The sequence below is a fragment of the Streptomyces sp. NPDC028305 genome (assembly GCF_055569495.1).
Map to the genome: position 1 here is coordinate 115,344 of NZ_JBVHTN010000002.1, position 54,414 is coordinate 169,757.

Consider the following 54,414-nt stretch of genomic DNA (forward strand, 5'->3'; position numbering starts at 1 on the left):
GTTCCTCAAGCAACTGGTGCTGCCCGCGCTGTCCCTCGGGCTGGTGCAGGCGGCCATGCTCACCCGCTATGTCCGCAGCGCCGTGCTCGACGTCCTCCGGGAGGACTATCTGCGCACCGCTCGTGCCAAGGGACTCCGCCCGACGCAGGCGCTGTTGCGGCACGGCCTGCGGAACGCGGCGGTGCCCGTGGTCACCGTCCTGGCGTTGCATCTCGCGACGCTGCTGGTGGGCGCCGTCGTCATTGAACGGGTCTTCGTCATCCCCGGGCTCGGGAGCCTGCTGCTGGACAGCGTCTCCAACCGGGACCTCATCATGGTGCAGGACGTGGTCATGATCATCGCAATGGCGGTGCTGCTGGTGAACTTCCTGGTGGACATCATCTATCTGGTGATCGACCCGCGGCTCAGGGTCGGTGCGTCATGAGCGCTCCGGACACCACGTCCGCTCCGGACAGCAAGGCCGCCGCGTCCGCGGTGCCCGACATCCGTCGTCGGCGCCGCCCGGTGACGGGCAGCCTGCTGGTGGGCGGTCTCATCGTCGCCGTCGTGGTCGGCATGGCGCTGCTGTCCTTCGTGTGGACCCCGCACGACCCGACCCTGGTGAACGCCTCGGCGCGGCTGGAGAAGCCGTCGCTGGAGTACTGGTTCGGCACGGACAAGTTCGGCCGTGACGTGTTCAGCCAGATCCTGGTCGGCTCGCGCACCACGCTGTTCGTCGGTTTTGTGGCGGTGGGGGTCGCCGCCCTGGTCGGGGTGCCCCTCGGCATCGCCGCCGGAATGGCGCCACGCTGGCTCGGCGAGCTGCTGATGCGCGCCAACGACCTGCTGCTCGCCTTCCCGGCGCTCCTGCTGGCCATCATGTTCGCCGCCGTCTACGGCGCCGGCACGCTGGTCGCGATGGTCGCCATCGGCATCGCGTCCATCCCCAATTTCGCCCGGCTGATCCGCGGCGGCACGTTGCAGGTCATGAAGACCGAATACGTCACCGCGGCGCGCGCGGCGGGCCGCGGGCCGTTCGCGATCGCCGTGCGGCATGTCCTGCCCAACGTCAGCAGCCTCGTCATCGTGCAGGCGTCGGTCGGCTTCGCCATCGCCGTCCTCGCCGAAGCCGCGCTGTCCTTCCTGGGCTTCGGCACCCCGCCCCCCACCCCGTCCTGGGGCCGGATGCTCCAGGAGAGCCAGGAGCTGCTGTCGCTGGCCCCCCGGCTCGCCGTGTTCCCGGGCATCGCGATCGCGGTGGCCGTGCTCGGGTTCAACCTGCTCGGTGACGGCCTCCGCGACCGTTTCGACCCCAAGCTGGAGGACCGCCGATGACCGGCAACGTATCTGGCGACGTGCTGGCCGTGCGGAACCTCGACGTAACGGTGGGCGGCCGCAAGCTCGTCGAGGATGTCGGCTTCACCATCCGGGCCGGCGAACGGGTCGGCCTGATCGGCGAGTCGGGGTCGGGCAAGTCGTTGACCGCGCTGAGCGTCATGGGCCTGCTCCCCGAAGGGCTGCGGGCCACGGGTTCGGTGCGGCTCGCCGGAGTCGACCACGACCTGGTCGGTGCCGACGAGGCGCGGATGTCCCGGGTGCGGGGCAAGGAGATGGCCATGGTCTTCCAGGAGCCCATGACCGCGCTGAACCCCACGATGAGGGTGGGGCGGCAGATCGCCGAGGTGCTCCTGGTCCACCGGACCAGGCCCGACCGGGCGTCCGCCCGGGCCGCCGCCGTGGAGTTGCTCGCCCAGGTGGGGCTCCCCGACCCCGCGGCCGCCGCGCAGGCCTACCCGCATCAGTTCTCCGGGGGCCAGCGGCAGCGGGTGGTGCTGGCCATCGCCCTCGCGAACGATCCCGCGCTCCTGGTCTGCGACGAACCCACCACCGCGCTCGACGTCACGGTGCAGGCGCGGGTGCTCGACCTGATCGTGCGGGGAGTCCAGGACCGCAGGTCGGCCATGCTGTTCATCACCCACGACCTGGCCGTGGTGGCCACCGCCTGCGAGCGGGTCATGGTCATGTACGGCGGGCGGCTGGTGGAGTCCGGGCCGGTCCAGGAGGTGTTCACCCGTCCTCGGCATCGCTACACCCAGGGCCTGATCGGCGCGTCGGACCTGACCGTGGTCGACGACCGCGGCCGGCTGGCCACCATCCCCGGATCGGTGCCGCCGGCGGGCCACTTCCCCGCCGGATGTGTCTTCAGAAACAGATGCGCCCACGCGACCGAGGCGTGCGCCACCCGGCCGGAATGGATCCCGACCGGGCCGGACTCCGGCTACGCCTGCTTCCACCCGGCACAGAGCCCGGCAACCGGGAGCCGCGCACACGCGAAGGGCACACCGATGAACCAGGAGGCCGGCCGTGGCTGAGCAGCCGACCGCCATCAGCGTCCGTGACGTCACACGCGTCTACCACCGTCCTCGTACCTCGCTGCGCCACCCCAGCCCGCCGGTGCACGCCCTGCGCGGCGTCAGCTTCGACGTCCCCCAGGGGCAGCGGTTCGGCATCGTGGGCGAGTCGGGGTGCGGCAAGTCGACCCTGCTGCGGATTCTGGCCGGGCTCGACCGCCCCACCAGCGGTGGCGTCGCGATCGACGGCCGGGACATCACCGGGCTCAGGGAGCGGCAGCTCGGGTTCGTCCGTGAGCGGCTTCAACTGGTGTTCCAGGACCCGATGAGTTCGCTGGACCCGCGTATGCGCGTCGGCGACATCGTGGCCGAGCCGCTTGTCGCACAGGGGCACCCGAACCGCCGGGAGCGGGTGGCCGAGTTGCTGGAGGCCGTCGGCCTGCGGGCCGACGCGGCGGACCGGTATCCGCACCAGTTCTCCGGCGGCCAGCGGCAGCGCATCTCGATCGCGCGTGCCCTCGCCCCCCGCCCGAAGATCATCGTGGCCGACGAGCCGGTGAGCGCCCTGGACGTGTCCGTACGGGCCCAGGTGCTCAACCTCATCGCCGACCTCGTCGAGGAGCTGTCCCTCACGCTGGTCTTCGTCTCCCACGACCTGTCCGTGGTCCGCCATGTGTGCGACCGGGTCGCGGTCATGAACGGCGGACAGATCGTGGAGTCCGGGCCCACGGAGCAGGTGTACGAGGATCCGCAACATTCCTATACACGCAGGCTGATCGCCGCCGTTCCGACGCTGGGCAAGGCTCTGTCCGGAGTGTCGGCGGCCGACCTCAACCGGGAGTACTGACCGTGACGACCCACGTCGAACCCGCCGGTGGCGAAAGCGCCCAGGTGTTGGAGTTCCACCAGTTCCCGACGGGGTTGCCCATCGGCGACAGCTGGGTGGCGGCACCCGCCGCCGAGGACGTCCGCTTCCCCTACGACGGGACGCTCGTCGCGCGGGCCCCGGTCGGGGACACCGACCTCGCGCGCCGCGCGGTGGACGCGGCCGTCGCGGTCCGCGAACAGGTCGGCAGGCTCCCCTCGCACACCCGCAGGGCGGCGCTGATCGCGACGCACGACGCGGTCGCCTCACGGCGCGCGGACTTCGAGCGGCTCCTGGTCCTGGAGACCGGTAAGCCGCTGGTCGACTGCCGTGTCGAGGTGGATCGCACCCTGCTGACCCTGCTGACGGCGGCCGAGGAAGTGGCCCGGCTGCACGGCGAGACGGTGCCGCTGGACCTGCTGCCGTCGGGGGAGGGGCTGCTCGGCTTCTGGATCCGCAAGCCGATCGGCGTGGTGGCGGGCATCGCGGGCTTCAACTACCCGCTGTTGCTCGTCACGCACAAGATCGCGCCGGCGCTGGCCGCCGGCTGCCCGGTCATCGCCAAGCCGGCGCCGCAGACTCCGCTGGCCTCCCTGTGGCTGGTGCACCTCCTCCGTGAGGCCCTTCGCGCCGCGGGCGCGCCGCAGGCCGCGGTGCAGCTGGTGACCGGCGGCCCCGAGGTGGGCGTCGCCCTGACCACCGACCGCCGGATCGGGGCGGTGTCCTTCACCGGCTCCGCCGCCGTCGGCCACCGGATCGCCCGGGACGCGGCACCCACCAAGGTGCTGCTCGAACTCGGCTCCAACGCCGCCCTGGTGGTCGCCGCCGACGCCGACCTCGACGCCGCCGCCGACGCGGTGGTGCGCGGCGGGTACTACGCGTCGGGCCAGGCGTGCATCAGCGTGCAGCGGGTCATCGTGGTGGACGCCGTGCGCGACGAGTTCGTGGCCCGCCTGACGGAGCGGGTGGCCCAGGTGGCCATGGGCGATCCCCGCGATCCGGCGACGAGGGTCTCGGCACTCATCGACGAGCGGTCGACCGAGCGGGTCCGCGCGTGGCTGGAGGAGGCGGTGGCGGCGGGGGCGTCGCTCGTGGCCGGAGGCAAGGTCACCGACGGGGTGATCGAGCCCACCGTGCTGCTCGACGTGGACCGTGGCCTGCCCGTCTGGGACGAGGAAGTCTTCGGCCCCGTGGTGGCGGTGCGGTCCGTCCCCGATCTGGACACGGCGTTCGACCTGGTCAACGACTCGCGCTACGGACTGCACGCGAGCGTCTACACCAGCGCCCTCGATACGGCGTTCGCCGCTCTCGACCGCCTGGAGGTGGGCGGGGTGGTGGTGAACGAGGTGCCCGGCTTCCGCTCCGACGTCATGCCGTACGGCGGTGTGAAGGACTCCGGGGCCGGACGGGAGGGCCCCAGGTTCGCCATCGAAGAGCTCACCGTGACCCGTATGGCAGTGATCCGTCCGACGACAACGAAACCGTGAGGACCATGCAAGCAGAGGACCGCACCGATGCGGTGGACGCGTACTCCCGCCTGTTCAGGCTCGACGGCCGCAAGGCCGTCGTGGTGGGCGGGGGCAGCGGAATAGGCCGCGAGAGCGCCCTGGCGCTCGCCGCGCACGGCGCCGAGGTGGTCTGCGCCGACCGTGATCTGACGGCGGCCACGGAGTCGGCGTCGATGGGGCCGGGCCTTGTCCCGTACGCCCTGGACGTGCTCGACGGCGAGGCGGTCGCGCGCGCCGCCGAGGAGCTGGGACCCGTCGACGTGCTCGTCTTCACCGCCGCGACGAACGTGCGCAAGCGCCTGCTCGACTACACGGCGGAGGACTTCGAGCGGGTCGTGGCGCTCAATCTGCGCGCGTCCTTCGACCTGGTGCGGGCGTTCGGCCGTGGCATGGCCGAACGTGGCAGGGGCAGCATCATCGGCTTCAGCTCGATCCGCGCGGTGGCCGTCGAGCCGGGGCAGGGGGTGTACGCGGCCACGAAGGCGGGCCTCGTTCAGCTGGCGCGGACCGCGGCGGCCGAACTGGGCCCGTCTGGTGTGCGGGTGAACACCATCGCCCCGGGCATCGTGGACACACCGCTGACCACGCAGATCAAGGCCGTGCCGGAGTGGTCGGAGGCCTACGCGACCAAGAGCGCCCTGGGCCGCTGGTCCCGGCCCGACGAGCTGGCCGGCGCGGTCGTCTACCTCGCCTCGGACGCGTCGTCCTTCGTCACGGGGAGCCAGCTGTTCGTGGACGGAGGCTGGACGGCGATCGACGGACGCTATACGCCGCCCAGCTGACCGGACGACCGACTGGGAGCGACGCGGGCCCCGAAGGGCTCCGCGTCGCTCCCAGTCGCATGGCGGAGGGCGTCAGTCGATCCGCTCGAAGGGCTCCGTGCCCTCTTCGTCCGGCGCGACCGTGAAGACGACCTTCTCGAAGGCACCGGTGAACGCGAACTCGCCGTCGTAGTTGGGCGAGGAGGGCGACAGGGTGTCCCGGCCGACGTCGAGGCCCTGCCACCCCAGGAAGTGCGGCAGGACCCGCGGAATGGCTTCGGAGCCGACCGGCCTGCCCGACACATACAGGTGTCCGGTGCCCCGCATGTCACCGGTCTTGACGAATTCGAAGGTCAGCTCCGCCGGGCCGACCGGGAGCTCCTCCGCCGAGGTCACCGCGTACCGGGTGCCGAGGAAGTTGTACTCGTAGACCAGCCGGTTGTCCTTGACGTACAGGACGTATCCGCTGCTGATACTGCCCAGGGACACCAGCACACCCTCGTCCGACGCGGTGGCGCGGTCGACGTACGCGGTGATGCGGTGTCCGCGGTTCATCACCGGTGGCACCGCGGCGATGGGCAGATGGGCCATGCCGGGATAGTAGGTGAAGGTGGTGCGCCTGCGCGGGGAGCCGGGACGCGGAATCTTCGCCCGGTAGGCGAATCCGTTGTCGTCCAGCGGCAGCACGTCGTATCTTCCCGCCTCCACCCAGAAGCGGGAGATCATCTTCTGTAGTTGCTCGGGCCGCGTCCGCGCCAGGTCGTTGCACTCCGAGAAGTCGCTGTCGTGGTGGTAGAGCTCCCACTGGTCCGCGTCGAACGATGTGCCGCGTTCGTGGTAGGCGACGGCCTTCCAGCCGTCGTGCCAGATCGCGCGGTGTCCGAACATCTCGAAGTACTGGGCCTCTTTGCGCGTCGGCGCGGCCGGCGAGCCGAAGGTGTAGGCCATGCTGACACCGTGGATCGGCAGTTGCGGGATGCCGTTGTACACCGCGGGCGCCTGGAGACCGAGCAGTTCGAAGAGGGTCGGGGCGATGTCGGACACATGGTGGAACTGCTGCCTGATCTCGCCGGTGCGCGGCAGCCCCCGGGGCCACCGCACGATGAGCGGGCAGCGGACGCCGCCTTCGTGGGTGTTCTGCTTGTAGCGCTTGAACGGCGTGTTTCCCGCCTGTGCCCAGCCCCAGGGGTAGTTGGCATGAGCGCGGGTGGTGCCGATGTCATCGATCCGCGCGACCATCTCCTCGAGGTCCTCGGGGATCCTGTTCTGGAACGCGGTGGGGTTGAGCGAACCCTTCTGCCCGCCTTCCTGGCTGGCCCCGTTGTCCGAGAGCAGGATGGTGATGGTGTTCTCCATCCGACCTATCCGCTCCAGGAACTCCATGAGCCGGCCGATCTGGTGGTCGGTGTGGTCGAGCATCGCCGCGTAGGCCTCCTGGAGGCGTACGGACAGCTTCTTCTCGTCGTCCGACAGCTCGTCGAAGGGCACGACCCCGGGGTTGCGCGGCGCCAGTTCGGTGCCGGGTGGCAAGATGCCCCGTTCGATCTGGCGGGCGTGCCGGGTGGCGCGCTCGGCGTCCCAGCCGTGGTCGAACCGGCCCCGGTACTTGTCCAGGTACTCCTGGGGGGCCTGGTGCGGGGCGTGCGCCGCGCCGAACGCCAGATACAGGAAGAAGGGCTTCTCGGGAGTGACGGACGTCTGGTCCCGGACGAACTCGATCGCCCGGTCGGCCAGGTCCTCGCTGAGGTGATAGCCCTCTTCCGGGCTCTTCGGCGGATCCACGGCGTGGTTGTCGTGGAACAGCTCCGGATAGAAGCTGTCCGTCTCGGCTTCGAGGAATCCGTAGTAGCGCTCGAACCCGCGGGACAGCGGCCACTGGGTGTACGGCCCGGACGCGGTGGTCTGCTCCATCGGCGCCAGATGCCACTTGCCCACGGCCATGGTGTTGAAGCCGCTGTCGCGCAGCACCTCGGGCAGTATCGCGGCGGCCTTGGTGATCCGTCCGCGACCGCTGGGGAAGCCGGTGTCGAAGTTGGACAACATACGCATGCCGACGGAGTGGTGGTTCCGGCCGGTCAGCAGGGAGGCACGGGTCGGCGAACACAGCGTGGTGGTGTGGAAGTTCGCGTAACGAAGGCCGTCGGCGGCGAGGGCGTCCATGGCCGGGGTGTCGATGTCCGAGCCGAAGCAGCCGAGGTCGGAGAAGCCGACGTCGTCGAGCACGATGACCACGACATTGGGCGTGTCCTCGGGGAGCGTCTGCTGATCGGGCCACCAAGGAGTCGACTCCTCGTAGGTGGTGCCGATCCTGCCTTGGAAGGTGCCGCTCTCGGACGGCGGATACGGAGAGGCGGTGGTCATCCAGGACGCTCCTTTGACCAAGGAAGGCTCAGGTTAACTGGTCTTACCAGTAGTCCGGGCGTAAGTTTCGCCCGCTCCTGTGGTTGTGTCAACCATCCGGTGGTTCGCCTACCGACCCGCCCGGGGCAGGTCCGCCGCGCAGCGGAACCCCATGTGCCCGGTGCTGCTGTCAGGTGTGTTGGAGGTGCGCGCGGCCACGCGGTAGCGGTTGCAGTACGACTCATGGCACAGGTAGGAGCCGCCGCGGATCACCTTCGCCTCCCCGCTGGGCGGTCCGGCCGGGTCCCGGCGGGTCTCCGGGCGCTCGGCGGCGTGCCATGTGGTGCTCCACCAGTCGGAGCACCACTCCCACACGTTGCCCGAGGTGTTGTACAGGCCCAAGTTGTTGGGCCGGTAGGTCTTGACCGGCGCGGTGCCCAGATATCCGTCCTCGCCCGTGTTGACCTGCGGGAACCGCCCCTGCCAGATGTTGCAGCGGTGCTGCCCCCGGGGCAGCAGCTCGTCCCCCCAGGGGAAGCGGGCGCGCTCCAGACCGCCACGCGCCGCCATCTCCCACTCCGCCTCCGTGGGGAGGCGCTTGCCCGCCCATGCCGCATAGGCGGACGCGTCGCGCCAGGACACATGGACGACAGGGTGGTTCGAAAGTTCGGTCCATGACGACCCCGGCCCGTAGGGGGCCTGCCAGCACGCCCCCTCGACCGCGAGCCACCAGGGCGCCTGCTGCACCGTGTCGCGCACCAGGTGCCGGGCACCGGGGTGGACGAGTGCGTAGAACACGAAGGACCAGCCGTGGCGCTCGGCATCGGTCCGGTAGCCGCTGCCGCGCACGAACGCCGCGAACTGCCTGTTGGTGACGGCGGTCGCGTCGATGAGGAACGGCGACAGCCGCACCGCCCGGACGGGGCCCTCACCGTCCTCGGGAAACGCGTCGGCGTCATCGCCTCCCATCAGATACGTCCCTCCGGGGATGCGCAGCATGGCGCGCAGCCCCTGTGCCCGGTCCCGCTCCGAGGCCTGGGGCCGAACGGCGGGGGGCTCGGGGTTCTTCCGGTCGCCCCCTGGCGTGGGGGCGCAACACGCGCCTGACATCGCTCCTCCGACCGCGGCTGCTGTTCCTCACCCGACTGACACACCATCGATCTCAGGGCACGGGAGTCCCCCGCTGCCAGGAGGCGATGACGATCAGCGTCTTCGTCTGGAGCACACCGACGCCCTTACGACGCAGGCGATTGACCACCTTCTGGAGGTCATCGACATTGTCGACATGCAACCGGACCAATGCGTCCACGTCGCCGGTGAGCGTCAACACCTCGTCGACCTCCGGCAGCGTCGACGCGAACTCCACGATGTCGTGGATGTCGGTGTCGCCCGTGAAGCGCAGCTCGGTGACCGCCTGAAGGCCCTGACCGAGCTTGGCCTGATCCGTCGTGATCGTGTAGCCGGTGATGACACCCGACTCCTCGAGGCGCGCGATGCGCCGGCGGACCGGCGCCGGCGTGAGCTGCACCAGGCGTGCGATATCGCGAACGGTGCGCCGCCCGTCGGCTCGCAACAACTCCAGGATCTGTAGATCGACCGAGTCGAGATGTACGGGTGCCGACATGCCACAAGTGTAAGCAGCACTTACCGCAACGCCCACTCCCGACCTGGACGGACTGCTCGACAGGAGCGTGCCGCGCATCGCTGTGCGCACCCTTGTTGTGAACGGATCCGGCCCTTGGAACCGTGTCCCGCATGTCAGCCGCGATACCACCACTGCTGCGACTCGATGTCGTCGCCATGCCCTTGACGGTCGCCCGGGTCGCCTCGATCCTGGCCCATCGCCAGTTCGACGTGGTCACCATGGATGTCGCCGCGCCCGTCGACGGGCTGCGGACGATCACCATCGAAGTGGACACGGCGGACGACATCAGGTTGCAGCAGCTCGTCCAGTTCCTGAACCGGTCACCCGACGTCGTCAGGGTCGTGCGCCTCGCCGACGCCGCTTCGATCCGTCAGGGAAAGGTGAGGGTCTGAGCCAGCAACGTCACGAGGACGAGCACCGTGGGAAACAGCGCGAGGAACATGGCGAAGGTGTAGCCCATGATGTCGCGCGCCTTCAGGCCGAGGATCGCGAGGGTGGGCAGCATCCAGAACGGCTGGAGCAGATTGGCGCTGGCCTCGCCGAGGTCGTACACCACGACCATCCAGCCCTGGTTCACATGCAGCTCGTTGGCCGCCCCGAGGACGTAGGGCGCCTCGACCACCCACTTGCCACCGCCGCTGGGCACGAACACCCCGAGCACACAGCTGTAGACACCGATGAGGGCCGGGTAGAAGTACTCGTTCGACACCGACACCAGCCAGTCCGCGATGGTCTGGTGCAGCCCGGTGAAGGCGATCATCCCGAAGATGCCTCCGTACAGGGGGAATTGCAGCAACACGCCCGAGGCGGCCGGTGCTCCCTCCCTGAAGGCGCGGGCGAGGTGTACGGGTCGCCAGTGCAGGATGAGGGCCAGCAGGATGAGGATCAGGTTGACGGTGTTCAGATCGAGCGCGTTGAGCGGATTGCCCTTGGCCTGGGCGAAGTGGCGGACGAGATACCAGACACCCAGAACGAAGAGCGCGATGGTGAGGGTCGGACTGAACTCGACCCACTCGCCGGGGCGGCTGCGCCGGGAGTCCGGGCTCTTGGTGCGGAGCGCGGGCCCGAGATCGATGCCGAGCCGCTCCGCGGTCATCGCCCGCTCAGGCGACGGGGCGAGGAACCACGCCATGGTGACCGCCACCGCGAAGACGATCACCGTGGCCACGATGCCCTGCCAGAGGAAGATGGTGTCGGTCAGGGGAATGACCCCGCTGCCCCGCCCCTCGGCGATGATCTTCTGCACGGCGGCCGGGCTGGAGGTCGCGCTGGCCACCTGGAGCGCGGCCGATCCCGACAGGCCCTGGGCCCATACGGTGCCCAGGCCGAGGAAGGCCATGGCTCCGATGGCGCGGTAGTCGACTCCGGCCAGCCGGCGGGCGATCTCCTTGGCGAGGATGGCCGTGAAGACGAGGCTGAAGGCCCAGTTCACATAGGAGGTGGCCATGGCGACGGCGGCGGTGAACGTGATAGCGCCGCGCGGGGTTCGGGGCACGGCGGCGAGCCGGGCGATGAGGCGGGCCATCGGCGGCGAGACCGCCACCGCGTAGCCCGCGATGACGATGATCGCCATCTGGAGCGTGAACTCTATGAGCGACCAGAACCCTTTGCCCCATGCGTCCACGAGGCCGAAGCCGCTGGTCGCTTCCGGGTCGCTTGGCTTGCCGAGCAGGCTTTCCCCTGAGACGAGCCCCAGGGCGAGGACCACGAAGGTGCCGATCAGGACGAAGCCGAGAGCGTCCGGCAGCCACTTCTCGGAGAAACGGGTGAACCGCAAGGCCAGCCGGGCAAGCCAGGTCTCCTTGCCGCTCACCTCCGCTTCCGACGTCTTGAGGGGGTTCGCGGCCATACGGATCTCCCGTTCGTTCGAATTCGCCCTCGCGGGGCGGGGTGCGCGCGCAAGATCCTGATGGGGGGCGGCTGAACGCGGCAATGGGGAATCCGCACACGGGTTGCCGCCGCACCATGTGGGACATGCCCATGGGAGAACATCCACGGCCCCGGTACATCCGTCCCGCAAACGCACCGGCGAGGACCTGGCACCTGGCCAGGTCCTCGCCGATGGTGGTGAGCGGCCGCCGGGCCGCGCGCACTCGCCCCGGAATCAGCTGCCGGGTGTGAGCTCGAGGGTGTCGAGCACCCCGTACACCCCGAGGAAGAGGATCGCCGCGCTGCTCAGGACGAGGGCGGCGGTCAGCCAGGGGTTGGCGCGGAAGCGCGGTGGGACGCCGGTGTAGCGCAGGCGCCAGACCGCGACCACCACCGCCAGGAGGAAGATGCCACCGCCGATGCCGCCGATCTGCACCATCAGGACGGGGGACTGGACCCACAGGAAGATGCACATCCACACCGGGGGCAGGCAGCAGGTGAGGATGCGGATGGTGCGCGTGCGCACGCGCATGTCCTTCCAGTTGATCACTCCGAGCAGACCGAGGGTGTTGGTCCACAGCCGGGGGACGCTGGCCGACGAGGCGACGGTGACCGAGAAGAGGACGGCGATCGCACCGGCCAGGAACAGGTACTCGGCCCAGGGGCCGAGCGTGTCGGTGTAGATGTGCGAGAGCGTGGTGATCATGCCGTTGCCCTCGGGCACCAGGCCCTGTGGATGGAGCACCGAGGCGCCGATGACGTAGAAGGACAGGGTGCAGACCGTGCAGATGATCCAGGAGACGCCCACGTCGAGCCGCATGACCTTGAGCCAGCCCTCGGCCCGCCGGGCGCGCTCCTCGGTGCCGTCGTCGGGGCCGGTCCAGCGGGCGTAGCCCTTCTCCATGCACCAGTAGGTGTACGTCGTCATCTCGTCGGCGCCGACGCCGGTGATGCCGAACATGGCGAGTGCGATGCCGATCGTGCCCGCGGGGATCTGGAAGCTCAGCCCGTCGGCGAACTGCTCGGTGCCGTACCCGAAGGCGGTGAACGGCAGGGCGAGCGCCAGGCCGACGGTGATGACGGTCTTGAGCGTGATGCCGATGACCTCGACCCGTTCGACGACGTGGTACTTGCCCGTCTGGAGGATGAGGATGGCGGCGCCGGTGACGATGAGGGCCCAGATGGTCAGGGACGATGTGCTCAGCGCCGCCCCGTGGATCGGGAGCAGGATCGAACAGGCCGCCGCGGTGCCGCCGATGATGCCGCCGCGCTGGAACATCTTGGCGAAGTCCATGCCGATCCAGAGCCAGTTGATCCAGCTCAGCCGGCCGATCCGGGGGCCGACGTCACGGAAGCCGTCGAGCGCCGGTCGGCCGTTGAGAATCGTCCAGCGGGCCAGCTCCATCTGCACCCACACCTTGACCGCCGTCGAGACGATCACCAGCCACAGCAGCGCGAACCCGGCCTTGGCGCCGAGCGAGGTAGTGGTGATCAGCTCACCGGAACCGACGACGGCGGCGGACAGCACGAGACCGGGGCCCAGTTCGCGCACTCGGCCGCGGAAGGTCACGGGGGCCGGGCGGGCGTCCTCGGCGCGCAGCGCGTACGGATCGATCTGCGTCTGCGCGGGTGGTGGCGTCGCCGTGGCGCCGTCGGTCGTGGTGGCCATATCAGGTCCTTAGGGCTTCCGGCGTCGTCGCCGGTATCCGGAACGGGGACAGGGGTCGGTGGCGGGGGCGTGTGGGGTGGTGTCTCAGCGCGCCTGGTGATGCGGCTCCTTGCCCGCCAGTACGCGGACGACGTCCTCGGCCACCATCGCGCCCATGGCCTGGTTGGCCTCGGGCGTGCAGGCGGCCATGTGGGAGGTGAGGAGGGTGCGCGGGGCCTCGCGCAGCGGGTGGCCGGCGGGCAGCGGCTCGGTGCTGAACGCGTCGAGGGCCGCGGCCCCGAGGTGCCCGGAGCCGAGCAGCTCGGCGAGCGCGTGTTCGTCGACGAGGCCGCCGCGCGCGGCGTTGACCAGGATCGCGCCCGGCTTCATCGCCGCCAGGCGGGCGCGGCCGAGCAGCGGGGCGCCGGACGGATCGGGCGGGGTGTGCAGGCTGACGGCGTCGGCGCGCGCCAACAGCGCGTCGAGCGCGGCCGGTTCTGCGCCGTGCGCGCGGACGTCGGCGTCGGAGACGTATGGGTCGTGGGCGAGCAGCTCCATCCCGAAGGCGCGGGCGTAGCCGGCCAGCAGACGGCCGATGCGGCCGAAGCCCACGATCCCCAGCGTCTTGCCGTGCAGTTCGGGGCCGAACAGCTTCGGCCAGCCGCCCGCCGCCACCGCGGTGTGCGAGGCGGTGAGGGAGCGGGTCGCGGACAGCAGCAGGCCGAAGGTGTACTCCGCCACCGCGCGCGAGTTGCTGCCCGGCGCGCACACCACCGGTATCGCGCGGGCGTGGGCGGCGGCCACGTCGATGGTGTCGACGCCGACGCCGTGCTTGGCGATCACCTTGAGGCGGGGCGCGGCGTCCATCACCTCGGCGGTGATCGGGTCCATGCCGACGATCAACGCGTCCGCTCCGGCCGCGTACTCGAGGAGTTCGGCGGTGGGCAGCGCCGCGTCCTCGCGGGGGCGCAGGGGACCCGCTCCGGCCTCCTGAAGGATCTGCCAGGGGCGCGCCGAGTGCCGGGCGAAGGTGGGCGTCGTGATGAGCGTGGTCGGCATCAGCGCGCCCCGCCCCGCGCCGCCTCCAGGTGGGACGTCGCGACCTGCTGAAGGTGCACGACGTCGGCCGAGACCGTCGCGAACGTGAAGCCCTCGGCGAGGCGGCGGGCGGCGCTCGCGCCGTCGGCGTTGTGGATGCCGGCCGCGATGCCCGCCGCCTCGGCCGCCTTGCGGACGCGGGCGAGGGCCTGCTCGAACTCATCCTGCACGGCAGGGTCGGTGGAGGTCGCGCCGCCGATGGCCAGGCGCAGGTCGGACGGGCCGACGTAGACGCCGTCCAGGCCGGGGGTCGCGCAGATCTCCTCGACGTTGGCGAGGCCGTCGGCCGTCTCGATCATCGCGAGGACGGCGGTCTGCTCGTGCGTGTCGGCCGGGTTCGGGCCGATGCGCAGCTGGGCCCGCATCGGGCCGTACGAGCGGCGGCCCAGCGGCGGATAGCGGACGGCGGCGACGGCGTCGGCGGCGTCCTGGGCGTTGTCGATCAGCGGGACGATCACTGCGGTGGCGCCCGCGTCGAGCGCCTTGCCGATGTAGGTGAGGTCGTTGGCTTCCACCCGCACCATGCCGACGGCGGTGCTGCCCTTGGTGTCGGTGGCGAGGAGGTTGTTCAGCATGCCCTGGTAGCCGAAGAGGCCGTGCTGGGCGTCGAAGGCCAGATAGTCGTAGCCGATGCGGGCGAGGCGCTCGGCGGCGATCGGCGAGTCGAGCAGCGACCAGTAGCCGATGAGCTGCTCGCGGTTGCGCAGTGCGGCGGTGAACTGGGCGGACGTGCGGCCGGTGGCCATGTTTGTCTCCGTTGTGGGATAGCGATGGGGCGGGGAGGTCAGCGGTTGTAGGCGGGCATCGGGCCGCGCAGGCGGGCGCCGACCTTGTCGCAGGCGGCCAGGACGTCCGCGGGCAGCGGGCCCGCGGCCGCGGCGGCGATGTTGGCCTTCAGGTGCTCGACCTTGGAGCCGCCGAGCAGCAGCGCGTCGGTGGAGGGCCGCGACAGCAGCCAGCGCAGGGCCAGGTCGGTCAGCGGCAGGCCCGCGTCGGCGGCGATGCGGGTGAGGTCGGTGACGGCGCGGAACAGATCCTCGTTCCAGTAGCGGTCGCGGTACATCGCGGCCAGCTTGGAGTCCCCGAAGCGCCCGCCCGCCGGGGCCTGTTCGAAGCTGTGGCGGCCGGTGAGCAGGCCGCCGCCGAGCGGGTTGTAGACCATGGTGCGCAGCCCGGCTGCGTACGCTGCATACTCCACGTATTCCTCCTCGACGCGGCGCGCGAGGAGATTGTGCAGCTGCTGGGCGACGACCGGGCGGGGCGCGCCGACCTCGTCGGCCACGCGGTTCAGCTCGGCGATCTGCCAGGCGGCGAAGTTGGAGACGCCGAGGGCGAGGACCTTGCCCGCCTGTACGAACTCGGCGACGGTCGCCAGGGTTTCGGCGAGCGGCGTCCCGCGGTCCGGCTGGTGCAGATAGAAGAGGTCGACGTGGTCGGTGCCCAGGCGCTTGAGGCTCCCGTCGAGCGCCGCGCGCAGGCCCTCGGGGGAGAGCGGCGCGTGCTCGCCCTGGTCGGGGTGCGGGATGCCGGCCTTGGTGGCGAGCACCACCCGGTCGCGGCGGCCGGGCAGCAACTCGGCGAGGATGCGCTCGCTCTCGCCGCCCGCGTAGCCGTTGGCGGTGTCCACGCCGGTGATGCCCGCGTCGAGCGCGGCGTCCACCATCGCGGCGGCCGTCGCGCGGTCGGCGGTGTCGCCGAAGGTCATCGTGCCGAGGACGAGACGGGACAGCGGGACGGGGACATGCGGGAGTTCAAGGCCGGCGGTCACGGCGGGTTCCTTCCGGGGCGGGTCGTGCGGGTGGTGCGGTTTTGTGCTCATGCGCGCTCTGATGCGTGATGTGCGCATCGCGGATGGGGCCGTACGGCTGCGCGGCCTCGACCGGTCGCCGTGCTGGTCTCCGGCGGTGCGCTGCGCTGCGGCCTTGCTCGGCGCGATGTGCTGTGTAAGCCGGTACGCGTCGCGTCCACGAGGGCGACGCGGACCGCGGGTGACGGCCGTCGGCGCCACGGGAACGCTCGCACGACTGCGTAATTCGCGCAAGGGGCCTCGCGCGCTTCACGCAACTTGTGTCATGATCCTTACCGGGTTGCCCCCTGCCGGCACGCCCGAGGAGGTTCGACCCGTGGCTTCACCGCCCCCACCCCCACGTCCATCCGTCTCGCCGCCCGTACCGCCGTACGTCGTCGCGCTCGCGGACGACCTGTCCGGCGCGGCGGAGACCGCCTGCGCGCTCGGCGGTCCCGTCCGACTGTCGCTGGGCGGCGTCGACGTGGCCGGGACCGCCGCCGCGCATGACCTCGTCGTGGACCTGGACACCCGCCACCTGCCGGTCGCCGAAGCGGAACACGCCGTGCGGACGGCGCTGCGCGCGGCGCGGTCCGGTCCGCCCCGACTGCTCTACAAGAAGGTCGACTCACAACTGCGCGGCCATCTCGCCGCGGAGGCCGCCGCCTACGCCGAGGGCGCCGAGGCCGTCGTCATCGCCCCCGCGCTGCCCGTGGCCCGGCGCACCGTGACCGGCGGCGTGGTGCGTGTGAACGGCGTTCCGCTGCACCGTACGGACGGCTGGCGCGCGGAACGCGCGTCCGCGCCCCGCTCGCTGCCCGAGGCGCTGTCCGGCCTGCCGGTCCGTACCGTCCCCCTCGACGTCGTACGGTCCGAACCCGCCGGGCTGGACGCGGAGTTCCGGCGGATCGCCGCATCCGGCGCGCACCCCGCTCCGGACGCCGAGACCGACGCCGACCTGGACGCGGTGGCCGCGGCGGCGCTGCGGCTCGGCCCCGGATTCCGGCTCCTGGGCAGCGGTGGCCTGGCGGCCGCGCTCGGGCGCGCGCTGCCGCGTCCCGCTGCCGCCGCACCCCCGCCCGCGCCCACCCAGGACGGCACCCCGTTGCTCTTCGTCGTGGGGACCGCCGAGCCCGGCGCGGTCGCGCAGATCGCGCGGCTCACCGCGATCGGCGCGCACCATGTGCCGCTGGACCCGGCCGACCTGGCGGCGGGCACGGTCCGACTGCCGAGTCATGCCGCCGCGCCCGCCCTGACCGTGTTGTCCATCGACGGTTCGGCGGGCCCGCGCCCCGGCGCGGGGCGGGCCCTCAGCACCGCCCTCGGCGCGCTCGCCGCCGCGTACCCGGGCCGCCCCGACCTCGTCATGACCGGCGGCGAGACCGCCCGCACCACCCTGGACGCCCTGGGCATAGGGGAGTTGCAGCCGCTCGGCCAGATCCACCACGGCGCCGTCCGCTCCCGCACCCCCGACGGCCGCCATGTCGTCACCCGCCCCGGCAGCTACGGCGCCGAGGACTCGCTGCTGCGCATCGCCGTTGCGCTACGGCCCCGACTGGCCGCCTCCTGACCCCGCCCCCCATCCGTGTAGGAGTTGCTCTCATGCCCACCCCCCTCCCGCTCATCGCCGTCACCATGGGCGACGGCGCCGGCATCGGCCCCGAGGTCGTCGTCGCCGCGCTGCTCGACGACGCCGTCCTGACCCGCTGCCGCCCCGTCGTCATCGGCGACGCCCGGCGGCTGCGCGAGGCCGCCCGCATCCTCGGCCTGGACTGCGACATCGCCGTCGTCGACCACCCGCGCGACGCCGAGTTCACGCCCGGCCGCGTCAACGTGGTCGACCTCGGTCTGCTCCCCGCCGACCTGGCCTGGGGCGAGCTGTCGCCGGTCGCGGGCGGCGCCGCGTACGCGTACATCGAGCGGGCCGCCGAACTCGCCGTGGCAGGCGAGGTGCACGCCATCTGCACCGCACCGCTCAACAAGGAGGCCCTGCACGCCGCGGGGCACATCTACCCCGGCCACACCGAACTCCTCGCCCACCTGACCGGGACGGAGGAGGTCTCGATGATGCTCTCCACCGAGAAGGTGAAGGTCATCCACGTCACCACCCACATCGGCCTGATCGACGCCGTCAACCGCATCGAGCCGGGCCTCGTCGAGCGCACCGTGCGCCGCGGCCACGACGCGATGGTCCGGGCCGGCACCCCGAACCCCGTCATCGGCGTCTGCGGCATCAACCCGCACGCGGGCGAGAACGGACTGTTCGGCTACGGCGAGGAGGACGAGAAGATCGTCCCGGCCCTGGAGAAGCTGCGCGCCGAGGGCGTCGACGCCCGGGGTCCGCTCCCCGCCGACACCGCCTTCTTCCTCGCCTCACGCGGCGACTACGACCTGATCGTGGCGATGTACCACGACCAGGGCCATGGCCCGGTCAAGGTCCTGGGCATCGAGGCGGGCGTCAACCTCACCGTGGGCCTGCCCGTCATCCGCACCTCCGTCGACCACGGCACCGCGTTCGACATCGCCGGAACGGGCACGGCGGAGGCCGGCAGCATGGTCGAGGCGCTGCGCCAGGCGGCCGAGATGGCCACGGTGCCGCTCGCCCCGCCCGCCTGAACCGCCGTCCCCCGCACCTACGGCGCCGCCCGCGCCTACTCGTCCCCGACCGCTGCTGCCAGGCGCGCGGCGTCCCTGTCGTCGTGGTCGCCGACGGTGAGCGTGAGCTTCTTGGCGCCGCGGTAGGCGGCCCTTCCCGGGGCCGGGGCGCCGACGATGTCGATGATCGGTCCGACCGCGGTATCCGGGCGTTGGCCCAGCAGCCTCCCCAGAACCACGGCGGCGATTTTCATGCCCTTCCCGACGTCGCCGGCGAAGCTGGAACGGACCAGCCGAGCCGGGCCCCAGGTCACGTAGGCGAGGCCCGGATTCTCGCCGGTGGCCAGGAGGCCGAGCAGTTCGTTGGCGCGGCGCTGCTGCGCGTTGGACCTGGTGAACGTGAACCCCTCGCGCATCTCGAGGTCGTCGAAGTCGATCGCGCCGGCTCGCGCTCCGGGAACGGCCGTGTTCACGATGACCGGTCTCTCAGCCGCGCGGAGGAGCGGGGCGAGCCCCGTGACGAACAGGTACTTGGAGAGGAAGAACAGCGCCCAGGAGGCCTCGTGCCCCTCGGCCGTGGTGTGTCGACGCTGCCGGATGAAGGAGGCGGCGAGAACCAGTGCGTCGATGCGCTCGTGGTGCGCCCGCAGGTGCTCGACCACGCGGCGGCTGTCGGCGACCGACGACAGATCGGCCGCGACGAACTCCGCCCGCTGTTTCGCTGACCGGTCGTCGCCCGTCACGGTCGTGAGCAGCGCGTCGAACTTGGCGCGGCTTCGCCCGATTGCCACGACGCGGTCACCCGCGCTCAGGAAGTGGCGGGCCAGCGCCGCCCCCATGCCGTCGGTGCCTCCGGTGATCACGATCGTCCTCATGCCCCTGCCCCTTTTCATTTCCGGAACGCGTGTTCCGGATTAACCTAGCACAGAGCGGAACAGCTGTTCCGATTCGGCTATGGTGAGGGGGTGACAGAGGACCGGAAGCAGCGACGAGACGCCGTCGCCAACAGGGAACGGATCCTGGCGGCCGCGGGAGAGGCCTTCCGGGAGAGCGGCATGACCGTGGACATGCGCGCCATCGCCGCGGCGGCGGGCGTCGGCCTGGGGACCCTCTACCGCCACTTCCCCACCCGTGAGCACCTCGTGCAGGCCGCGATGGGCACCGATCTGGCCGAACTCGCGGAGGCGGCCCTCCCGGAGGGGGCGTCCGCGATCGCCGGCCTCCGCGAGTTCTTCACCGCGACGATGGCTCAACTCTCGCGCAACAGGGCCATGGTCGATCTGCTCGTCGGCGGCTCGCCGTCGGATGAGGACCTCGAGCGATGCCTCGCCCACCTCACCAGGATCGGCCAGCAGGCTGTCGACCGCTCCCGGGCCGATCACACCCTCGCCGCCGATGTGACCGCTCAGGACATCGCCTATCAACTTCTCGGACTCATCCGTATCGCGCAACTGATCCCCGACTCCGACCCGGACATGACCGAACACCAGGTGGATCTCGCGCTACGGAGCCTCGCCGCGAAGTAATGCCCTCGACACGAGACCATTCGGCCGATCCCGGTCGTGTCGGCGCGCGGATTCCCGGGCGCATGACGGAATGTGTACGCGGACGGGGTCAGGGTCGACCGATGACCGAGGTGAGCTGTGATGAGTACGTCGCCGGTTTCCTCGGCCGAGGGGGCCGTGATCGGCCAGGACGGTCTGGCCGCTCTGGTCGACGTTCTCCGGGCGCGCGGGCACACGGTGATCGGCCCGACGGTAAGGGATGGCGCCATCGTGCTGGACGAGCTGGAGTCGGCGGCTCAGCTGCCGTACGGATGGGGGGTGGAGCTCGAAGCCGGACGGTACCGGCTGCGGTCGCGGACGGACGGCGCGGCCTTCGCCAACGCGGCCGGTCCGCAGTCGTGGAAGACGTTTCTGCACCCTGCCCGGGTACGCCAGTGGAGGGCCGAGCGCGCGGCCGGTGAACTGGCCATCGAGGCCGACGACACCACGCCTCCCCGCTATGCCTTCCTCGGTGTCCGGTCCTGCGACCTGCGGGCCATCGCCGTCCAGGACCGGGTGCTCACGGCCGGTCCGCACACCGACCCGGTCTATCGGGGCCGGCGGTCCGGGGCGTTTCTGGTGGCGGTCGAGTGCACCGAGCCCGGCGGCACGTGCTTCTGCGTCTCGATGGGCACCGGGCCGGCGGCCGGCCCCGGGTACGACCTGGTGCTGACCGAGCTGGCCGATGCCGGGGGCCACCGGTTCTGGATCCGCGACGGCACCCCGGAGGGTGCCGAGGTCCTGGCACAACTGCCCGTCGCCCCGGCCTCGGCAGCCGTCCGCGAGGCCGCCGTGGCCGCCGTCGCGTCCGCCGCCGACCGGATGGGCCGCACGATGCCGGAGACCGACCTCCAGCGGCTGATGGCGGAGACACTGGACGCGCCTCGCTGGGACGATGTTGCCTCGCGCTGCCTGACCTGCGGCAATTGCACCATGGTGTGCCCCACGTGCTTCTGCACCACCACCGAGGACATCACCGACCTGACCGGGGACCACGCCGAGCGCTGGCGGATCTGGGACAACTGCTTCGACCTGGACTTCTCATACCTGCCCGGCGGGCCGGTACGCCCCTCCTCCCGCAGCCGCTACCGGCAGTGGCTCACCCACAAGCTCGGCACCTGGTACGACCAGTTCGGATCGTCGGGGTGCGTCGGCTGCGGCCGTTGCATCGTCTGGTGCCCGGTCGCCATCGACATCACCGAGGAGGCCGCGGCCCTGCACGACTGGACCATGCGCACGGAGGACGACCCGTCGTGACCACGTGGCCGCTGCTGCTCGAGACCCTCCCGCGAGTCCAGCGGGAGCGGCTGTTCGCCCTCGCCGACGAGCGGCTCTTCCCTGCGGGCAGCAGACTCTTCGACGAGGGAGGCACCGCGGACCGCTTCTGGCTGATCCGCTCGGGTGAGGTCGCCCTCGACGTGTACGTCCCCGGCCGTCAGGCACAGGTGATGGAGACCCTGGGGCCACGGCAGCAGCTCGGGTGGTCGTGGATCTTCCCGCCGTACCGCTGGCATCTGGGCGCCCGGGCCGTGGGGCCGGTGCGGACCTGGGAATTCCGCGCGGCCGAGGTGCGCGAGCTGTGCGCGGGCGATCCGGAGTTCGGCTACGAGCTGATGCTGCGCTGCGCCGCGCTGATCGCCGACCGGCTCCAGGCCACCCGGCTCCGGCTGCTCGACCTGTACGCCCCGTACGGAAGTGGCCGTTCATGACCACCGTTCCGCTGCCGTACCGGGTGACGGCCGTCTCGGCGGAGACCGCGGACTGCGTCTCGTTCGAGGTGACGCCTGTCGGGCGGGCGCTCCCGGACTTCTCGCCGGGCCGGTTCGCCATGCTGTACGTCTTCGGTGTCGGCGAGGTGCCGATCTCGGTGAGCGCGATCCGCGACCGCCACCGCCTGGTGCACACCGTGCGCGCGATCGGCGCGGTCACCGACGGGCTGTGCCGGCTCGGGCCGGGGGACACGTTGGGCCTGCGCGGCCCCTACGGCATCGGCTGGGACCTCGACCGGGCGGCCGGGTCCGACATCCTGGTGATCGCCGGAGGCATCGGGCTCGCCCCGCTGCGACCGGTGGTACACCATGTGCTCGACCACCCCGGGCGCTACGGCCGCCTTCATGTGCTGATCGGGGCCCGCACCCCCCAGGACCTGCTCTACCGGGAGGAACTGGAGCACTGGCGGCGCGCCCCGGCGCGGGTGGAGGTGACGGTGGACCGGCCCGGCCCCGGCTGGCGCGGCGACGTGGGCACGGTCACCACCCTGCTGGCCCGGGCCGAACCGCGCCCGGACCGGACCACCGCGCTGGTCTGCGGGCCCGAGGTGATGATCCGGCACACCGCCCGGGCCCTGCTCACCCGTGGCCTGCCGGAGCATCGGGTTCAGGTCTCGCTGGAGCGGAACATGCGCTGCGGCACCGGCCACTGCGGCCACTGCCAGCTCGGGCCGCTGCTGCTGTGCCGGGACGGCCCGGTGACCGGCTACGACCGTGCCCGGCCCCTGCTCGCCGTGAGGGAGCTGTGAGATGGAATCCGACCCCCGCCCCGCCCTCGCGGTCTGGAAGTTCGCCTCCTGCGACGGCTGCCAGCTGACCCTGCTCGACTGCGAGGACGAACTGCTGCCACTCGCCGGCCGGGTGCGCATCGCACACTTCCTGGAGATGTCCGCCGCGGAGGACTCACGGGAGCCGGCCACCCTCGCGGGCACCGGACCGTACGACCTCTCCCTGGTGGAGGGGTCCGTCACCACAGCCGAGGACGTCCGGCGGATCCACCACATCCGGCGGATCTCCCGCCGGCTGGTCACCATCGGGGCCTGTGCCACCGCGGGCGGCGTCCAGGCGCTGCGCAACTTCGCGGACGCCCAGGAGTTCCGCGCCGCGGTCTACGCCAGCCCGGAGTACATCGCGACCCTGGACACCTCCACCCCGATCTCCGCGCATGTGCCGGTCGACTTCGAGCTGCGTGGCTGCCCGATCGACCGCGGCCAGCTGCTGGAGGTGATCACGGCGTTTCTGGCCGGGCGCAAGCCGAACATCTCCGGCCAGAGCGTCTGCTTCGAGTGCAAGCGGCGCGGCACGACCTGCGTCACCGTCGCCCACGGCACTCCCTGCCTGGGACCGGTCACCCACGCCGGGTGCGGTGCCCTCTGCCCCGCCTACGGGCGCGGCTGCTACGGCTGCTTCGGGCCGGTCGCCCGTCCCAACCTGGAGTCCATGGTGCGTCAGCTGCGGCACGACGGCATGAGCGGACAGGACATCCTGCGTGTCTTCCGGACCTTCAACGCGGCCTCGCCCGAATACACCCCCGTACCCGGGCTCGCCGCTCAGGAGCCCACCGAGCCCTCCGAGCCCACCGACCCCCCGGCGGAGGGCGAGCCCCGATGAGCCATCGCGGATCCCGCGTCCTGCGTCTGGACGCCCTCGCCCGGGTGGAGGGCGAAGCCGCCCTCCACCTCACCGTGCGCGACGGGACGGTCGCCGAGGCACGGCTGCGCATCTACGAGCCACCGCGGTTCTTCGAGGCGTTCCTGGTGGGCCGGGGCCACCACGAGCCGCCCGACATCACCGCGCGGATCTGCGGGATCTGCCCCGTCGCCTACCAGATGTCCTCCTGCCAGGCGATCGAGCGCGCCTGCGGAGTGACGGTCGACGGCGGGATCGCCCGGCTGCGCCGCCTGCTGTACTACGGCGAATGGATCGAGAGCCAGTCCCTGCACATCCATCTGCTGCACGCCCCCGACTTCCTCGGCCACCCCAGCGCGGTCGAACTCGCCCGCCGGCACCGCGCGGCCGTGGAACGGGGCCTGCGGATCAAGCAGGCGGGAAACGCCGTGATGGAGCAGCTCGGCGGCCGCGCGATCCACCCGGTCAACGTCCGCCTCGGAGGTTTCTACCGCGTGCCCGCACCGGCCGAGCTGCGTCCCCTGGCCGAGCGGCTCCGCAGGGCCCATGACGACGCCCTGGAGACCGTGCGCTGGGTGGCCGGCTTCGACTTTCCCGATGCCGCGTACGACGGAGCACTGCTGGCGATGTGTGACCCCGGCCGGTACGCCATCGACTCCGGAACCCCGGCCGTCATGGCCGCGCCCGCCGCCCCGGCCCTGGACCGGGCCGCCCCGGTACGGGAGTTTCCGGTGGAGGAGTTCGAGCGGCGTGTGGTGGAGCGGCAGGTCCCGCACTCGACCGCCCTGGTGTCCGAACTGGACGGCCGCCGCCACCTGACCGGTTCACTGGCCCGGTACGCGATCAGCGGACAGTGGCTCCACCCCTCGGCCCTCGACGCGGCTCGGGAGGCGGGACTCGGCGATCCCACGGCGGGTGTGGTGTGCCGCAACCCCTTCCGCAGCATCATCGTCCGCGCCGTCGAGGTGGCACACGCCGTGGCCGAGGCGCTGCGGATCATCGACGCCTACGAACCACCGTCCCGGCCGTACGTCGAGGTGCCCCCGCGCCGGGCGTCCGGCTGCGCGGCCACCGAAGCACCGCGCGGGTTGCTCTACCACCGCTACGCCATGGACGCGGACGGCACCCTCACCCTGGCCCGTATCGTGCCGCCCACCGCGCAGAACCAGGCCGCCATCGAGGACGACGTCCGACGCCTGGTCCAGGCCCGCCTGGACGCGCCGGGCCGGCCGGCCGACGACGGGGAGCTGGTCCACCTGTGCGAGCGGGCCGTCCGCAACCACGATCCGTGCATCTCCTGCTCCGCCCACTTCCTGGACCTGACCGTGGAGCACGGATGACGGGACGGGTGGTGGCGATCGGTGTGGGCAACCCGTTCCGCCGGGACGACGGCGCCGGACCGGCCGTCATCGAGGCACTGCGTGCCCGGGCACCCGCGGGCACGCTGCTGACCCTCAGCGACGGCGAGCCGGGACGGATGCTCGGCCTGTGGCGCCCTCAGGACGCCGTGGTGGTGGTGGAAGTGGTGCACGCCCACCCCGGGAAGCCGGGGCGGCTGCACACCCTGACGGCGGAACGGACCGCACATCTGGCGGCACGCCCGGGCAGTACTCACGCCTTCGGGCTCGGCGAGACGTTCGCCCTGGCCGCCGCGCTCGACCGGTTGCCCCGGGAGCTGATGGTGCACGCGGTGGAGGGGACCGAGTTCACCCTGGGCCGCGGCCTGAGCGCGCCGGTGGCGAACGCTCTCCCCGGGTTGATCCGTCAGGTGGCCGAAGCCATCGACGACGCGCACGGCCGTCTTCGCCACGCGGTGAACTGACCGCCGACCGGGCGACCGCTCCGCTCATGGACCGCGGGCGTTGCTCGCCTGGGCCGTCCGTGGACACCATGGCCACCGCACGGGCGTGGTGTCCCGCGGTGGTCCCAGCCGCCTCCTAGCGTGGTCGACGGCCCGCTCGGGCGCTGCGCGGTCGGACGGGACTTCGCCCGACGGCCGGGACCGGGCCTCCCGCTCAGGACCATGATCTTAACCGGACGGAAGTGCCGTACCCATGGAACAGCCAACCGCCGCACCCCGCTCCGCCGTGGCGGAGCCGGTGTGACCGCGGTCGTCCATCAGCGGCCGGTCCGCCGCCTGGTGGCGGTCGGCGGCGTGGTGCAGGGGGTCGGCTTCCGGCCCTTCGTCCACGCCCTGGCCACCGAACTGGGCCTGTCCGGGCAGGTCGCCAACGGACCGGCGGGCGCCCGGATCGAGATCGAGGGCAACGCCGACGCGGTGGTCGCCTTCCGCCACCGGCTGACGGCGGACGCGCCCCCGCTGGCCGAGATCGTCTCGGTGTCCGTCTCCGAACTGCCCCCGACGGGCCGCACCGGTTTCGCGATCGTGCCCTCCACGACGGGCCGGGGCCGCGCCCTCGTCCCGCCGGACAGCGCTACCTGCGAGTCCTGTCTGACGGAGCTGGCCGACCCGGCCGACCGCCGCCACCGGCACCCGTTCATCACCTGCACCGACTGCGGCCCACGGTTCACCATCACCACCGCGATGCCCTACGACCGGGCCACGACCACGATGGCAACGTTCCCACTGTGCCCGGACTGCGCGGCGGAATACACGGACCCGTCCAACCGACGGTTCCATGCCCAGCCCGTCGCATGCTGGGCCTGCGGGCCGCGCCTGAGACTCTCCGGCCCCGTACGACGGGACGGCGGCGCCGCGTTGAGCGAGGCCCGGCGGATGCTCGCCGCGGGGGCGATCCTGGCGGTCAAGGGCATCGGTGGCTATCACCTGGTGTGCGATGCCACCGCCCCGCACGCGGTGGGCGAACTGCGCCGGCGCAAGGCCCGCAGCGACAAGCCGTTCGCCGTCATGACGCCCGATCCCGCCACCGCCGCCCGGCTCGGCCACCTCGGCCCGGCGGAGCGGCGACTCCTTACGGCGCGGTCCCGCCCCATCGTGCTGCTGCGCCGTCGAGCCCGTACCCCGCTCGCCCCGCAGGTCTGCCCGGGCACTCCGGACATCGGCGTCATGCTGCCCTACACCCCCTTGCACCGGCTGTTGTTCGGTCTGCCCGACGACCCGTCCGGTTCCGGCGTGCTCGTGGTGACCAGCGGAAACGTCTCCGGCGAGCCGCTGGTGACCGACGACCGGGAGGCCCTCGCGCGTCTGAAGGGGCTGGCCGACGCCTGGCTCTGGCATGACCGGCCCATCGCGGTGGCCTGCGACGACTCCGTGGTCCGGGTGCGTGCGGACGGCTCGCCGCTGCCGGTCCGCCGCTCACGCGGCTTCGCCCCGGCGAGGATCCGCCTTCCACTGGCCGTCCGCCCGGTCCTCGCCGTCGGCGCGGACCTGAAGAACACCCTGTGCCTGGCGGAGGACGACTCAGCCTGGCTGTCCGCCCACGTCGGGGACATGGACAGCCTGGCCGCCCAGCGGGCCTTCGAGCGCGCCGAGAGCCATCTGCGCGCGCTCACCCGCGTCGATCCGGTGTGCGTCGCGGCCGACCGCCACCCCGGCTACCGGTCCACGCGTTGGGCGCGCCGCGACGGTCGGCCGCTGACCCTGGTCCAGCACCACCACGCCCACATCGCCTCCGCCATGGCCGAGCACGGCCTGCACGAGCCGGTGCTCGGGATCGCCTTCGACGGCACCGGCTACGGGGACGACGGCGCCGTCTGGGGCGGCGAGGTGCTGCTGGCCGACTACGCGGGCTACCGCCGCCTGACGCATCTGGCGTACGTACCCCTGCCGGGCGGTGACGCGGGGGTGCGGAATCCGTACCGGATGGCCTTGTCGCACCTGCGTGCGGCCGGTATCGCCTGGTCGCCCGACCTGCCCTGTGCGACCGCCTGCCCGCCGGAGGAACTGCGGTTGCTGGAAGCCCAGTTGGCGCGTGGACTTGGCTGCACACCCACCTCCAGCATGGGGCGGCTGTTCGACGCCGTGTCCTCGCTGGTGGGCATCTGCCACCGGGTGGGGTATGAGGCCCAGGCCGCCGTGGAACTGGAGGCCGCGGCCGTGATCGCCGGCCGGGTGCGGGACGGCTATGCCTTCGAGCTCGACGCCCCGGCGTCGCTGCTGGCGGCGATCGTGGCCGATCTGCGCTCGGGCGTGGGGGTTCCGCTGATCGCGGCCCGCTTCCATCTGGCGGTCGCGGACGCGGTGCGCACGGCCTGCCGGAAAGCGCATCGGACCACAGGGGTGCGGACGGTCGCGCTCACCGGCGGGGTGTTCACCAACGCCCTCCTGGACGAGATGTGCGCCGCCGGGCTCGCCGAGGACGGATTCACCGTCCTCAGGCACACACTCGTCCCGCCCGGGGACGGCGGCCTGGCCCTGGGACAGGCGGTCGTCGCCGCCCGTGTCACCGACGACTGAGGAACCGAGGAGGAGCACATGTGCCTGGCGGTACCCGGCCGGGTGGTCGGCATCGAGGAGCGCGACGGCACGCCGATGGCGCGGGTCGACTTCGGCGGCGTGGTCAAGGACGTCTGCCTCGCCTATCTGCCGGAGATCGAGGTCGGTGACTACGCGATCGTCCACGTCGGCTTCGCGATCCAGCGGCTCGACGAGGAGTCGGCCCTGGCCACCCTCCGGCTCTTCGAACACATCGGCGCAATGGACGAGGAGTTCGGCGATGCCTGGGCACGCGCGGCGGCCGAGGCGGGAAGGGCACCCGAGGAGGAGAACCGGTGAAGTACATCGACGAGTTCCAGGACCCTGAGCTGGCCAGACGACTCCTGGACGACATCGCCCGGACGGTCACCCGGCCGTGGGCCATGATGGAGATCTGCGGCGGCCAGACCCACTCGATCATCCGCCACGGCATCGACCAGCTGCTGCCCGAGAACATCGAGCTGATCCACGGACCGGGCTGTCCGGTCTGCGTCACTCCGCTGGAGATGATCGACAAGGCGCTGGCGATCGCCTCCCGCCCGGACGTGGTCTTCTGCTCGTTCGGCGACATGCTCCGGGTACCGGGAAGCGACCGCGACCTGTTCCGGGTCAAGAGCGACGGCGGCGACGTCCGTGTCGTGTACTCACCGCTGGACGCGCTGCGGATCGCCCGGCGGACCCCGGACAAACAGGTGGTGTTCTTCGGCGTCGGCTTCGAGACCACCGCGCCCGCCAACGCCATGACGGTCCACCAGGCCAAACGCCTCGGCGTCCGCAACTTCAGCCTGCTGGTCTCGCACGTCCGGGTGCCACCGGCCATCGAAGCGATCATGCGGTCCCCGGACTGCCGCGTACAGGCCTTCCTCGCCGCCGGGCACGTATGCAGCGTGATGGGCACCGGCGAATACCCGGGCCTCGCCGACACCTACAAGGTGCCCATTGTGGTCACCGGATTCGAGCCGCTGGACATCCTGGAAGGCATCCGACGGGTGGTCCGCCAACTCGAACGAGGCGAACACCACGTCGAGAACGCCTACCCACGCGCCGTGCGCGAGGGAGGCAACCCGGCCGCCCTGAGCGTGCTCGGAGAGGTGTTCACCACCACCGATCGCGCCTGGCGCGGCATCGGCACCATTCCGGACAGCGGCTGGCGGCTGTCGGACGCCTACCGTGACCACGACGCCGAGTATCGGTTCGACATCACCGGCCTGGCCGTCGACGAGTCCGCCGCGTGCCGCAGCGGTGAGGTGCTTCAGGGCCTGATCAAGCCGCATGAGTGCGCTGCCTTCGGTGCCGCCTGCACCCCCCGCACACCGCTCGGAGCCACCATGGTCTCCAGCGAGGGCGCCTGCGCCGCCTACTACCTGTACCGCCGCCTGGCCACGCCCCGCATGACGGAGGAGACGACTTCCGTTGACTGACATCACCGACACCACCGGAGCCACCGGGTGGTCCTGTCCGGTCCCGCTGCGCGACCACCCGGTGGTGGTGATGGGCCACGGCGGCGGGGGAGCACTCTCGGCGGAACTGACCCGGCACCTCTTCCTCCCGGCCTATGGAAGTCAGGCGCTGGGAGAACTCACCGACTCGGCCGCCCTCACACTCGGCGCCGCCCGGCTGGCCTTCTCGACCGACTCGTATGTCGTCCGCCCGCTGTTCTTCCCCGGCGGCGGCATCGGGGATCTCGCCGTCAATGGCACCGTCAACGACCTCGCCATGAGCGGAGCCGTTCCCGCGTACCTGTCCTGCGCGTTCATCCTCGAGGAGGGGACGGAACTGGCCACCGTCGGCCGGGTCGCCCAGACGATCGGCGCCGCCGCTCGAGCGGCAGACGTCACCGTGGTCACCGGTGACACCAAGGTGGTCGACTCCGGCCACGGCGACGGGGTGTACATCACCACGGCCGGCGTCGGGCTGATCCCCGATGGCGTGGACATCCGTCCGCAGCGCGCCCGGCCCGGCGACGTGGTGATCGTCAGCGGCCCGGTCGGCCTGCACGGCATCGCCATCCTCAGCGTCCGCGAAGGGCTGGCGTTCGGTACCGAGGTGGCCAGTGACACCGCGCCGCTGACCGGACTGGTCCAGGCGATGCTCGCGGTCACCCCCGAGATCCATGTGCTGCGCGACCCGACCCGGGGCGGCCTGGCCGCCGCGCTCAACGAGATCGCGGCAGCCTCGCACACCGGCGTCGTCCTCGACGAGCGAGCGGTGCCCGTTCCGGAGGCGGTGGCGACCGCCTGCGCACTCCTGGGACTGGACCCGATGTACGTGGCCAATGAGGGCTGCCTGGTGGCCTTCGTGCCCAGGCACCACGCGGACGGGGTAGTGGACGCGATGCACGCGCACCCTCTGGGACGTGAGGCCGCGGTGATCGGCGAATGCGTGGCCGAACACCCCGGGACGGTCGTGGCCCGCACCGGCCTCGGCGGCACCCGGATCGTGGACCTGCCGCTCGGCGAGCAACTGCCCAGGATCTGTTGAGCCGCGAGCGGGGCGGCGAAGATCAGCCCTCCACCGGCGGTCCGGCATACGGGATGGTGTCCGGCGGCAGACGGGGTCAGGCTGGATGGTGGGAGACGGGAGATCGCGATGACGAGTCCGCAGGGGCGTCGGCCGGTCGTGGTGGGCGTCGACCCGGACCCGACCAGGCGGATTGCGCTTGCCTGGGCCGTGGACGAGGCGGCGCGGCGCCGGTCGCCGCTGTGGCTGGTGCATGCCCAGGGTGTTCCGACCGGGGGATACCGGTCGAGGGAGGTGCGGCCGTCCTGGGAGGAGTGGAACCAGGTGCTGCACTCGGCTGGTGACCAGGTGCTCCGGGAGGCGGTTGCCTTCGCCGAATCGCGGCGTCCCGAGGTGGAGGTGTCCGCGCTGCTGGCTGAGGGGAATCCGGCGTGGGTCCTGCGTGAACGGGCGAGGGACGCCACGGTGGTCGTGCTCGGCTCCTGGCATTTGAGCACCAGGCAGGAACTGTTCACTTCCGCCTCGGTGGCGCTGCCGGTTATCGCCCATGCGCCCTGCCCGGTCATCGTGGTGCCGGAACCGGAGCACATCACACAGCGCCCGCTGTACATGGTGGTCGGCGTGGACGGTAGCGCGCACTCCGCCGCGGCGGTCGACTTCGCGTTCGGGGAGGCCGCCTTGCGTGGTGCCGTCCTGCGGGCGATCTGTGTGTGGGACCCTCCGCTGATCGGTGTCCTGGACGAGCAGGCGGCGCTGCGGGAGTGCCGCCGGGTGCTCTCCGAGACGGTCGCCGGGCGTACCGCGCTCCACCCGGAGGTGGAGCTGCACCACGAGGTGGTCAAGGGCCATCCGGTGGAGGTGCTGACCGAGGCGTCCGCCCACTCGGTCGGTCTGGTGGTGGGGACGCGGGGGCGTGGCGGGTTCGCGGGCATGCTGCTGGGTTCGGTGAGTCAGGGCGTGCTGCACCATGCGCGGTGCCCGGTCCTCGCCGTCCCGGGGTGATCAGGGCTGGATGTCGAGCAGGTGGCGGGTCGGGCGTCGTGGCGTTTTGGGGCCCGGCGGGCCGTAGCCGAGGCGCAGCACCATGTGGACGTGTCCCGTCCCGGCCACCGGGTCGCGCAGCGGCCAGCGCAGGTCGGGCCACTCCAGGGCCTGGGCGATGAACGAGCTGGACAGCCCTTCGAGCGTCGCGGCCAGCAGGACACGTTCCATGGCCTGCCCCGCGCACAGCCAGTCCTTCGGCTCGTCGCCCGGGGTGGCCAGCAGCGCCAACTGAGGGGAGCTTTCGAAGTCGGCGGCCTCGCGGCCGGGGACCGGTTGGCCGCCCGCGAAGTCCCGCACCGGGGCCCTGCCGCCGCGTCGGCGGGGCCCGAAGGCGTAGGGCGGTACGCCTTCGTCGGCGGACCGCGGAGTCTGGTCGGAGAGCCGGGTCCAGTGGGTGAGGTCCTCGGCGCTGCCGCGGTCGGTGAGGTTGCGCGCCTCGGCCTCCAGGGCCAGGTCCAGCACCGTCTGGAGATGCCATCCGGAGGCGAAGGACAGCGAGACGCCCTCGGTCTCGGCCGCCTTGCGGAGGGTGGCGCGCACGGTTTCGGGGATTTCGGTCTCGGCGAAGGGGGAGCGGCTGGTGTGCCGGGTGTGGATGGCCGGGTACAGGGCGCCCGGATCGTCTTCGTCGCCGAGGAGGCCGGTCAGTGATACGGCGGCGAGCAGGGTCGGGTCGTCGGGGTCGGGCAGCAGCCGGGTCGTCGGATGCCGGCCCGCGTGGGCGGCCGCGACGCGCAGGTTCATCAGGGCGGCGCCGCAGCCCAGGTGGAGGGCGCGGAGGTCCGCGTCGGAGTGCGGCAGGGTTCTCGTCAGGTCCGCGATCACGAGGAAGAGGCCTTCGCCGCGGAAGTACCGGAAGCGCCAGGGCTGTGCGTTGTGCATCGACGGGGCGGCCGCGGCGTCGCGCGCCAGCGTCGTCGCCGCCCCGTCGGAGAGCGGGTGTCCGGTGTGGTGAACATGGGCGTCCGGTCCGGGGAACACGAGGGAGACCCGTCCGGAATCCGACCAGCGCACGTCGTAGGGAGGCGTTCCGTCCGCGTGGTGGACTCCGACGATCTCGCCGTCGCGCCTGGTCGCACCGGTGGTCGGGCTTTCGATGATCAGTTGGTCGCCGATATGGGCACGCATCGGCATCCCCGCCTCTCCGGCCTTCTGTCTTCTGCCTTCGTCCAGAGTTTCACGGTCGGCGATGGATGGCATGGGCGGAATGTCCTCGTGTGGGTACCCGATGGCTCTCATGCCGGGCCGAGTGGCCGGTGAGCGGGACCGTGCGACTCATGTGGTGGCGGTCGTGGGCTGCGAGGCTGGCAGCGAGTCCGAAGGGAGTCGGGACATGCACCACAGGACGGTCGGGGAACTCATGACCCGCAACGTGGTCCGGGCGCCACGCGAGATGCCGTTCAAGGAGATCGTGGAGCTGCTGGCGGAGAACGACGTCACCGCCGTGCCGGTTGTGGACGACTCCGGCCACCCGATCGGTGTCGTGTCAGAGGCCGATCTGCTGCGCAAGTCCTCCGGCCAGGCCGATCCGTCCGGTCGGGTGGCGATCCCGCACCTGGAGGCGTGGGAGCGCGCGAAGACCGAGGGAACGAGGGCGGAGGAGCTGATGTCGGCCCCGGCGGTGTGCGCGCGTCCGGAGTGGAGTGTGGTCGAGGCGGCCCGTCTGATGGCCGTCCAGGGCGTCAAGCGGCTGCCGGTGGTCGACGAGACCGACCAGTTGCTGGGCATCATCAGCCGCGCCGATCTCTTGCGGATCTTCCTGCGCCATGACGACGCGATCCGTGAGGAGATCGAGCGCGACGTGCTGCGCCGGACGTTGCGCCTGGCCCCCTCGGCGGTGACGGTCGACGTACGGGAGGGCGAGGTCACCCTGCGCGGCTCGGTGGAGTTCAGGAGTCTGGTCCCCATCATCGAGCGGCTGTGCCGGAGTGTGGACGGGGTGGTCTCGGTCACCGAGCACATCGCCTATGGGACCGATGACACGCAGGGGCCCGCCGCCGCCACATAAGACGTGGGCGGCTGGTATCGAGCGGCTGTGCGGGAGACGGAGCAACGCCATGGAGGAACAAGTCGTCACCGTGGGCCTCGACGGCTCGCCGGAGAGCCTCGCCGCCGCCCGCTGGGCCGCCGACGAGGCGGAGCGGCGCGAACTCGCGCTGCGTCTGCTGCACGCGTGGATTCTGTTGTCCCCGCCCACGCCCGACAGCCCCGCGGCGGATGACCAGAACTACTGGGCGAAGCGGATCGTGCACGACGCACACATGGAGCTCGGCCGCCGCCACCCGGATCTGCCCATCGCGGAGGAGATGGTCGCGGAGGAGGCCGAGACCGCCCTGCTCGACGCGGCGGCGCGGTCCCGGATGCTGGTGCTCGGGTCGCGGGGGATGGAGCCCTTGGCGAGCTTCTTCCTCGGCGACATCAGCCTCTACGTGGTCGGGCGGGCCGAGCGGCCGGTGGTCCTGGTGCGCGCGGGGGAGGCGGCGGAGGAACGGCCGTCCGAGGTCCGCGAGCGGGAGGTGGTGGTCGGACTGAGCCTGCACGGCCCCCAGGACAACCTGCTGGAGTTCGCGTATGTCACCGCGTTCACCCGCGGTGTCCCGTTGCGTGCCGTCCATGGCAGGGGCCTGCCGGTCCAGGCGTTCGTTCCGTGGGGTGTGGACCCCGGCATCGCCAGGGACGTCGCCGAGAAGGCGCAGCGGGAACTGGATGAGGTGCTGCGGCCGTGGCGGGAGAGGTTTCCGCGCGTGCGGGTGATCGACGAGGTGCGGCTCGAGAGCCCGGCGCAGGCCGTCGTACGGGCGGCCTCCGGCAGTGGGCTGCTGATCATCGGCCGGCGCAGACACCGGGCCGCCCTGGCGCCCCGGCTCGGCCCGGTGGTGCAGGCGGCCGTGCACCACGCCACGTGCCCGGTCGCCGTGGTCCCCCACGAATGAGGGGGCAGGGACCCCAATCCCGGAATCCGGCCACGAGCTGTGTCCTTACGGGTCAGCCCCTGATCCACGGGTCCGGACCCGGAGCGCGGCTGTCGCGTCGGAGCGGACCGACGTCTCAGCGCCGTTCCGGTACGACGGCGACCGGACACGCACAGTGGTGCAGTACGGCATGGCTGACCCGGCCGAGCTGCAGACCGGTGTGGTCCGGGCGGCGGAGGGCCCCGACCACCAGCAGATCCGCGCGCTCCGACATGCCCAGCAGAACCTGGTGCGCGCGTCCCTCGACCACATCGCGGTGGCACGTGATCTCGCGATGTTCGCGTTCGACCTGGTCCAGGACCTCGTTGAGGATGCTCGTCGCCTGCTCTTCGTAGAGCAGGGTGGTGGCCTCGTGTGCCAACAGCGTCCGGCCCGCGTGCCGCTCCGCCGGGCACAGCCAGGTCCGTACGGCGTGTACTTCGGCGTTCCGCGCCCGTGCCTCACGGAAGGCGAAGTGTGCCGCAGCCAGGCCCTCCGAGGGGTCGCCGACCGCGAGGACGACGCGCCCGAAGGCCCCCTCGCGGTTCCGCTCCCCGCCACGGACCACGATCACCGGGCACATGGCGCGGGCCGCCACCGCCAGGCTGACCGACCCCAGGAGCGAGCCGGCGAGCTCTCCTCTGCCCCGAGAGCCCGTGACCACGGCGAACGCTTCACGGCCCGCCGCCAGCAGCGCCGTCACGGTGTCTTCGGCCAGCGCTTCACCACACGCCTTGACGTCGGGGTCGCGCAGCGTCGCACGTTCCGTGGCGGACGCCGCGATCTGTTCGGCCAGGATCTCCCCGGAGGAGCGGCCGGTGGCGAAGACGGGGAAGCCCCCCTCGTACCGCTCCCAACGAGAGGCATGGACCAGGCGCAGGGGCAACCCGTGGCGGGCAGCCTCGTCCACGGCCCAGTCCACCGCCTGGAGACTGGATTCCGATCCATCGACACCCACGACCAGCGAGAGCGACATCATGCCCACCGCCTTCCTGCGACCTCGGGTACCCCTGTGTCCACGGTGGCACCGGCGGGTCTCGCGCGGGTGGGCGGGTCGGCCCCGGACCGGGAACGGTCGGCCCCGGCCCTCCGGGCCGCGGGGCGGCCGCGTTCGACGGAACACCCGCCGCCGCAGGTGGCGGTGCGTCCGGTGGGACACTGGCCGCATGGGCGACCGCGGCTTTGGCCGGACGCACTGCGGCGACGCGGTGCACGCGCTGCTCGCCGACGGCAGCACCGTCGAGATACGCGCCGCCAGGCCCCAGGACCGGGACGAAGTGCTGCGCATGCACCACGAGATGTCACCGGAGGACCTGCGGCTGCGGTTCTTCGCGGCCAATCCGAGCTACGCGGACGAGGCGGCGGCACGCATCTGCGCACCAGCACGCCCCGGCTACCGCGCGCTGCTCGCCGTGGCACAGGAGCGGGTGGTCGGTGCGGCGGAGTACACCACCCTCCCCGCGGCCCCCGGCGAGCCGGTGTCGGCCGAAATGGCCCTGGCCGTCGCCGAGGGCCGCCACGGGCAGGGAATCGGCACCCTGCTGCTGGAACACCTCGTCCACACGGCCAGGGACGCGGGGGTCTCGGCCTTCACCGCCGAGGCGCTCGCCGAGAACCACGCCGTCCTGAAGGTCTTCGCCGATCTGGGCCTGCGCACCTCCCGCCACTTCGACGGCACCGATGTGCGCTGCACCGTGCACCTGGAGGAGGACGAGCGCTATCTGTCGGCGGTGGACCGCCGCGGCCGGATCGCCGACGTGGCCAGCCTGCGGCCAGTGCTGCGGCCGCGCTCGGTAGCCGTCGTCGGAGCGGGACGCCGTCCCGGGTCGGTGGGGCGGGCGGTGCTCGGCAACCTCCGCGCCGGGGGATTCGCCGGAGCCCTGTACGCGGTCAACCCGCACACTGATGTCATCGAGGGAACGCCGGCCCGCCCGACGGTGGCGGCCCTTCCCCTGGCCCCGGAACTCGTCGTGCTCTGCGTGCCGGCACCCGCCGTCCCCAGGACGGCCGAGGAGTGCGGCGTCCGGGGGGTTCGGGTGCTGGTCGTCCTGACGGCCGGCCTCGACGCGGCCCAGGCCGAGGCGCTCCTCACCACCTGCCGCCGCTACGGGATGCGGCTGGTGGGCCCCAACTGCCTGGGCATCGCCAACACGGCCGACGAGGTGCGCCTCAACGCCACCTTCGCCGCGCACCCGCCGCTGCCCGGGTCGGCGGGGGTCGCCGTGCAGTCCGGAGGGGTGGGCATCGCGCTGCTCGAGCGGCTTCGCCGCCTGGGCGTGGGCATCTCCAGCTTCGTCTCGCTCGGCGACAAGTACGACGTCAGCGGCAACGACATGCTCCAGTGGTGGGAGTCCGACCACGGCACCCGCCTGGCCGTCCTCCACCTGGAGTCCTTCGGCAACCCCCGGGCCTTCTCCCGCACCGCCCGACGGGTCGCCCGTGGCATGCCGGTCCTCACCGTGGACGCGGGCCGCTCGGACGCCGGACGGCGCGCCGCCGCCTCACACACCGCCGCCGCGGCCACCCCCACCATGACCCGTCGTGCCCTGTTCGCCCAGGCCGGGATCATCGCCACCCGGAGCATCGCCGAACTGACCGACACCGCGGCCCTGCTGTACGCCCAGCCGTCGCCCGCCGGAGCCGATGTCGCGGTGGTCAGTAACGCGGGAGGCGCCGGAGTGCTCGCCGCCGACGCCTGCGTCGAGGCGGGGCTGAGCGTCCCCGCCCTCGATACCGTCCTGGCCGGTGAACTCCGCACGCTCCTGCCGCCCGGGGCGGCCACCGCCAACCCCGTGGACACCACGGCCGCGGTGACCGCCGACCGGCTGCGCGCCTGCGTGGACCGGCTCGCCGCACACGGCGCCGTCGACGCGGTGCTGGTGGTCCTGGTCCCCACCGCGCTGGCCACCGGCACCGACCAGGACCCGCTGCTCGCCCTCACCGGCACACCGGGCCGGCACCCCCGGCCGGTCGCCGCGGTCCTCCTCGACCAGGAGGCCCCCGTACGACTGCTCGCGAGCACCGACGACCGCGCCGTCCCGGCCTACGCCGAGCCGCAGTCGGCCGCCCGAGCCCTCACCCACGCCGTCCGCTATGCCCGCTGGCGCGCCGAACCGCCGGGCACCGTACCGCCGCTGTCCGGGATCGACACCGTCGGCGCCACGGCCATCGTGGCGGAACACCTCACCCGCCACCCCGACGGCGGCTGGCTCGACCCCCGCGCCTGCGCCGCCCTGCTCGACCGCTACCACATCCCCCAACTGCCCTGGGCCTGGGCCGAGGACGAGGACAGCGCCGCCGAGGCCGTCCGCCACCTCGCCGAGGAGAACACCCGGATCGCTCTCAAGGCGTACTGGCCCGGGCTGGTGCACAAGAGCGACCAGGGAGCGCTGCGACTCGAACTCGAGGGAGCGGAAGCGGTCCGCGACGCCTACCGGGACCTGCGGGAACGCTTCCGGGACCGCATGACCGGCGCGCTGGTGCAGCCGATGGCGCGCCGTGGCACCGAGTTGTTCGCCGGCGTCGTGCAGGACGAGGTGTTCGGCCCGTTGGTGCTCTTCGGCCTCGGGGGCACCGCCACCGACCTGCTCGCCGACCACGCCGCCAGGCTCGCGCCGCTCACCGACCGCGATGTGCACACCCTCATGACCTCCCCGCGCTGCGCCCCGCTGCTCTTCGGCTACCGGGGCGGCGGGGCCGTGGACCTGGAGCGGCTGGAGCAACTGCTGCTGCGGTTGTCCCGGATGGCCTGCGACCTCCCGCAACTCGCCGAGGCGGACCTCAACCCGGTGGTCGCCCGGCCCGAGGGCGTGGTGGCGCTCGATGTCAGGCTGCGGATCCTGCCCCGTCATGCACACGACCCCTACCTGCGTCGGCTGCGCGCGGCCGGAGCCCGGCGGGGGACCTGAACACCGGGCCCCGGGAGGCAGGGTGCAGATCTGTCATGCCTGCTGCGGGACGACGGCGACCGGGCAGTCGGCGTGTTGCAGTACGGAGTGGCTCACCCGCCCGAGCTGTAGACCAGTGTGTCCATGACGTCGGAGCGCGCCGACCACCAGCAGATCGGCGTCGGCGGACGCGGCGAGCAGGACCCTGTGCGCGGGCCCCTCGACCGTGGCCCGACGCGGGGCGGTGCCGCCCTCGTCTGCCTTGACCTGGTTCAAGGCGTCGTCGAGTATCCGGGCGGCCTGCTCCTCGTGCACATGGTCCGTATCGTCCAGATGTCTCCCGGCCGGTCGCCGCCAGGCCCGTACCGCGTGCAGTTCGCAGCCCCGCGCCCGGGCTTCACCGAGGGCGAACCGTGCAGCTGCCGAGTCTTCGGCGCGGTCGCCGACCGCCAGCACCACCCGGCCGAAGCCTCCACGGAGATTCCGTTCCGCACCGCGGACCACGATCACCGGGCACAGCGCGCGGGCCGCCACCGCCAGGCTCACCGAGCCCAGCAGCATTCCGGACAGCTCGCTTCTGCCGCGGTTGCCCGTGATCACGGCGAATGCCGCGCGGCCCTTGTCCAGCAGGGCGCTCACGGCGTCATCGGGCCGCACCTCGCCGGACACCTTGACGTCGGGGTCGCGCAGCCGGGCGCGCTCCGCGCAGGAGGCGATGATGTGGTCGGCCATCACCTCCCCGGCGGGGCGGTCGGCACTGAACGACGGGAGGTTTCCCTCGTAGCGTTCCCATCGGGCCGTGTGGACCAGGCGCAGGGTCAGTCCCCGGTGCGCCGCCTCGTCCACGGCCCAGTCCACCGCCCGCAGACTGGAGTCCGATCCGTCGACACCCACGACCAGCGGGAACTCCATCCTTCCCACCGCCTCTCCTGCGACTGACTCGTTTCCTGTGGCCGATCCGGTCCCGGTACTTCTATGGTCACCGTGACACCGCGCGCGGCCCACTCGGGATGAGTGGGAAGCGGTCCGGCGGCCGAGAGAAGATGGTGAAGGCACGGCTTCTTTTTTGGTGCCTCTCTACAAACCTGTAGATTCTGTTTCCTCCTCATTTGGCGGGCAGTACTGGCAAGGAGATACAGATGGCGCTGTGGGACCGCATCAAGGACTCGGCCCAGACGATGCAGGCCCAGCTCACGGCGAAGAAGAACGAGTTGCGGAGCGGGGCGTTCCGGGACGCGAGCATGGCGATGTGCGCCCTGGTGGCGGCGGCGGACGGGACGATCGACCCGTCCGAGCGACAGCGCGTCGCCCAGCTCATCGCCACCAACGACGTGCTCCAGAACTTTCCCCCGGGCGATCTGCACCGCCGCTTCGAGGAACACCTCGACCAGCTCACCGAGGACTTCCCTCTCGGCAAGGTGAGCGCCATGCAGGAGATCGGCAAGGCGAAGAAGAAGCCGGCGGAGGCGCGAGCCGTCATCCAGATCGGCATCGTCATCGGCTGTGCCGACGGACACTTCGACGACAGTGAGCGGACCGTCGTCCGCGAGGCCTGCTCGGCCCTCGACATCCCTCCGGCCGAGTTCGACCTGCACCGCGCTCTCCGCGTTCCCCGCCCGTACCGGGCCCTGGACGAACTCCCGCGGCTGTCCGAAGACCGATTGCCGCCGCGAGCGGAATCCGGTACGGAACAGGCGGCGCGCCCCGAGGCCGCCATCCCCGACGACGACCTTCAGGTCTTTCTCAAGGCGCTGGCCAGCACGACGCGTCAGCGGCTCTTCGCGCACTTCGCCGGTGGGGAGGAGCTGACGGTCGGCGAGGTCGCCGAGCGTGCCGGACTCGGCCCGTCGACCACCTCCGAGCATCTCGCGGTCCTCCGCCGCGGCGGCCTGCTCCAGTCAACGCGCACCGGCAAGTTGGTCCGCTACCGCGCCGACGAGGAGGGCATCGCCGAACTGCTCGGCCAGCTCCATTCCTACCTCCTCGCCCCGGCGGAACCGCAGGGCACGCGCGCTTCCCGGGGCTGAAGGCGATGCCGTGACGTCGTCGACGGTCCCTGTGCCGACGGTCGGACCGGTGGAATGCGCCATACTTGGTGATATGTCCATATAGTGCGTTCACCCGACAGGGAAGGTATGGGCGGATGACGAACAACGGCCAAGTGGCGCTCGCTTTCACCAGCGGCTATCTCCTCGGACGCGGTCATCGGATGCGCTCGGCACTCGCCCTCGCCGGTCTGACCGCAGGCAGGCGGCTCGTAGCGGGCCGGGGTGCGATGGGGCCGGCGCAGGTGAGCTCCTCCGAGCTCGGCAAACTGAGCCACGAGGTGCGCGACCAGATCGTGGCGGCCGGTCGGTCGGCGGCCATGTCGGCGGCCAGTCATCGTATCGACGCGCTGAGTGACCGGCTGGAGCGGCAGGCCGAGGCGCTGCGCTCCGGCTCCGACGGCCACACGGGGGACGGCCACAGGGAGGGCGGCCGCAAGGAGAGCGGGGAAGCCGGGGAGTCGAAGGCGCGGGACGAGGAGCGCGGAGGCGAGCGGAGATCCGGTCGCGAGGAGCGCTCCCGCGGCGGCGAGCAGGAGACCAGGCACAAGAGGACGGCCGACCGTCCGGAGCGGCCCCGGAGGAGGGCCGACGCCGGAGGATCCGAGCGGCGGGACCGGGGGTGAGGACATGGCCGAGCGACCGGACGGCCACCGTGCTCACGGCGCGCTCTCCACGCTGACCAAGGAGCTGCCCACCGAGCGTCTGATGCAGGAGACGCAGAATCTGCTCACCGCGCTCGGCGAGCGCGCCGTGAGCACGGTCACCCACCTCGGGGAAGGTGGCGGCGTCGGGTTCAAGGTGCCGGTGAAGCCGCTGCTCAAGGCGGGTGCGCGGCAGCTCGCGGAGAAGGCGAAGGAGAAGGTCACGGAGGCAGTGCCGGGCCTCGGCGGGGGCGGTGGCGGCGGCAAGGGCAAGAAGTTCAAGGTCACCAACATCGTTGAGCAGATCGACGTGGGTGTCCCGGTCTCGGTCGCCTACAACCAGTGGACGCGGTTCGAGGACTTCCCCAGCTTCATGAAGAAGGTGGAGGACGTCGAGCAGCGGTCCGAGGCGGAGGTCGACTGGAAGGCCCAGATCTTCCTCTCGCACCGCAAGTGGCAAGCCGAGATCGTCGACCAGGTGCCGGACGAGCACATCGTCTGGCGGTCCCGCGGCCAGAAGGGCCATGTGGACGGTGCGGTCACCTTCCACGAGGTGGCCCCGAACCTCACCCGGATCCTGCTCGTCCTCCAGTACCACCCGCAGGGCTTCTTCGAGCACACCGGCAACCTCTGGCGGGCCCAGGGCCGCCGGGCGCGCCTGGAGCTGAAGCACTACCGCAGGCATGTCATGTCCGAGGTGCTGCTGCATCCCGACGAGGTCGACGGCTGGCGTGGCGAGATCCATGACGGCGAGGTCGTCCCGGCCGAGGGTGAGGAGCGCGAGGGCGAGGAGCCCAGGGACGAGTACGACGAAGAGGAAGACGAGCGCGAGAGCGAGGACGCGTACGCCGAAGAGGAGGAAGCGGAAGGCGAGTACGAGGAGGAGGACGAGGACGAGGCGCCCCGGCGGCGCTCGCGCCGCTGACGGACCCCCGCCCCGGAACGGGTGAGCGTGGTGACCGTAGCAAGTCAGCAAGGCCATTATCTGGACCGGCCCTCCGCCAGCGGTCTGGCCGACGTGGTCGGCGTGATCCTGGACAAGGGACTGGTCATCGACGTCTATGTCCGGGTGTCGCTGGTAGGCATCGAGCTGCTGACGATCGACGCCCGCATCGTCATCGCCAGCGTCGACACCTATCTCAAGTTCGCCGAGGCGACGAGCCGGCTCGACATCGCCCGCAGCGGGACCGAGACCCGCGGTCTGCCGGGTCTGATGGACGAGATGCGCGAGGGCGGCGCACGCCAGAAGACCAAGGGTGCCCTGGAGGGCGTCAAGGAGAAGGTCAGCGACCTTCTCGAGCCCGCGGAGGACGAGGAGGACGAGGAGGACGAGTACGCCGAGGCCGAGGAGCGGCCCCGGCGCCGGAGGAGCCGGACCAGTGACAGGGAGCGCGAGCCATGATGGCCGGGGACGGACCTGCCTGCTACGTGTACGGGGTGATACCCGACGAAGGGGGCGACAAGGCGGTCAAGGACCTGCCCGCCGTCGGCGCCCCGGACTCCCCGGTGACCTTCGTCAGGGACCGCGGGCTGGCCGCGGCGGTGAGTGAGGTGCCCACGGAACAGCCGCTCGGTACCCCGGACGACCTGCGCGCCCACGCCCAGGTGCTGGACACCCTGGCAGCCTCGGGCCTGCCCGTGCTGCCGCTGCGGTTCGGCACGGTGGTGCGGGACGAGCGAGCGGTGACCGAGGAGCTGCTGACCGAGGGCCATGACGACTTCACCTGGGCACTCGACCGGCTCCGGGGCAGCGCCCAGTTCACCCTCCGGGCCCGCTATGTCCAGGACGAGGTGTTGCGCGAGGTGCTGGACGAACACGTCGAGGCCAGGCGGCTGCGGGAGGAGCTGGAAGGGCTGCCGGAGGACGCCGGATACGACCTGCGCATCCAGCTGGGGCAGCTGGTCGTGGAGGCCGTCGGCGCCAAGCGGGAGGTGGACGCCCGGGAGATCGAGCAGCGGGTCGCGCCGTTCGCGCTCGCGGTGGCGACCTCCGAGCCGGAGTCCGCCGAAGGGGTCGTGAACGCCGCCTTCCTGATCGAGGACAAGCAGCGCGGGGCGTTCGAGCAGGCGGCGGAGCAGCTGGCCCGGCAGTGGAACGGCCGGGTCCGGCTGCGGCTGCTGGGGCCGCTGGCGCCGTACGACTTCGTGGCCGACGCGCTGCGCCGGGTGGAGGAAGGCGGCTAGCCATGGGCCTGTTGACCGGGCTGCTGACCCTTCCGCTCGCCCCGGTGCGCGGCGTCGCATGGATCGCCGAGCAGGTGCGACAGGAGGCCCTCCGGGAGCTCTACGACCCGACGGTGATCCATGAGCGCTTGGAGGCGGTCGCGGAGGCCCGCGAGTCGGGGGAGCTGTCCGAGGACGAGGCGGCGGAGCTGGAGAGCGAGCTGGTCGGCCGGCTGATGCGGGGCGGACCCCCGGCCGGGGGCCTGGAGGTATGAGCCGTGGCCCGTGCGGAACGGGACGACCGCGATCGGCGCGACGACCGCCGTGACGACCGCCGTGACGACGCCCGTGACCGGCGCGAGACCCACACCCGGGAGCGCCCGCGGCGCCCGGCGCGGCCGGCGATGGACGCCCGCGAGGCCGCCCGGAGCGCCGTGCGCCAGGTGGGGGAGCTCACCGGGGCGGAGCCCGAAGGGGTGGTCTCGCTGGAGCGAGGCGAGGAGGGCTGGCGGGTCGGCGTCGAGGTGGTGGAGATCCACCGGATCCCGGACACCACCGACGTGCTCGCCCTCTACCAGGTCACCGTGGACGACCACGGCGATCTCGTCTCCTACCGCCGGGCCAGGCGCTACTCCCGGTGTCAGTCGGAGGAGGGTGGCGGATGAGTGAGAACTTCGGCCAGGCCGGCGGGAACGTGCCGAGCCGACGAGTTGGCGCCACCCGCGAGCCCGCCCGCCACGAGCCCGCCAACCTGGCCGACATCCTCGAGCGCGTGCTCGACAAGGGGATCGTCATCGCGGGGGACATCCGGATCAACCTGCTGGACATCGAACTGCTCACGATCAAGATCCGGCTGCTGGTGGCCTCGGTCGACCGGGCCCGTGAGATGGGCATCGACTGGTGGGAGCACGACCCCACGCTCTCCTCCGGCGCCCGCGACGTCCTGGAGGAGAACGAACGGCTGCGGCGGCGGCTCGGGGAGCTTGAGAGCGGCCGCGGCGAGCGGCGGGAGGTGCAGCGGGAGCCCGAGGAGCGCGAGGATCGGGAGGAAGCAGGAGGGGAGGAGCGGTGACCGGGCCCGAGGCCACCTGGCTCTACGCGGTGACGTCCCCCGAGGCGGTCGGCGGTGGTGTGCCCGCCGACGTCACCGGCGTGGCGGGCGAGCCGGTGCGCGTGGTCGAGGGCGCGGGGCTCGCGGCCGTGGTCGGTTCCGTACCCCTGGCCGACTTCGACGAGCGGGCGCTGCGCGCGCACCTGGAGGACCTGCGCTGGCTGGAGCGGACGGCCCGCGCCCACCACCGGGTCATCGACGCGGCCGCCGACCGGGGCCACGTCGTTCCGCTGCGCTTCGCGACGCTCTACCACGACGACCACCGGGTCCGCGCCATGCTGGAGGCACGGCGGGCGGACTTCGCCTCCGCGCTGCGCCGGGTGGCCGGGCGGACCGAGTGGGGCGTGAAGGCGTACATTGACCCTCGGGCGTTTCTCCCGGACCCGGCCGAGAGCGCGGCCGGGGGTGCGGCCGGGGGCGGGCAGCGGCCCGGTGCCGCCTATCTCGCGCGCCGCCGTGCCGAGCGGCAGGATCAGGACACGGCCCATCTGCGCGCCACCGAGTGGGCGGAGGAGATCCACGCGACCCTGGCCCGGCTGTCGGCCGCGACCGCCGAACACCCGCCGCAGGACGCGGCGCTCGCCGCGTACGAGGGGTGGATGGTGCTCAACAACTCCTACCTGGTGCCGGACGACCGCACCGACGAGTTCACCGCCGAGGTCACAGCGCTCGGCGAGCGCTACCCCGAGATCGATCTGGAGGTCAGCGGCCCGTGGCCGCCGTACTCGTTCACGGCGCTGCCGCGACCGGATGTGGAGGAGCCGTGACACGCGCGATCGAACGGCGCGAGGTGGCCCTGGTGGACCTGCTGGACCGGGTGCTGGCCGGAGGGGTCGTGATCAGCGGAGAGATCACCCTGTGCATCGCCGACATCGATCTCGTGCGCATCTCCCTCCGGGCGCTGATCGCTTCCGTACGCGTGGAAGCCGAAGATGACGACCGACCGCGGGCCTGACGACCGCCGGCCGCCCGACCACCGCCGCCACGACGAACGCCGCCCCGGCGACCCGCGGCGCATCACCGTGGACCCGGAGTCGGTGCGGCGCAGCCTGGCGGGCCTGGTGCTGACCATCGTGGAGCTGCTGCGCCAGCTGATGGAGCGCCAGGCGCTGCGCCGGGTCGACCAGGGCGACATCAGCGACGAGCAGATCGAGGAGCTGGGGCTGACCCTCATGGCCCTGGAGGAGAACATGGCCGAGCTGCGTGAACACTTCGGCCTGACCCAGGACGACCTGAACATCGACCTCGGCCCGCTGGGCCCGTTGCTTCCCCGCGACTAGGGGTAACGCGTACCGCGGCATCAGCGCCGCTCCTTGCGCGAGCGGTGGAAAAGCCAGACCGCGGGTACGAACCAGCAGCTCACGAACCACACCAGGGCCACGGCCGCCAGCCAGAACGCGGTCACATCGGACACGACGACGCGCAGGATCAGCAGCAGCGCCGACTCCACGGTGCACAGCAGCAGCACGAGTCCGGCCACGGTGAAGCGCGCCGCCACATGGACCGTCTCCGGCTTCAGCCGGCGCCCGGTGACGATCCGGTGCAAGGAGACCGGTGCGATCAACGCTCCGGTGGCCGCCGCGCCCAGCAGGACGGTCACGACGTAGATGGTCCGATCCGAGTGTCCCAGGCTCTGAAAGCGCGGGGTGAAGGCGACCGTGAGCAGGAAGGCGAACAGAATCTGCATGCCCGTCTGCGTCACTCGCACTTCCTGGAGCAGCTCGGCCCACCTGCGGTCGGCCCGCTCCTCCCGGGTCTCGACGCGACCGGACGGTTGCTCACGGCCGTCATGCCCCGACGCTTCGCCGTCGTCATGCATCACGCGCGCTCCTCACCCAACCGCCCTTCCCCACGGGCACCACCTCATGCGAGCCCATACGGGTGGACGGCGAGGCGGGCCGCCGATTCCAGTATCTGGGCGTGGACGAACGCCTGGGGCAGATTGCCGCGCGGGGACGGCGTCCGGAGGGGTTTGGCTAGCCGCGTGTCAGCGGCCGAGCGCCTTCGCCAACTGCTCCTTGTTCATATGGGAGCGGCCCTCGATGCCGCGGTGCTTGGCCTCGTTGTACAGCTGGTCACGCGTGGGGCCCCTGGCTCCGCTGTGCGACCGCTGTCCGCCCCGCTCCGGCGCGGACTTCGGGTCCCGCGTGGAGGTCCTGCTGGCGGTCTTCGCCTCGCCGGCTCGGGCACGTTCCTTGTTGACGGTACGAGCGGCGATCTCCTTGGCCCGGGAGGTGGGCGTACCACGCTCTTCCTGGCTCTCCTTGATGTGCTCGTACTGGCGTTCCCGCTTGCGGCTGGATCCTGAAGGCATTGTTCGGCCTCTCCTTCCCGAGCATGCTGAACTCCACGTTCAACCCTAAGGCGCAGGACTGTTTCACCGCAGTGCGGCGGCCACCGGGGCATCCGCCCACTGCTGAAACTTGGCCGGGACCCGCCCGGGCAGGATCTTGCCAAGATTCTGGACTTGCTGGTCCATTTTTGGATCTCTACGGTGCACAACGTCGACGCCCAAGGTGGGGCTCGGCGACTGCTCACGGAGAGGCAATCCCCATGCACGCGATCCACATCCAGAACCACGGCGGCCCGGAGGTCATGACCTGGACCGAATTTCCCGATCCGGTGCCCGGCCCCGGTGAAGCGCTGGTCCGGCTCGGTGCCGCAGGGGTCAATTACATGGACGTGGGCGCCCGGTCGGTGGGCGGCCCGGGCTGGGCGGCTCCGACGATTTTGGGTGTCGAGGGCATGGGGTACGTGACCGCGGTCGGTGCCGGGGTCGACGATCTGGCCGTCGGCGACCGGGTGGCCTGGTTCTACCACGTGGGCAGCTATGCGGATGTGCTGGCCATTCCCGTGGACTCGCTGGTGAAGGTCCCGGACGACGTGCCGGACGAGACCGCGGCCGCCGTAATGATGCAGGGACTGACCGCGAATCACTTCACCACCGAGACGTACGCGATCAAGCCCGGGGACACGGCCGTTGTGCACGCCGCGGCCGGTGGGGTGGGTCTGCTGCTGACGCAGATGATCAAGGCTCGGGGCGGCCAGGTGATCGGCCTGGTCTCCCGGGAGGAGAAGGTGGCGGTGGCCGAGGAGGCCGGCGCCGACCACGTCCTGGTGTCGGCCGGGGACGGCTTCGAGGACCGGGTGAGGGAGCTGACGGGCGGCGAGGGCGCGCACGTGGTGTACGACGGGGGCGGCACCGCCACGTTCCGGTCTTCGCAGCTGTCCCTACGGCTGCACGGTGTGCACGCCTATTACGGACCCTTCATGGGGATCCCGTCGATCTCCGTGACCGATCTGCCGAAGAGCATTCTGCTGACCTATCCGGTCGTGCACCACCACGTTCCCACCCGGGAAGCCCTGGTCGAGCGAAGCTCCGAGGTTTTCGACATGGTCAGGAAGGGCCAGGTCACCCCACGCATCGGAGCCCGCTATGCCCTCTCGGAAGCCGCGCGGGCACACGCGGACCTCGAGTCCCGCCGGACCACCGGGAAACTGCTGCTGATTCCCTGAACACACATGTAGGGTCCCTTCCGCCACCGGAGAAACCGCAGAAAGTTCGACACCGGGAGGGTCTTGTGCCGTTGACGCGCAAGGGCGCCGCTACGAAGCAGCGCATCATCGAAGGCACCGCCTCGGCGATCCGGCGGCACGGCGTGTTCGCCATGACCCTCGACGACGTCATAGCGTGTACGGCGACCAGCAAGAGCCAGCTGTTCCACTACTTCCCCGGCGGGAAGGAGGAACTGCTGCTGGCCGTGGCCCGTCACGAGGCGGCCCGAGTGATCAGCGACCAGCAGCCGGAGCTCTCCACCCTCACGTCATGGCCCGCCTGGCAGGACTGGCGCGACAAAGTGGTCTCCCGCTATCGCGAGCAGGGCAGGGACTGTCCGCTCCATGTGGCGATCTCGCAGGCCGGGTCGGCCACGGAAGGCGCGCAGGCCGTGGCCACGGAGCTGCTCGAGAAGTGGCAACACGAGTTGGCCGCGGGCATCCGGCACATGCAGGACATCGGTGAGGTGGACGCCGATCTGGACACCGACAACAGCGCGGCGGCGCTTCTGGCCGGCATCCAGGGCGGAGTGTTGATCTTCATGTCGACGGGTCGTCTGACACATCTCGAGGCCGCCCTGGACCAGGGCATCGCTTCCCTGCGATGCAGGGCCGCTTCCTGAGGGTTGCCGTGTGCGGCTGACGGCCTCTGTTCATCGCAGGGTGAGCGGCGTCTCGGATTCGACGCGGGTCAGTTTCTCGGGGTTGCGGACGTAGTAGAGGCCGGTGATGCGGTCGTCCTCGACGCGGGCCGCCATGACGCCGTCGATCTCGCCGTCCAGGCGGAAGACGAGCCCCGGGTTGCCGTTGACCGTGGTCGGACCGACGGTGACCGTGGCAGTGGTCCTGCCGAGGCCGCCGGTCAGGAAACGGATCACCTTCTCGGCGCCGATGACCGGTCGCAGCGCGGCCTGCTTGATGCCACCGCCGTCGTTGACGACGACGATCTCGGGTGCGAGCACGTCGAGCAGCCCCTGGAGGTCCCTGGTTTCCAGTGCCTGCCGGAACGCCTCCAGAGCCGCCCGGGTCCGGCTCGCGGAGACCACCGCGCGGGGGCGGCGGGCGTCGATGTGCCGGCGGGCGCGGTGGGCGATCTGGCGGACGGCGGCGGGGCTCTTGTCGACGGCGGCCGCGATCTCGTCGTAACCGATGCCGAAGGCCTCGCGCAGGACGAAGACGGCGCGCTCGGTCGGCGACAGGGTTTCGAGGACGAGCATGAGCGCCATCGACACGCTCTCGGCGAGTTCGACGTCGTCGGCCACGTCCGGCGTGGTGAGCAACGGCTCGGGCAGCCAGGGGCCGACGTATGCCTCCTTGCGGCGTTTCATGGTGCGCAGTCGGTTGAGTGACTGCCGGGTGGTGATGCGGACCAGGTAGGCGCGCTGGTCGAGTACCTGGTCCTGGTCGACGTCGACCCAGCGCAGCCAGGTCTCCTGGAGGACGTCCTCGGCGTCGGCCGCCGAGCCGAGCATCTCGTAGGCGACGGTGAAGAGCAGGTTGCGATGGGTGACGAACGCCTCGGTCGCCGGACCGGCGGCGTGGTCGCTCATGTCCCGTCCTGGGGTGCCGGAGGCCGTCAAGCGTGCATCCACAGCAAGATCCTTTCTCTCCTCGAATGTACTCGGTGGCCGGCCGCCGACGCGTGGCCTAGCCGGCCTGTCCAGCGGTGGCCGACGCCTGGCCGCGCTTGGTCCGCAGCACCTGGTGGCGCTTGTCGTCCTTGAACTGCCAGGTGAACGAACCGGGCTTGCGCGCCTCGTCCGCCAGTTCCTTGACGACGCCCTTGCAGGCGCGCTCCTTGATCCCTGCGGCGAGGCGCCCGCCGATGGAGTACTTGTTGGCGGTGTCGTCCTTGGAGGAGAGCTGTACGGTGGCGGCGCGACGGCCCAGGGCGATGCACTGGCCGAAGACGCCCACGTTGATGGCTGCGGGCCGCGCATCCGCGATCCGGGCCAGCACGGTGTCGGCGGCGTGCGCTCCCAGCGGACGCGCGGTCTGGCAGCTCATGCGCAGCGGCAGGTCCGACGGTGCCGCCGAATCCCCGGCCGCGACGATGCGTACGTCGTCCACGCTCGTCAACGTTTCGTCGGTGAGCAGGCGGCCGGCGGCGTCGGTGCTCAGCCCGCTGTGCTTGGCCAGGTCCGGCACGCCGAACCCGGCGGTCCAGACGGTCACCGCGCTCGGCAGCGTGTGGCCGCCGCTGAGCCGCACGGTGTCGCGGGTCACCGCGGTCACCTTGGTGTTGGGGCCTTCGAGCACGGTCACACCGAGCTTGGCCAGCCGCCTGGCCACCGAGCGCCGAACCCGCGGATGCAGATACGGGCCCAGCGCCCCGCCGCACACCAGGGTCACCCGGCGGCCGTGTTCGGCCAGTTCGGCGGCGGTCTCGATACCGGTCGAACCGGCGCCCACCACCGCCACCGCGGCCGTCGCGGGCGCGGCGTCGACGGCCGTCCGCAGCCGCTGCGCCTCCTCCAGGGTGGCGACCGGGTAGCCGAACTCGGCCGCTCCGGGCACGCCCGGGTCGGCGCTGCCACTGCCCACCGCGTAGATCAGGTAGTCGTAGCCGACCGCGCCGCCGCTCGCCATCGTCACACCGCGCCCGGGGGCGTCGATCCGCGTCACGGTGTCGACCACCAGCAGGACGCGCTCGTGCAGGACCTCCCGGTAGTCGACGACCGCCGCGTGGGACCCGCCCACCACCTGGTGCAGGCGAACCCGCTCGACAAAGGTCGAACGCGGGTTGATCAGCGTCACTGCCACGTCGTCGCGCTGCGTCAGGCGATTGGCCGCCAGGACGCCGGCGTATCCGCCGCCGATCACGACCACTTCGGTGTTGCCAGTCACGGTGTCTCCTCGGTCTCTTCGGGGTTCGGCCTCAAGACACCGCGTGTTCGGTCATTGTGACAGCATGTGAGGCAGATCACTCCGTCAGAGGCGGCTTCGGCGACTCGGCCGCGGCGAGGCGCAGGATCGGATCGAGCAGGCCGGGGAAGCGGTCGCCCAGATCGTCGGCGCGGAGCCGGATCCGCCGGTGTCTGCCGTCGACGGTCATGCTGATCAGCCCGGCCTCGCGCATGATCCGCCAGTGGTTGGACAGCGTCGACACCGGCACGTCCAGGCCGTCGGCGAGCGCGGAACAGGTCGACTCGGGATGACCCAGGGCCCGCCGCGCCAATTCCAGGCGCACCGGATCGCCGAGTGCGTGCAGCAGCGGCGCGAGGGTCAATGACTCGCGTGCGGGCTGGGGTAGCGGTCGCATGCCTCCACGGTATCCCAACGTTCGACAGTTCGGGATTATGGAACTATCTTCCCGGGGTGCACCCGCACCATCGGAGGGGAACAACTGTGGCCTTGAGGATTCGATCGAGCCGGGCGGCGTTGCTGACAGTGGCCTGCCTGGGGCAGTTCATGGTGCTGCTCGACAGCACCATCGTGGGCGCGGCGCTGCCCGATATGCAGCTGCGATTGCACACCCAGTTGAACGGTCTGCAATGGATCGTCGACGCCTATGTGCTGCTGGTCGCCATGCTGTTGCTGTCCGGCGGTGTGTTCGCCGACCGCTTCGGCCGCAAGCGGGTGTTCCTGGCCGGCGTCGTGGTGTTCACCGTCGCGTCCGGGATGTGCGCCGCCGCACCGTCGATCGGGTGGCTGATCGTGGGACGGGTGGCGCAGGGCATCGGGGCCGCGGCGCTGAGCCCCGCCTCGCTGGCCCTGCTCGCCGCCGCCTACCCCGTTCCGCAGGAACGAGTCAAGGCGATCGGGCTGTGGGCCGGATTCAGCGGAATCGGCCTGGCCGCCGGGCCGTTGGCAGGCGGCATTCTGGTGGATGCCTTCGGCTGGCCCGCCATCTTCCTCGTCAACGCGCCGATCGGCGCGGTCCTGCTGCTGGCCGGTCTGCGCGTCCTGGGCGAGTCCCGCAATCCGGACGCGCCGGCGATCGACATCCCGGGGACGGTCCTGTCCGTCCTGGGAGTCGGGGCGCTGGCCTACGGGCTGATCGAGGGCGGTTCCCTCGGCTGGACCTCGCCGGTGATCCTGGGCAGCTTCGCCGCCGCGGTGGTGATCCTCGCCGTCTTCGTCGCCGTCGAAGGACGTAGTTCGACGCCGATGCTGCCGCTGCGGCTGTTCCGGCAGCGACTGTTCACGGTGTCCAACACGGCCATGGTCGTGGTGGGTTTCGCGCTCATGGGTTCCTCCTTCTTCTTCTCCCAGTTCTTCGTGTACGTCCAGGGCAGCTCGGTTCTGCTCGCCGGCCTGGAGACCCTGCCCGCCTCCCTCGCCATGGTGATCGTCAGCCCGTATGCGGGCCGGTTGGCCGCGAAGTACGGCTTCCGGATCGTGGTCACCACCGGTCTGGCCCTGGCCGGGCTTGGGCTGCTGGCCCTGGGCTCCGTGCACGCGGACACCGGCTACGGGAATGTGTGGTGGCGGCTGGCGATTGTCGGCATCGGTTTCGCTCTGACCATGTCCCCGCTGACCGGCGCTGCCATCCAGGCGGTCAGCCCGCAGGAGGGCGGCCTCGCGTCGGGCATCAGCAGCACCACCCGGCAGATCGGTGCGGTGCTCGGTGTGGCGGTGCTCGGAGCCATCGTCCGCACCCGGGAAGCGGACGGCGCGTCGTTCGAGGCCGGCCTCAACAGCGCCTTCGTCGCGGCCGGCGCCGTCACGATGGCCGGCGCCGTGTTCACCGGCCTGTGGCTGGTGAAGTCCGAGCCCGCGTCGCGGTCTTCCACGCCACCGCAGCGCGACGGAAGCCGCAGTCGCACATCACTGTGAAGCCGATCACACCATGTCACAGCCGAGGGAGGAGTGGTGTCCGGTGGGCATGACGAACTCGCAGCAGACCTCGGTGTTGATCACCGGAGGCAACAAGGGACTCGGTTTCGAAGCGGCCCGGCGCCTCGGCGAACTGGGCTGGACGGTGTTTCTCGGCTCGCGTGACGAGAGCCGAGGACGGGAGGCCGCCGACAAACTGACCGCCGGTGGCGTGAACGTGGTCATGGTCCCGCTGGACGTGACCTCGGACGAGTCGGTGGCCGACGCGGTACGGCTCGTCCACGAGCACACCGACCGCCTGGATGTGCTCATCAACAACGCGGGCGCGCCCGGACACATCGTCGCGCCCGCGGACGCGACGGCCGACGAAATCCATTCCGTCTACGACACCAACGTCTACGGCCCGATCCGGGTGACGCATGCGTTCCTGCCGCTGCTGCGGGCGGCGGAGCAGCCGCGGGTGGTGATGGTGTCCAGCGGTGGCGGCTCCTTCGCGGTCGTGACCGATCCGGACCAGCCGGTCTCGAAGATGCACGAGCTCGCCTACAGCTCGTCGAAAGCGGCGCTGAACATGATTACCGTCCGGTATGCCCAGGCGCTCCCGGAGATCAAGTTCAACGTCGCCACCCCCGGAGAAGTCGCCAACCGTAAGTTCGCCGCCACCGATATGAACCACCACACCGGCCAGCTCACCGTCACCGAGGGCACCGACTCGATCGTCAGGCTCGCGACGCTCGACGCCGACGGGCCGACCGGGACCTTCATCGACCGCCTCGGTCCGGTCGCCTGGTGACCGTCGTTGCGGTGCGGCCCGCTTGATGCCGCCGCTGTGGGCTCAGCCGATATGTGCCGGTGTCCGCAGGACTCGGTCGTGGCCGACCTGGCGGACCGGTCCGGTGAGGTGGAGGCGTGAGCAGCCCGTCAACTGGGTCACGGGGCGGGGGAGCCGGGCCACCGGGTCGGCGGTGTAGAGCTGTACGACCTCGGCGCCCGCGCGGTCGCCGGTGTTACGGACGACGCAGCTGATCTCCACCTCGCCGTCGGTGACCATCTCCTCGGAGCTCACGGGCAGGTCGTCATACGCGAAGGTGGTGTACGACAGGCCGTGGCCGAAGGGGTAGGCCGGAGTCGGGTCGAATTGCTGACGCCCTGGCTGTTGCCGCCCAACGGGGCGTGCAGATAGGTCCCGGGCCGGCCGCCGGGCGTTCGCGGGATCTGCACCGGCAGCTTGCCCGACGGGGTGACGCCGGCGAGACTCGCTCCAGCTACGAGGGACACGACGCGAAGCGCTGAGCCGGCGCCTCATACCGCCACGAGGCCGAGGCGCTCATCGGCCCGACTCACGACGGGCGTCGTGTCCCTGGAGACCAGGAAGGCGGGACGGGTCGGATGCGCCGGGGCGTTGTCGACGGCGTTGTAGGTGATGAGGAGTAACGCGCGGCGGTCCGGTGACGGATTGTTCGTCGAAGAATGGACGACGCTGGGGTGGAACACCTGAAGGGAGCCCTGCGGGCCCAGGAACAGCTTCCGTCCCTTCTCGCGGATCAGGCTCTCGGCCCGGTGGCCGTTCACGGTGTAGGCGAGATCCGCCGACACATGCGTACGCCAGTCGGATTCCGCGCCGTTCTCCGCCCGGCCCTCGGGGAGGTCGAGCAGACCGAGCCGGTGCGACCCGGGTATGGCCATGAGCGGGCCATTGCCCTCGTGGACGTCGTCCAGGGAGATGGCGATGTTCACGGCGTCCGGACGCGGCATGCCGTCCTCCTCGTGCCAGAACGCGAAGTCCTGGTGCCACGGCCAGGCGGCCCCCTCGTGCGCCTGCTTCAGGTTGACCTTGAACTGGTAGACGTACGCGGGCCCGCCGAGGAACTCCTCGGCCAGCGCGACCAGGTACGGCAGGCGGACGAGGGCCGCGCACACCTCGTCGAAGGCGTGACAGCCGTGAATGGCGCGGGCGATCCCGCTGTCCTGCTCGTGTACGACCTCGGGCCT

58 protein-coding genes and 1 pseudogene (2 of these 59 running past the window's edge) are annotated in these 54,414 nt (G+C 71.4%); 40 read left to right on the plus strand and 19 right to left on the minus strand.

All coding sequences use genetic code 11. From position 1 onward, the window contains the following. The 6 genes in view from ACZ4WQ_RS07365 to ACZ4WQ_RS07390 are tightly spaced (at most 5 nt apart) and all read left to right on the plus strand, a layout consistent with a single transcriptional unit that may run on beyond the window. Positions 1-424: the 3' portion of an ABC transporter permease gene (locus ACZ4WQ_RS07365; RefSeq protein ID WP_398374082.1), read on the plus strand. Its footprint begins 527 nt before the window's first position; only the last 424 of its 951 coding nucleotides appear in the window; its start codon lies beyond the left edge, outside the window; its stop codon occupies positions 422-424. Next, entirely contained in the window at positions 421-1,314 is an 894-nt protein-coding gene (locus ACZ4WQ_RS07370; protein WP_311721925.1) for an ABC transporter permease, read from the plus strand. Before ACZ4WQ_RS07365 ends, ACZ4WQ_RS07370 begins: the two co-directional genes overlap by 4 nt. After that, positions 1,311-2,351 carry an ABC transporter ATP-binding protein gene (locus ACZ4WQ_RS07375; protein ID WP_398374083.1) on the plus strand — a complete coding sequence of 347 codons (1,041 nt, stop codon included), beginning with the start codon at positions 1,311-1,313 and terminating at the stop codon, positions 2,349-2,351. Before ACZ4WQ_RS07370 ends, ACZ4WQ_RS07375 begins: the two co-directional genes overlap by 4 nt. Then, positions 2,344-3,177 carry an ATP-binding cassette domain-containing protein gene (locus ACZ4WQ_RS07380; RefSeq protein WP_352127197.1) on the plus strand — a complete coding sequence of 278 codons (834 nt, stop codon included), beginning with the start codon at positions 2,344-2,346 and terminating at the stop codon, positions 3,175-3,177. Before ACZ4WQ_RS07375 ends, ACZ4WQ_RS07380 begins: the two co-directional genes overlap by 8 nt. Positions 3,178-3,179: 2 nt before the next feature. Next, positions 3,180-4,682: an aldehyde dehydrogenase family protein gene (locus ACZ4WQ_RS07385; RefSeq protein WP_311721930.1), complete on the plus strand. Its 1,503-nt coding sequence runs from the start codon at positions 3,180-3,182 to the stop codon at positions 4,680-4,682. 5 nt (positions 4,683-4,687) lie between these two features. After that, positions 4,688-5,485 (plus strand): SDR family NAD(P)-dependent oxidoreductase, encoded by a 798-nt coding sequence (locus tag ACZ4WQ_RS07390; RefSeq protein WP_311721932.1) that lies wholly within the window; start codon positions 4,688-4,690, stop codon positions 5,483-5,485. 72 nt (positions 5,486-5,557) lie between these two features. Here the strand turns inward: ACZ4WQ_RS07390 and ACZ4WQ_RS07395 are convergent, their stop codons facing one another. The 3 genes from ACZ4WQ_RS07395 to ACZ4WQ_RS07405 form a co-directional block, all read right to left on the minus strand. Further along, positions 5,558-7,825, minus strand: a complete 2,268-nt coding sequence (locus tag ACZ4WQ_RS07395; RefSeq protein WP_398374085.1) for an arylsulfatase — start codon at positions 7,823-7,825, stop codon at positions 5,558-5,560. A gap of 108 nt (positions 7,826-7,933) precedes the next feature. Then, positions 7,934-8,914, minus strand: coding sequence for a formylglycine-generating enzyme family protein (locus ACZ4WQ_RS07400; RefSeq protein WP_358843740.1), 981 nt, complete (start codon positions 8,912-8,914; stop codon positions 7,934-7,936). Between the two features lie 52 nt (positions 8,915-8,966). Next, the gene (locus ACZ4WQ_RS07405) at positions 8,967-9,428 is read right to left on the minus strand and encodes an Lrp/AsnC family transcriptional regulator (protein ID WP_352127202.1); all 462 of its coding nucleotides are present in this window, start codon (positions 9,426-9,428) and stop codon (positions 8,967-8,969) included. Between the two features lie 131 nt (positions 9,429-9,559). Between ACZ4WQ_RS07405 and ACZ4WQ_RS07410 the strand changes: the two genes are divergently transcribed. After that, positions 9,560-9,841 (plus strand): ACT domain-containing protein, encoded by a 282-nt coding sequence (locus ACZ4WQ_RS07410; RefSeq protein WP_311721937.1) that lies wholly within the window; start codon positions 9,560-9,562, stop codon positions 9,839-9,841. On the opposite strand, the gene ACZ4WQ_RS07415 is transcribed toward ACZ4WQ_RS07410, so the two are convergent. The 5 genes from ACZ4WQ_RS07415 to ACZ4WQ_RS07435 form a co-directional block, all read right to left on the minus strand. Then, positions 9,820-11,298, minus strand: coding sequence for a short-chain fatty acid transporter (locus tag ACZ4WQ_RS07415; RefSeq protein WP_311721938.1), 1,479 nt, complete (start codon positions 11,296-11,298; stop codon positions 9,820-9,822). The two genes, ACZ4WQ_RS07410 and ACZ4WQ_RS07415, sit on opposite strands and share 22 nt — an antisense overlap. A 255-nt stretch (positions 11,299-11,553) precedes the next feature. Then, the gene (locus tag ACZ4WQ_RS07420) at positions 11,554-12,987 is read right to left on the minus strand and encodes an Nramp family divalent metal transporter (protein ID WP_398374086.1); all 1,434 of its coding nucleotides are present in this window, start codon (positions 12,985-12,987) and stop codon (positions 11,554-11,556) included. 84 nt (positions 12,988-13,071) lie between these two features. After that, entirely contained in the window at positions 13,072-14,025 is a 954-nt protein-coding gene (locus ACZ4WQ_RS07425) for a phosphoglycerate dehydrogenase (RefSeq protein WP_398374087.1), read from the minus strand. After that, a complete protein-coding gene (locus tag ACZ4WQ_RS07430) occupies positions 14,025-14,810 on the minus strand; it encodes an HpcH/HpaI aldolase family protein (protein ID WP_358843736.1) in 786 nt (261 codons plus the stop codon). The genes ACZ4WQ_RS07425 and ACZ4WQ_RS07430 overlap by 1 nt, the downstream gene beginning before the upstream one ends. 38 nt (positions 14,811-14,848) lie before the next feature. Continuing rightward, entirely contained in the window at positions 14,849-15,832 is a 984-nt protein-coding gene (locus ACZ4WQ_RS07435) for an aldo/keto reductase (protein WP_385340214.1), read from the minus strand. Between the two features lie 355 nt (positions 15,833-16,187). Between ACZ4WQ_RS07435 and ACZ4WQ_RS07440 the strand changes: the two genes are divergently transcribed. Both ACZ4WQ_RS07440 and pdxA read left to right on the plus strand, forming a co-directional pair. Further along, positions 16,188-17,420: a four-carbon acid sugar kinase family protein gene (locus ACZ4WQ_RS07440; protein ID WP_398374088.1), complete on the plus strand. Its 1,233-nt coding sequence runs from the start codon at positions 16,188-16,190 to the stop codon at positions 17,418-17,420. A gap of 32 nt (positions 17,421-17,452) precedes the next feature. Next, the gene (pdxA, locus tag ACZ4WQ_RS07445; protein ID WP_398374089.1) at positions 17,453-18,466 is read left to right on the plus strand and encodes a 4-hydroxythreonine-4-phosphate dehydrogenase PdxA; all 1,014 of its coding nucleotides are present in this window, start codon (positions 17,453-17,455) and stop codon (positions 18,464-18,466) included. A 35-nt stretch (positions 18,467-18,501) separates the two neighbouring features. Here the strand turns inward: pdxA and ACZ4WQ_RS07450 are convergent, their stop codons facing one another. Then, positions 18,502-19,320 carry an SDR family NAD(P)-dependent oxidoreductase gene (locus tag ACZ4WQ_RS07450; protein WP_398374090.1) on the minus strand — a complete coding sequence of 273 codons (819 nt, stop codon included), beginning with the start codon at positions 19,318-19,320 and terminating at the stop codon, positions 18,502-18,504. A 90-nt stretch (positions 19,321-19,410) separates the two neighbouring features. Here ACZ4WQ_RS07450 and ACZ4WQ_RS07455 point away from each other — a divergent pair, with 90 nt between their 5' ends. The 12 genes from ACZ4WQ_RS07455 to ACZ4WQ_RS07510 all read left to right on the plus strand — a co-directional run bounded on the left by ACZ4WQ_RS07455 (position 19,411) and on the right by ACZ4WQ_RS07510 (position 31,245). Next, positions 19,411-19,971, plus strand: a complete 561-nt coding sequence (locus ACZ4WQ_RS07455; RefSeq protein WP_385340206.1) for a TetR/AcrR family transcriptional regulator — start codon at positions 19,411-19,413, stop codon at positions 19,969-19,971. Positions 19,972-20,091: 120 nt separating this feature from the next. Then, positions 20,092-21,246 (plus strand): 4Fe-4S dicluster domain-containing protein, encoded by a 1,155-nt coding sequence (locus ACZ4WQ_RS07460; RefSeq protein ID WP_398374091.1) that lies wholly within the window; start codon positions 20,092-20,094, stop codon positions 21,244-21,246. Then, a complete protein-coding gene (locus tag ACZ4WQ_RS07465; protein WP_398374092.1) occupies positions 21,243-21,698 on the plus strand; it encodes a cyclic nucleotide-binding domain-containing protein in 456 nt (151 codons plus the stop codon). The genes ACZ4WQ_RS07460 and ACZ4WQ_RS07465 overlap by 4 nt, the downstream gene beginning before the upstream one ends. Further along, positions 21,695-22,507 carry an FAD/NAD(P)-binding protein gene (locus ACZ4WQ_RS07470; RefSeq protein ID WP_361182384.1) on the plus strand — a complete coding sequence of 271 codons (813 nt, stop codon included), beginning with the start codon at positions 21,695-21,697 and terminating at the stop codon, positions 22,505-22,507. The genes ACZ4WQ_RS07465 and ACZ4WQ_RS07470 overlap by 4 nt, the downstream gene beginning before the upstream one ends. Before the next feature lies 1 nt (position 22,508). Next, a complete protein-coding gene (locus tag ACZ4WQ_RS07475) occupies positions 22,509-23,369 on the plus strand; it encodes an NADH-quinone oxidoreductase subunit B family protein (protein WP_398374093.1) in 861 nt (286 codons plus the stop codon). Next, the gene (locus ACZ4WQ_RS07480) at positions 23,366-24,727 is read left to right on the plus strand and encodes a Ni/Fe hydrogenase subunit alpha (RefSeq protein WP_398374094.1); all 1,362 of its coding nucleotides are present in this window, start codon (positions 23,366-23,368) and stop codon (positions 24,725-24,727) included. Before ACZ4WQ_RS07475 ends, ACZ4WQ_RS07480 begins: the two co-directional genes overlap by 4 nt. Next, on the plus strand, positions 24,724-25,209 hold the full coding sequence (locus ACZ4WQ_RS07485) for a hydrogenase maturation protease (RefSeq protein ID WP_358843725.1): 486 nt from the start codon (positions 24,724-24,726) through the stop codon (positions 25,207-25,209). Before ACZ4WQ_RS07480 ends, ACZ4WQ_RS07485 begins: the two co-directional genes overlap by 4 nt. A gap of 279 nt (positions 25,210-25,488) precedes the next feature. Further along, on the plus strand, positions 25,489-27,765 hold the full coding sequence (gene hypF, locus ACZ4WQ_RS07490; RefSeq protein WP_398374095.1) for a carbamoyltransferase HypF: 2,277 nt from the start codon (positions 25,489-25,491) through the stop codon (positions 27,763-27,765). Between the two features lie 18 nt (positions 27,766-27,783). Continuing rightward, positions 27,784-28,083 carry a HypC/HybG/HupF family hydrogenase formation chaperone gene (locus tag ACZ4WQ_RS07495; RefSeq protein WP_398374096.1) on the plus strand — a complete coding sequence of 100 codons (300 nt, stop codon included), beginning with the start codon at positions 27,784-27,786 and terminating at the stop codon, positions 28,081-28,083. Beyond that, a complete protein-coding gene (gene hypD, locus ACZ4WQ_RS07500) occupies positions 28,080-29,204 on the plus strand; it encodes a hydrogenase formation protein HypD (RefSeq protein WP_398374097.1) in 1,125 nt (374 codons plus the stop codon). The genes ACZ4WQ_RS07495 and hypD overlap by 4 nt, the downstream gene beginning before the upstream one ends. Before the next feature lie 70 nt (positions 29,205-29,274). Continuing rightward, positions 29,275-30,264 carry a hydrogenase expression/formation protein HypE gene (gene hypE / locus ACZ4WQ_RS07505; RefSeq protein WP_385340232.1) on the plus strand — a complete coding sequence of 330 codons (990 nt, stop codon included), beginning with the start codon at positions 29,275-29,277 and terminating at the stop codon, positions 30,262-30,264. A 108-nt stretch (positions 30,265-30,372) separates the two neighbouring features. Beyond that, on the plus strand, positions 30,373-31,245 hold the full coding sequence (locus tag ACZ4WQ_RS07510) for a universal stress protein (RefSeq protein WP_385340195.1): 873 nt from the start codon (positions 30,373-30,375) through the stop codon (positions 31,243-31,245). Here the strand turns inward: ACZ4WQ_RS07510 and ACZ4WQ_RS07515 are convergent, their stop codons facing one another. Continuing rightward, positions 31,246-32,487 carry an Acg family FMN-binding oxidoreductase gene (locus ACZ4WQ_RS07515; RefSeq protein ID WP_468022102.1) on the minus strand — a complete coding sequence of 414 codons (1,242 nt, stop codon included), beginning with the start codon at positions 32,485-32,487 and terminating at the stop codon, positions 31,246-31,248. 133 nt (positions 32,488-32,620) lie between these two features. Between ACZ4WQ_RS07515 and ACZ4WQ_RS07520 the strand changes: the two genes are divergently transcribed. Further along, the gene (locus tag ACZ4WQ_RS07520; protein WP_398374099.1) at positions 32,621-33,295 is read left to right on the plus strand and encodes a CBS domain-containing protein; all 675 of its coding nucleotides are present in this window, start codon (positions 32,621-32,623) and stop codon (positions 33,293-33,295) included. A 49-nt stretch (positions 33,296-33,344) separates the two neighbouring features. Further along, the gene (locus ACZ4WQ_RS07525) at positions 33,345-34,220 is read left to right on the plus strand and encodes a universal stress protein (RefSeq protein ID WP_385340189.1); all 876 of its coding nucleotides are present in this window, start codon (positions 33,345-33,347) and stop codon (positions 34,218-34,220) included. 115 nt (positions 34,221-34,335) lie between these two features. Here the strand turns inward: ACZ4WQ_RS07525 and ACZ4WQ_RS07530 are convergent, their stop codons facing one another. After that, complete coding sequence (locus ACZ4WQ_RS07530) at positions 34,336-35,214, minus strand: universal stress protein (RefSeq protein ID WP_358843815.1); 879 nt, start codon at positions 35,212-35,214, stop codon at positions 34,336-34,338. Positions 35,215-35,404: 190 nt separating this feature from the next. Here ACZ4WQ_RS07530 and ACZ4WQ_RS07535 point away from each other — a divergent pair, with 190 nt between their 5' ends. Further along, positions 35,405-38,146, plus strand: coding sequence for a bifunctional acetate--CoA ligase family protein/GNAT family N-acetyltransferase (locus tag ACZ4WQ_RS07535; RefSeq protein ID WP_398374100.1), 2,742 nt, complete (start codon positions 35,405-35,407; stop codon positions 38,144-38,146). 33 nt (positions 38,147-38,179) lie between these two features. Here the strand turns inward: ACZ4WQ_RS07535 and ACZ4WQ_RS07540 are convergent, their stop codons facing one another. After that, positions 38,180-39,037, minus strand: a complete 858-nt coding sequence (locus ACZ4WQ_RS07540) for a universal stress protein (protein ID WP_398374435.1) — start codon at positions 39,035-39,037, stop codon at positions 38,180-38,182. A gap of 227 nt (positions 39,038-39,264) precedes the next feature. Between ACZ4WQ_RS07540 and ACZ4WQ_RS07545 the strand changes: the two are divergent. From ACZ4WQ_RS07545 to ACZ4WQ_RS07600, 12 genes and pseudogenes are all read left to right on the plus strand, one after another. Then, positions 39,265-39,717: pseudogene (locus ACZ4WQ_RS07545) on the plus strand (tellurite resistance TerB family protein); the annotation flags it as partial. 69 nt (positions 39,718-39,786) lie between these two features. After that, on the plus strand, positions 39,787-40,152 hold the full coding sequence (locus tag ACZ4WQ_RS07550; RefSeq protein ID WP_385340228.1) for an ArsR/SmtB family transcription factor: 366 nt from the start codon (positions 39,787-39,789) through the stop codon (positions 40,150-40,152). A 116-nt stretch (positions 40,153-40,268) separates the two neighbouring features. After that, a complete protein-coding gene (locus ACZ4WQ_RS07555) occupies positions 40,269-40,796 on the plus strand; it encodes a hypothetical protein (RefSeq protein WP_385340186.1) in 528 nt (175 codons plus the stop codon). A gap of 4 nt (positions 40,797-40,800) precedes the next feature. Then, positions 40,801-41,739 (plus strand): SRPBCC family protein, encoded by a 939-nt coding sequence (locus ACZ4WQ_RS07560; protein WP_398374101.1) that lies wholly within the window; start codon positions 40,801-40,803, stop codon positions 41,737-41,739. 30 nt (positions 41,740-41,769) lie between these two features. After that, a complete protein-coding gene (gene gvpJ / locus ACZ4WQ_RS07565) occupies positions 41,770-42,216 on the plus strand; it encodes a gas vesicle protein GvpJ (protein ID WP_398374102.1) in 447 nt (148 codons plus the stop codon). After that, the gene (locus tag ACZ4WQ_RS07570) at positions 42,213-42,998 is read left to right on the plus strand and encodes a GvpL/GvpF family gas vesicle protein (protein WP_398374103.1); all 786 of its coding nucleotides are present in this window, start codon (positions 42,213-42,215) and stop codon (positions 42,996-42,998) included. Before gvpJ ends, ACZ4WQ_RS07570 begins: the two co-directional genes overlap by 4 nt. A gap of 2 nt (positions 42,999-43,000) precedes the next feature. Then, positions 43,001-43,252 carry a gas vesicle protein GvpG gene (locus tag ACZ4WQ_RS07575; protein WP_398374104.1) on the plus strand — a complete coding sequence of 84 codons (252 nt, stop codon included), beginning with the start codon at positions 43,001-43,003 and terminating at the stop codon, positions 43,250-43,252. Between the two features lie 3 nt (positions 43,253-43,255). Continuing rightward, the gene (gvpO, locus tag ACZ4WQ_RS07580; protein ID WP_398374105.1) at positions 43,256-43,642 is read left to right on the plus strand and encodes a gas vesicle protein GvpO; all 387 of its coding nucleotides are present in this window, start codon (positions 43,256-43,258) and stop codon (positions 43,640-43,642) included. Further along, on the plus strand, positions 43,639-44,049 hold the full coding sequence (locus ACZ4WQ_RS07585) for a gas vesicle protein (protein WP_311721971.1): 411 nt from the start codon (positions 43,639-43,641) through the stop codon (positions 44,047-44,049). The genes gvpO and ACZ4WQ_RS07585 overlap by 4 nt, the downstream gene beginning before the upstream one ends. Then, the gene (locus ACZ4WQ_RS07590; protein ID WP_398374106.1) at positions 44,046-44,855 is read left to right on the plus strand and encodes a GvpL/GvpF family gas vesicle protein; all 810 of its coding nucleotides are present in this window, start codon (positions 44,046-44,048) and stop codon (positions 44,853-44,855) included. The genes ACZ4WQ_RS07585 and ACZ4WQ_RS07590 overlap by 4 nt, the downstream gene beginning before the upstream one ends. Then, on the plus strand, positions 44,852-45,043 hold the full coding sequence (locus ACZ4WQ_RS07595; RefSeq protein ID WP_358843710.1) for a gas vesicle protein: 192 nt from the start codon (positions 44,852-44,854) through the stop codon (positions 45,041-45,043). The genes ACZ4WQ_RS07590 and ACZ4WQ_RS07595 overlap by 4 nt, the downstream gene beginning before the upstream one ends. Beyond that, entirely contained in the window at positions 45,021-45,368 is a 348-nt protein-coding gene (locus tag ACZ4WQ_RS07600; protein ID WP_358843709.1) for a gas vesicle protein K, read from the plus strand. The genes ACZ4WQ_RS07595 and ACZ4WQ_RS07600 overlap by 23 nt, the downstream gene beginning before the upstream one ends. A gap of 20 nt (positions 45,369-45,388) precedes the next feature. Here the strand turns inward: ACZ4WQ_RS07600 and ACZ4WQ_RS07605 are convergent, their stop codons facing one another. Further along, positions 45,389-45,907, minus strand: a complete 519-nt coding sequence (locus tag ACZ4WQ_RS07605) for a DUF6328 family protein (protein WP_398374107.1) — start codon at positions 45,905-45,907, stop codon at positions 45,389-45,391. A gap of 168 nt (positions 45,908-46,075) precedes the next feature. Then, complete coding sequence (locus ACZ4WQ_RS07610; protein WP_385340181.1) at positions 46,076-46,402, minus strand: plasmid stabilization protein; 327 nt, start codon at positions 46,400-46,402, stop codon at positions 46,076-46,078. Positions 46,403-46,641: 239 nt separating this feature from the next. On the opposite strand from ACZ4WQ_RS07610, the gene ACZ4WQ_RS07615 reads away from it, so the two are divergent. Together ACZ4WQ_RS07615 and ACZ4WQ_RS07620 are read left to right on the plus strand one after the other, a co-directional pair. Then, positions 46,642-47,604, plus strand: coding sequence for a quinone oxidoreductase family protein (locus ACZ4WQ_RS07615; RefSeq protein WP_385340179.1), 963 nt, complete (start codon positions 46,642-46,644; stop codon positions 47,602-47,604). A 65-nt stretch (positions 47,605-47,669) separates the two neighbouring features. After that, positions 47,670-48,266: a TetR/AcrR family transcriptional regulator gene (locus ACZ4WQ_RS07620; RefSeq protein WP_385340177.1), complete on the plus strand. Its 597-nt coding sequence runs from the start codon at positions 47,670-47,672 to the stop codon at positions 48,264-48,266. 30 nt (positions 48,267-48,296) lie between these two features. Here ACZ4WQ_RS07620 and ACZ4WQ_RS07625 read toward each other — a convergent pair whose 3' ends face one another. From ACZ4WQ_RS07625 to ACZ4WQ_RS07635, 3 genes are all read right to left on the minus strand, one after another. Beyond that, the gene (locus ACZ4WQ_RS07625; protein ID WP_311721980.1) at positions 48,297-49,193 is read right to left on the minus strand and encodes an RNA polymerase sigma-70 factor; all 897 of its coding nucleotides are present in this window, start codon (positions 49,191-49,193) and stop codon (positions 48,297-48,299) included. 97 nt (positions 49,194-49,290) lie between these two features. Next, positions 49,291-50,490: an NAD(P)/FAD-dependent oxidoreductase gene (locus tag ACZ4WQ_RS07630; RefSeq protein WP_398374108.1), complete on the minus strand. Its 1,200-nt coding sequence runs from the start codon at positions 50,488-50,490 to the stop codon at positions 49,291-49,293. Between the two features lie 76 nt (positions 50,491-50,566). After that, positions 50,567-50,905 carry an ArsR/SmtB family transcription factor gene (locus ACZ4WQ_RS07635; protein ID WP_361182361.1) on the minus strand — a complete coding sequence of 113 codons (339 nt, stop codon included), beginning with the start codon at positions 50,903-50,905 and terminating at the stop codon, positions 50,567-50,569. 86 nt (positions 50,906-50,991) lie between these two features. Between ACZ4WQ_RS07635 and ACZ4WQ_RS07640 the strand changes: the two genes are divergently transcribed. Next, the gene (locus ACZ4WQ_RS07640; RefSeq protein ID WP_398374109.1) at positions 50,992-52,422 is read left to right on the plus strand and encodes a DHA2 family efflux MFS transporter permease subunit; all 1,431 of its coding nucleotides are present in this window, start codon (positions 50,992-50,994) and stop codon (positions 52,420-52,422) included. Positions 52,423-52,471: 49 nt separating this feature from the next. Next, on the plus strand, positions 52,472-53,215 hold the full coding sequence (locus ACZ4WQ_RS07645; RefSeq protein ID WP_385340169.1) for an SDR family oxidoreductase: 744 nt from the start codon (positions 52,472-52,474) through the stop codon (positions 53,213-53,215). Positions 53,216-53,257: 42 nt separating this feature from the next. Here the strand turns inward: ACZ4WQ_RS07645 and ACZ4WQ_RS07650 are convergent, their stop codons facing one another. Beyond that, entirely contained in the window at positions 53,258-53,488 is a 231-nt protein-coding gene (locus ACZ4WQ_RS07650) for a fibronectin type III-like domain-contianing protein (RefSeq protein ID WP_385340167.1), read from the minus strand. A 236-nt stretch (positions 53,489-53,724) separates the two neighbouring features. Continuing rightward, positions 53,725-54,414 carry the 3' portion of a phytanoyl-CoA dioxygenase family protein gene (locus ACZ4WQ_RS07655; protein ID WP_398374110.1) on the minus strand. Its footprint extends 141 nt past the window's final position, so 690 of the gene's 831 nt are visible here — the last part of the coding sequence; its start codon lies beyond the right edge, outside the window; its stop codon occupies positions 53,725-53,727.

Coding starts and splice junctions, on each gene's coding strand:
- ACZ4WQ_RS07370 (WP_311721925.1), top strand. CDS start 421: ATGAGCGCTCCGGACACCACGTCCGCTCCGGACAGCAAGGCCGCCGCG.
- ACZ4WQ_RS07375 (WP_398374083.1), top strand. CDS start 1,311: ATGACCGGCAACGTATCTGGCGACGTGCTGGCCGTGCGGAACCTCGAC.
- ACZ4WQ_RS07390 (WP_311721932.1), top strand. CDS start 4,688: ATGCAAGCAGAGGACCGCACCGATGCGGTGGACGCGTACTCCCGCCTG.
- ACZ4WQ_RS07395 (WP_398374085.1), bottom strand. CDS start 7,825: ATGACCACCGCCTCTCCGTATCCGCCGTCCGAGAGCGGCACCTTCCAA.
- ACZ4WQ_RS07400 (WP_358843740.1), bottom strand. CDS start 8,914: ATGTCAGGCGCGTGTTGCGCCCCCACGCCAGGGGGCGACCGGAAGAAC.
- ACZ4WQ_RS07405 (WP_352127202.1), bottom strand. CDS start 9,428: ATGTCGGCACCCGTACATCTCGACTCGGTCGATCTACAGATCCTGGAG.
- ACZ4WQ_RS07410 (WP_311721937.1), top strand. CDS start 9,560: ATGTCAGCCGCGATACCACCACTGCTGCGACTCGATGTCGTCGCCATG.
- ACZ4WQ_RS07415 (WP_311721938.1), bottom strand. CDS start 11,298: ATGGCCGCGAACCCCCTCAAGACGTCGGAAGCGGAGGTGAGCGGCAAG.
- ACZ4WQ_RS07420 (WP_398374086.1), bottom strand. CDS start 12,987: ATGGCCACCACGACCGACGGCGCCACGGCGACGCCACCACCCGCGCAG.
- ACZ4WQ_RS07425 (WP_398374087.1), bottom strand. CDS start 14,025: ATGCCGACCACGCTCATCACGACGCCCACCTTCGCCCGGCACTCGGCG.
- ACZ4WQ_RS07430 (WP_358843736.1), bottom strand. CDS start 14,810: ATGGCCACCGGCCGCACGTCCGCCCAGTTCACCGCCGCACTGCGCAAC.
- pdxA (WP_398374089.1), top strand. CDS start 17,453: ATGCCCACCCCCCTCCCGCTCATCGCCGTCACCATGGGCGACGGCGCC.
- ACZ4WQ_RS07450 (WP_398374090.1), bottom strand. CDS start 19,320: ATGAGGACGATCGTGATCACCGGAGGCACCGACGGCATGGGGGCGGCG.
- ACZ4WQ_RS07460 (WP_398374091.1), top strand. CDS start 20,092: ATGAGTACGTCGCCGGTTTCCTCGGCCGAGGGGGCCGTGATCGGCCAG.
- ACZ4WQ_RS07470 (WP_361182384.1), top strand. CDS start 21,695: ATGACCACCGTTCCGCTGCCGTACCGGGTGACGGCCGTCTCGGCGGAG.
- ACZ4WQ_RS07475 (WP_398374093.1), top strand. CDS start 22,509: ATGGAATCCGACCCCCGCCCCGCCCTCGCGGTCTGGAAGTTCGCCTCC.
- ACZ4WQ_RS07480 (WP_398374094.1), top strand. CDS start 23,366: ATGAGCCATCGCGGATCCCGCGTCCTGCGTCTGGACGCCCTCGCCCGG.
- ACZ4WQ_RS07485 (WP_358843725.1), top strand. CDS start 24,724: ATGACGGGACGGGTGGTGGCGATCGGTGTGGGCAACCCGTTCCGCCGG.
- ACZ4WQ_RS07495 (WP_398374096.1), top strand. CDS start 27,784: ATGTGCCTGGCGGTACCCGGCCGGGTGGTCGGCATCGAGGAGCGCGAC.
- hypE (WP_385340232.1), top strand. CDS start 29,275: ATGGGCCACGGCGGCGGGGGAGCACTCTCGGCGGAACTGACCCGGCAC.
- ACZ4WQ_RS07510 (WP_385340195.1), top strand. CDS start 30,373: ATGACGAGTCCGCAGGGGCGTCGGCCGGTCGTGGTGGGCGTCGACCCG.
- ACZ4WQ_RS07515 (WP_468022102.1), bottom strand. CDS start 32,487: ATGCCATCCATCGCCGACCGTGAAACTCTGGACGAAGGCAGAAGACAG.
- ACZ4WQ_RS07520 (WP_398374099.1), top strand. CDS start 32,621: ATGCACCACAGGACGGTCGGGGAACTCATGACCCGCAACGTGGTCCGG.
- ACZ4WQ_RS07525 (WP_385340189.1), top strand. CDS start 33,345: ATGGAGGAACAAGTCGTCACCGTGGGCCTCGACGGCTCGCCGGAGAGC.
- ACZ4WQ_RS07530 (WP_358843815.1), bottom strand. CDS start 35,214: ATGTCGCTCTCGCTGGTCGTGGGTGTCGATGGATCGGAATCCAGTCTC.
- ACZ4WQ_RS07535 (WP_398374100.1), top strand. CDS start 35,405: ATGGGCGACCGCGGCTTTGGCCGGACGCACTGCGGCGACGCGGTGCAC.
- ACZ4WQ_RS07540 (WP_398374435.1), bottom strand. CDS start 39,037: ATGGAGTTCCCGCTGGTCGTGGGTGTCGACGGATCGGACTCCAGTCTG.
- ACZ4WQ_RS07555 (WP_385340186.1), top strand. CDS start 40,269: ATGACGAACAACGGCCAAGTGGCGCTCGCTTTCACCAGCGGCTATCTC.
- ACZ4WQ_RS07560 (WP_398374101.1), top strand. CDS start 40,801: ATGGCCGAGCGACCGGACGGCCACCGTGCTCACGGCGCGCTCTCCACG.
- ACZ4WQ_RS07570 (WP_398374103.1), top strand. CDS start 42,213: ATGATGGCCGGGGACGGACCTGCCTGCTACGTGTACGGGGTGATACCC.
- ACZ4WQ_RS07575 (WP_398374104.1), top strand. CDS start 43,001: ATGGGCCTGTTGACCGGGCTGCTGACCCTTCCGCTCGCCCCGGTGCGC.
- ACZ4WQ_RS07585 (WP_311721971.1), top strand. CDS start 43,639: ATGAGTGAGAACTTCGGCCAGGCCGGCGGGAACGTGCCGAGCCGACGA.
- ACZ4WQ_RS07600 (WP_358843709.1), top strand. CDS start 45,021: ATGACGACCGACCGCGGGCCTGACGACCGCCGGCCGCCCGACCACCGC.
- ACZ4WQ_RS07605 (WP_398374107.1), bottom strand. CDS start 45,907: ATGCATGACGACGGCGAAGCGTCGGGGCATGACGGCCGTGAGCAACCG.
- ACZ4WQ_RS07610 (WP_385340181.1), bottom strand. CDS start 46,402: ATGCCTTCAGGATCCAGCCGCAAGCGGGAACGCCAGTACGAGCACATC.
- ACZ4WQ_RS07615 (WP_385340179.1), top strand. CDS start 46,642: ATGCACGCGATCCACATCCAGAACCACGGCGGCCCGGAGGTCATGACC.
- ACZ4WQ_RS07625 (WP_311721980.1), bottom strand. CDS start 49,193: ATGAGCGACCACGCCGCCGGTCCGGCGACCGAGGCGTTCGTCACCCAT.
- ACZ4WQ_RS07635 (WP_361182361.1), bottom strand. CDS start 50,905: ATGCGACCGCTACCCCAGCCCGCACGCGAGTCATTGACCCTCGCGCCG.
- ACZ4WQ_RS07645 (WP_385340169.1), top strand. CDS start 52,472: ATGACGAACTCGCAGCAGACCTCGGTGTTGATCACCGGAGGCAACAAG.